The 55,662-nt window shown below is 64.1% G+C and carries 55 protein-coding genes and 1 pseudogene (2 of these 56 running past the window's edge); 30 read left to right on the top strand and 26 right to left on the bottom strand.

What is annotated here, in order from left to right; genetic code table 11:
- On the bottom strand, nt 1-174 hold the start of the coding sequence (locus tag AC0NIH_RS15245) for a Gfo/Idh/MocA family protein (protein WP_473465473.1). 1,014 nt of this gene lie to the left of the window's left edge; only the first 174 of its 1,188 coding nucleotides appear in the window; it begins with the start codon at nt 172-174; its stop codon lies off the left edge, out of view.
- A 341-nt stretch (nt 175-515) separates the two neighbouring features.
- Between AC0NIH_RS15245 and AC0NIH_RS15240 the strand changes: the two genes are divergently transcribed.
- The 8 genes from AC0NIH_RS15240 (at nt 516) to AC0NIH_RS15205 (ending at nt 9,841) form a co-directional block, all read left to right on the top strand.
- Nucleotides 516-1,403 (top strand): MurR/RpiR family transcriptional regulator, encoded by an 888-nt coding sequence (locus AC0NIH_RS15240; RefSeq protein WP_473465476.1) that lies wholly within the window; start codon nt 516-518, stop codon nt 1,401-1,403.
- A 78-nt stretch (nt 1,404-1,481) separates the two neighbouring features.
- Nucleotides 1,482-2,264 carry an SDR family oxidoreductase gene (locus AC0NIH_RS15235; protein ID WP_473465479.1) on the top strand — a complete coding sequence of 261 codons (783 nt, stop codon included), beginning with the start codon at nt 1,482-1,484 and terminating at the stop codon, nt 2,262-2,264.
- A complete protein-coding gene (locus AC0NIH_RS15230; protein WP_473465482.1) occupies nt 2,261-3,796 on the top strand; it encodes a mannitol dehydrogenase family protein in 1,536 nt (511 codons plus the stop codon). The genes AC0NIH_RS15235 and AC0NIH_RS15230 overlap by 4 nt, the downstream gene beginning before the upstream one ends.
- A 14-nt stretch (nt 3,797-3,810) precedes the next feature.
- Entirely contained in the window at nt 3,811-4,725 is a 915-nt protein-coding gene (locus AC0NIH_RS15225; protein WP_473465485.1) for a sugar phosphate isomerase/epimerase family protein, read from the top strand.
- A gap of 88 nt (nt 4,726-4,813) precedes the next feature.
- Nucleotides 4,814-5,848, top strand: coding sequence for an ABC transporter substrate-binding protein (locus AC0NIH_RS15220; protein WP_023779724.1), 1,035 nt, complete (start codon nt 4,814-4,816; stop codon nt 5,846-5,848).
- A gap of 276 nt (nt 5,849-6,124) precedes the next feature.
- Nucleotides 6,125-7,675 (top strand): sugar ABC transporter ATP-binding protein, encoded by a 1,551-nt coding sequence (locus AC0NIH_RS15215; protein ID WP_473465489.1) that lies wholly within the window; start codon nt 6,125-6,127, stop codon nt 7,673-7,675.
- Entirely contained in the window at nt 7,672-8,643 is a 972-nt protein-coding gene (locus AC0NIH_RS15210) for an ABC transporter permease (protein ID WP_473465492.1), read from the top strand. The genes AC0NIH_RS15215 and AC0NIH_RS15210 overlap by 4 nt, the downstream gene beginning before the upstream one ends.
- A 217-nt stretch (nt 8,644-8,860) precedes the next feature.
- Nucleotides 8,861-9,841 (top strand): ABC transporter permease, encoded by a 981-nt coding sequence (locus tag AC0NIH_RS15205; RefSeq protein WP_473465494.1) that lies wholly within the window; start codon nt 8,861-8,863, stop codon nt 9,839-9,841.
- A gap of 51 nt (nt 9,842-9,892) precedes the next feature.
- Here AC0NIH_RS15205 and AC0NIH_RS15200 read toward each other — a convergent pair whose 3' ends face one another.
- The 5 genes from AC0NIH_RS15200 to AC0NIH_RS15180 form a co-directional block, all read right to left on the bottom strand.
- Nucleotides 9,893-10,495, bottom strand: a complete 603-nt coding sequence (locus tag AC0NIH_RS15200; RefSeq protein ID WP_473465497.1) for a cupin domain-containing protein — start codon at nt 10,493-10,495, stop codon at nt 9,893-9,895.
- A gap of 111 nt (nt 10,496-10,606) precedes the next feature.
- Nucleotides 10,607-11,359 carry a DUF982 domain-containing protein gene (locus AC0NIH_RS15195; protein ID WP_473465499.1) on the bottom strand — a complete coding sequence of 251 codons (753 nt, stop codon included), beginning with the start codon at nt 11,357-11,359 and terminating at the stop codon, nt 10,607-10,609.
- 59 nt (nt 11,360-11,418) lie between these two features.
- Nucleotides 11,419-11,634, bottom strand: coding sequence for a hypothetical protein (locus AC0NIH_RS15190; RefSeq protein WP_473465501.1), 216 nt, complete (start codon nt 11,632-11,634; stop codon nt 11,419-11,421).
- 68 nt (nt 11,635-11,702) lie between these two features.
- Nucleotides 11,703-13,334: a chaperonin GroEL gene (groL, locus tag AC0NIH_RS15185; protein ID WP_023768248.1), complete on the bottom strand. Its 1,632-nt coding sequence runs from the start codon at nt 13,332-13,334 to the stop codon at nt 11,703-11,705.
- 57 nt (nt 13,335-13,391) lie between these two features.
- The gene (locus AC0NIH_RS15180; protein ID WP_023768249.1) at nt 13,392-13,706 is read right to left on the bottom strand and encodes a co-chaperone GroES; all 315 of its coding nucleotides are present in this window, start codon (nt 13,704-13,706) and stop codon (nt 13,392-13,394) included.
- 327 nt (nt 13,707-14,033) lie between these two features.
- Here AC0NIH_RS15180 and AC0NIH_RS15175 point away from each other — a divergent pair, with 327 nt between their 5' ends.
- Nucleotides 14,034-14,177 (top strand): hypothetical protein, encoded by a 144-nt coding sequence (locus AC0NIH_RS15175; protein ID WP_473465504.1) that lies wholly within the window; start codon nt 14,034-14,036, stop codon nt 14,175-14,177.
- Between the two features lie 41 nt (nt 14,178-14,218).
- The gene (locus tag AC0NIH_RS15170) at nt 14,219-14,497 is read left to right on the top strand and encodes an usg protein (RefSeq protein WP_023779715.1); all 279 of its coding nucleotides are present in this window, start codon (nt 14,219-14,221) and stop codon (nt 14,495-14,497) included.
- A gap of 86 nt (nt 14,498-14,583) precedes the next feature.
- Here the strand turns inward: AC0NIH_RS15170 and AC0NIH_RS15165 are convergent, their stop codons facing one another.
- The 3 genes from AC0NIH_RS15165 to AC0NIH_RS15155 all read right to left on the bottom strand — a co-directional run bounded on the left by AC0NIH_RS15165 (nt 14,584) and on the right by AC0NIH_RS15155 (nt 17,845).
- A complete protein-coding gene (locus AC0NIH_RS15165) occupies nt 14,584-15,333 on the bottom strand; it encodes a sulfotransferase family protein (RefSeq protein WP_473465507.1) in 750 nt (249 codons plus the stop codon).
- 73 nt (nt 15,334-15,406) lie between these two features.
- Nucleotides 15,407-16,909 (bottom strand): ATP-binding protein, encoded by a 1,503-nt coding sequence (locus tag AC0NIH_RS15160; protein ID WP_352709704.1) that lies wholly within the window; start codon nt 16,907-16,909, stop codon nt 15,407-15,409.
- Nucleotides 16,910-17,188: 279 nt separating this feature from the next.
- A complete protein-coding gene (locus AC0NIH_RS15155) occupies nt 17,189-17,845 on the bottom strand; it encodes a glutathione S-transferase family protein (RefSeq protein ID WP_473465681.1) in 657 nt (218 codons plus the stop codon).
- A gap of 172 nt (nt 17,846-18,017) precedes the next feature.
- Here AC0NIH_RS15155 and AC0NIH_RS15150 point away from each other — a divergent pair, with 172 nt between their 5' ends.
- A complete protein-coding gene (locus AC0NIH_RS15150) occupies nt 18,018-18,326 on the top strand; it encodes a hypothetical protein (protein ID WP_013894419.1) in 309 nt (102 codons plus the stop codon).
- Nucleotides 18,327-18,411: 85 nt separating this feature from the next.
- Nucleotides 18,412-18,537 (top strand): annotated as a pseudogene (locus AC0NIH_RS15145) (DUF559 domain-containing protein); the annotation flags it as partial.
- 98 nt (nt 18,538-18,635) lie between these two features.
- Here the strand turns inward: AC0NIH_RS15145 and AC0NIH_RS15140 are convergent.
- The 3 genes from AC0NIH_RS15140 to AC0NIH_RS15130 form a co-directional block, all read right to left on the bottom strand.
- Nucleotides 18,636-19,466, bottom strand: coding sequence for an aldo/keto reductase (locus AC0NIH_RS15140; RefSeq protein ID WP_473465510.1), 831 nt, complete (start codon nt 19,464-19,466; stop codon nt 18,636-18,638).
- 144 nt (nt 19,467-19,610) lie between these two features.
- A complete protein-coding gene (locus AC0NIH_RS15135) occupies nt 19,611-20,243 on the bottom strand; it encodes a Vgb family protein (RefSeq protein WP_473465513.1) in 633 nt (210 codons plus the stop codon).
- A gap of 33 nt (nt 20,244-20,276) precedes the next feature.
- Nucleotides 20,277-21,497, bottom strand: a complete 1,221-nt coding sequence (locus AC0NIH_RS15130) for a helix-turn-helix domain-containing protein (RefSeq protein ID WP_473465516.1) — start codon at nt 21,495-21,497, stop codon at nt 20,277-20,279.
- 384 nt (nt 21,498-21,881) lie between these two features.
- Between AC0NIH_RS15130 and AC0NIH_RS15125 the strand changes: the two genes are divergently transcribed.
- From AC0NIH_RS15125 to AC0NIH_RS15115, 3 genes are all read left to right on the top strand, one after another.
- On the top strand, nt 21,882-22,634 hold the full coding sequence (locus AC0NIH_RS15125) for a DUF899 domain-containing protein (protein WP_473465518.1): 753 nt from the start codon (nt 21,882-21,884) through the stop codon (nt 22,632-22,634).
- A gap of 92 nt (nt 22,635-22,726) precedes the next feature.
- On the top strand, nt 22,727-23,044 hold the full coding sequence (locus AC0NIH_RS15120; RefSeq protein WP_473465521.1) for a hypothetical protein: 318 nt from the start codon (nt 22,727-22,729) through the stop codon (nt 23,042-23,044).
- 47 nt (nt 23,045-23,091) lie between these two features.
- Complete coding sequence (locus tag AC0NIH_RS15115) at nt 23,092-23,325, top strand: hypothetical protein (protein ID WP_473465523.1); 234 nt, start codon at nt 23,092-23,094, stop codon at nt 23,323-23,325.
- Here AC0NIH_RS15115 and AC0NIH_RS15110 read toward each other — a convergent pair.
- From AC0NIH_RS15110 to AC0NIH_RS15085, 6 genes are all read right to left on the bottom strand, one after another.
- A complete protein-coding gene (locus AC0NIH_RS15110) occupies nt 23,296-24,294 on the bottom strand; it encodes a bestrophin family protein (RefSeq protein WP_473465526.1) in 999 nt (332 codons plus the stop codon). The genes AC0NIH_RS15115 and AC0NIH_RS15110 overlap by 30 nt on opposite strands.
- A gap of 128 nt (nt 24,295-24,422) precedes the next feature.
- Nucleotides 24,423-25,580 carry a substrate-binding domain-containing protein gene (locus tag AC0NIH_RS15105; RefSeq protein ID WP_352709714.1) on the bottom strand — a complete coding sequence of 386 codons (1,158 nt, stop codon included), beginning with the start codon at nt 25,578-25,580 and terminating at the stop codon, nt 24,423-24,425.
- 79 nt (nt 25,581-25,659) lie between these two features.
- Nucleotides 25,660-26,661: an ABC transporter permease gene (locus AC0NIH_RS15100; protein ID WP_473465529.1), complete on the bottom strand. Its 1,002-nt coding sequence runs from the start codon at nt 26,659-26,661 to the stop codon at nt 25,660-25,662.
- The gene (locus AC0NIH_RS15095; protein WP_473465532.1) at nt 26,658-28,229 is read right to left on the bottom strand and encodes a sugar ABC transporter ATP-binding protein; all 1,572 of its coding nucleotides are present in this window, start codon (nt 28,227-28,229) and stop codon (nt 26,658-26,660) included. The genes AC0NIH_RS15100 and AC0NIH_RS15095 overlap by 4 nt, the downstream gene beginning before the upstream one ends.
- Nucleotides 28,230-28,332: 103 nt before the next feature.
- Complete coding sequence (locus AC0NIH_RS15090; RefSeq protein WP_473465534.1) at nt 28,333-29,079, bottom strand: DeoR family transcriptional regulator; 747 nt, start codon at nt 29,077-29,079, stop codon at nt 28,333-28,335.
- A 148-nt stretch (nt 29,080-29,227) separates the two neighbouring features.
- Nucleotides 29,228-29,851 carry a TetR/AcrR family transcriptional regulator gene (locus AC0NIH_RS15085; protein ID WP_473465537.1) on the bottom strand — a complete coding sequence of 208 codons (624 nt, stop codon included), beginning with the start codon at nt 29,849-29,851 and terminating at the stop codon, nt 29,228-29,230.
- 277 nt (nt 29,852-30,128) lie between these two features.
- Between AC0NIH_RS15085 and AC0NIH_RS15080 the strand changes: the two genes are divergently transcribed.
- The 6 genes from AC0NIH_RS15080 to AC0NIH_RS15055 all read left to right on the top strand — a co-directional run bounded on the left by AC0NIH_RS15080 (nt 30,129) and on the right by AC0NIH_RS15055 (nt 37,823).
- Complete coding sequence (locus AC0NIH_RS15080; RefSeq protein WP_473465539.1) at nt 30,129-30,626, top strand: (2Fe-2S)-binding protein; 498 nt, start codon at nt 30,129-30,131, stop codon at nt 30,624-30,626.
- The gene (locus AC0NIH_RS15075; RefSeq protein ID WP_473465542.1) at nt 30,623-31,681 is read left to right on the top strand and encodes an FAD binding domain-containing protein; all 1,059 of its coding nucleotides are present in this window, start codon (nt 30,623-30,625) and stop codon (nt 31,679-31,681) included. The genes AC0NIH_RS15080 and AC0NIH_RS15075 overlap by 4 nt, the downstream gene beginning before the upstream one ends.
- On the top strand, nt 31,671-33,926 hold the full coding sequence (locus AC0NIH_RS15070; RefSeq protein WP_473465544.1) for a xanthine dehydrogenase family protein molybdopterin-binding subunit: 2,256 nt from the start codon (nt 31,671-31,673) through the stop codon (nt 33,924-33,926). Before AC0NIH_RS15075 ends, AC0NIH_RS15070 begins: the two co-directional genes overlap by 11 nt.
- Before the next feature lie 152 nt (nt 33,927-34,078).
- Nucleotides 34,079-34,552, top strand: a complete 474-nt coding sequence (locus AC0NIH_RS15065) for a (2Fe-2S)-binding protein (protein WP_023780488.1) — start codon at nt 34,079-34,081, stop codon at nt 34,550-34,552.
- Nucleotides 34,549-35,532, top strand: a complete 984-nt coding sequence (locus tag AC0NIH_RS15060; protein ID WP_473465547.1) for an FAD binding domain-containing protein — start codon at nt 34,549-34,551, stop codon at nt 35,530-35,532. The genes AC0NIH_RS15065 and AC0NIH_RS15060 overlap by 4 nt, the downstream gene beginning before the upstream one ends.
- A complete protein-coding gene (locus tag AC0NIH_RS15055; RefSeq protein ID WP_473465550.1) occupies nt 35,529-37,823 on the top strand; it encodes a xanthine dehydrogenase family protein molybdopterin-binding subunit in 2,295 nt (764 codons plus the stop codon). The genes AC0NIH_RS15060 and AC0NIH_RS15055 overlap by 4 nt, the downstream gene beginning before the upstream one ends.
- A 203-nt stretch (nt 37,824-38,026) precedes the next feature.
- On the opposite strand, the gene AC0NIH_RS15050 is transcribed toward AC0NIH_RS15055, so the two are convergent.
- On the bottom strand, nt 38,027-39,037 hold the full coding sequence (locus AC0NIH_RS15050; RefSeq protein ID WP_473465553.1) for a zinc-dependent alcohol dehydrogenase family protein: 1,011 nt from the start codon (nt 39,035-39,037) through the stop codon (nt 38,027-38,029).
- A 97-nt stretch (nt 39,038-39,134) separates the two neighbouring features.
- Here AC0NIH_RS15050 and AC0NIH_RS15045 point away from each other — a divergent pair, with 97 nt between their 5' ends.
- Nucleotides 39,135-40,064: a LysR family transcriptional regulator gene (locus tag AC0NIH_RS15045; protein ID WP_473465555.1), complete on the top strand. Its 930-nt coding sequence runs from the start codon at nt 39,135-39,137 to the stop codon at nt 40,062-40,064.
- 44 nt (nt 40,065-40,108) lie between these two features.
- Here AC0NIH_RS15045 and AC0NIH_RS15040 read toward each other — a convergent pair whose 3' ends face one another.
- The 3 genes from AC0NIH_RS15040 to AC0NIH_RS15030 form a co-directional block, all read right to left on the bottom strand.
- On the bottom strand, nt 40,109-40,453 hold the full coding sequence (locus AC0NIH_RS15040; protein ID WP_473465558.1) for a hypothetical protein: 345 nt from the start codon (nt 40,451-40,453) through the stop codon (nt 40,109-40,111).
- 78 nt (nt 40,454-40,531) lie between these two features.
- Entirely contained in the window at nt 40,532-41,236 is a 705-nt protein-coding gene (locus tag AC0NIH_RS15035) for an outer membrane protein (protein WP_473465561.1), read from the bottom strand.
- 279 nt (nt 41,237-41,515) lie between these two features.
- Nucleotides 41,516-42,637, bottom strand: coding sequence for a helix-turn-helix transcriptional regulator (locus AC0NIH_RS15030; protein ID WP_473465564.1), 1,122 nt, complete (start codon nt 42,635-42,637; stop codon nt 41,516-41,518).
- A 223-nt stretch (nt 42,638-42,860) separates the two neighbouring features.
- Here AC0NIH_RS15030 and AC0NIH_RS15025 point away from each other — a divergent pair, with 223 nt between their 5' ends.
- Complete coding sequence (locus AC0NIH_RS15025; protein WP_473465567.1) at nt 42,861-43,823, top strand: AraC family transcriptional regulator; 963 nt, start codon at nt 42,861-42,863, stop codon at nt 43,821-43,823.
- A 44-nt stretch (nt 43,824-43,867) separates the two neighbouring features.
- Here the strand turns inward: AC0NIH_RS15025 and AC0NIH_RS15020 are convergent, their stop codons facing one another.
- From AC0NIH_RS15020 to minC, 4 genes are all read right to left on the bottom strand, one after another.
- Nucleotides 43,868-44,749 carry an EamA family transporter gene (locus AC0NIH_RS15020; RefSeq protein WP_224685363.1) on the bottom strand — a complete coding sequence of 294 codons (882 nt, stop codon included), beginning with the start codon at nt 44,747-44,749 and terminating at the stop codon, nt 43,868-43,870.
- A 419-nt stretch (nt 44,750-45,168) separates the two neighbouring features.
- On the bottom strand, nt 45,169-45,441 hold the full coding sequence (gene minE, locus AC0NIH_RS15015; protein WP_013894383.1) for a cell division topological specificity factor MinE: 273 nt from the start codon (nt 45,439-45,441) through the stop codon (nt 45,169-45,171).
- Nucleotides 45,438-46,253 carry a septum site-determining protein MinD gene (minD, locus tag AC0NIH_RS15010; protein WP_013894382.1) on the bottom strand — a complete coding sequence of 272 codons (816 nt, stop codon included), beginning with the start codon at nt 46,251-46,253 and terminating at the stop codon, nt 45,438-45,440. Before minD ends, minE begins: the two co-directional genes overlap by 4 nt.
- 69 nt (nt 46,254-46,322) lie before the next feature.
- Entirely contained in the window at nt 46,323-47,150 is an 828-nt protein-coding gene (minC, locus tag AC0NIH_RS15005) for a septum site-determining protein MinC (protein WP_473465571.1), read from the bottom strand.
- Nucleotides 47,151-47,589: 439 nt separating this feature from the next.
- Here minC and AC0NIH_RS15000 point away from each other — a divergent pair, with 439 nt between their 5' ends.
- The 7 genes from AC0NIH_RS15000 to AC0NIH_RS14970 all read left to right on the top strand — a co-directional run.
- Nucleotides 47,590-49,227 carry a methyl-accepting chemotaxis protein gene (locus AC0NIH_RS15000; protein WP_473465574.1) on the top strand — a complete coding sequence of 546 codons (1,638 nt, stop codon included), beginning with the start codon at nt 47,590-47,592 and terminating at the stop codon, nt 49,225-49,227.
- Between the two features lie 23 nt (nt 49,228-49,250).
- Entirely contained in the window at nt 49,251-49,718 is a 468-nt protein-coding gene (locus tag AC0NIH_RS14995) for a chemotaxis protein CheW (RefSeq protein ID WP_287272985.1), read from the top strand.
- Nucleotides 49,715-50,956, top strand: coding sequence for a CheR family methyltransferase (locus AC0NIH_RS14990; RefSeq protein ID WP_473465577.1), 1,242 nt, complete (start codon nt 49,715-49,717; stop codon nt 50,954-50,956). Before AC0NIH_RS14995 ends, AC0NIH_RS14990 begins: the two co-directional genes overlap by 4 nt.
- A complete protein-coding gene (locus tag AC0NIH_RS14985; RefSeq protein WP_023768936.1) occupies nt 50,956-51,660 on the top strand; it encodes a chemotaxis protein CheW in 705 nt (234 codons plus the stop codon). Before AC0NIH_RS14990 ends, AC0NIH_RS14985 begins: the two co-directional genes overlap by 1 nt.
- The gene (locus AC0NIH_RS14980) at nt 51,657-53,930 is read left to right on the top strand and encodes a hybrid sensor histidine kinase/response regulator (RefSeq protein WP_473465579.1); all 2,274 of its coding nucleotides are present in this window, start codon (nt 51,657-51,659) and stop codon (nt 53,928-53,930) included. Before AC0NIH_RS14985 ends, AC0NIH_RS14980 begins: the two co-directional genes overlap by 4 nt.
- A 22-nt stretch (nt 53,931-53,952) precedes the next feature.
- Nucleotides 53,953-54,972: a chemotaxis-specific protein-glutamate methyltransferase CheB gene (gene cheB / locus AC0NIH_RS14975; protein WP_473465582.1), complete on the top strand. Its 1,020-nt coding sequence runs from the start codon at nt 53,953-53,955 to the stop codon at nt 54,970-54,972.
- Nucleotides 54,973-55,036: 64 nt separating this feature from the next.
- Nucleotides 55,037-55,662 carry the 5' portion of a PleD family two-component system response regulator gene (locus AC0NIH_RS14970; protein ID WP_352709747.1) on the top strand. Its footprint extends 328 nt past the window's final position, so 626 of the gene's 954 nt are visible here — the first part of the coding sequence; the start codon lies at nt 55,037-55,039; the stop codon falls past the right edge of the window.

The following is a 55,662-nucleotide window of genomic DNA, read 5'->3' as shown; positions in this document are numbered from 1 at the left end:
AGAGGCGGCGGCGTTCTCCGGATCGGAAGACAGCGCACCGGCGACCAGCGCGATCTGGTCGTCGAGGCGCATGGCGAGCCGGTGCACCGCGCCGATGAAGGCATTGCGGCCGCCGCCGACCATGCCGACCCGCAGGCGCTTGCCCGCCGACCCGTCCGATGTTGCGTAGACCATGTTTGTCTCCTCCGAGCTGATTTAAGGCTGAGGCCCGATATCGAGCCAGCACCCACCGCCGAGTTCTATGGCGCCCCCTCTGTCCTTCCGGACATCTCCCCCCTCCAGGGGGAGATTGGCAGCGTCGACTGCGGCGCCTTCTTGCAACGCTGGCGATTGGCGAAAGCAGAGATGACGTCCAATCTCCCCACTTGAGGGGGAGATGTCCGGCAGGACAGAGGGGGGCCTCGTAGAGCGCCACCTTTGACCGTCGGCATCACTCGTCAAGACCACAACTCACCGTCGAACGCCATTTCCAATTTCCATATTGTAAAACGATCGTATCGCGCTAGCCTGAAAACATGAGCGGGGCGCGCAAATCATCGGGACGGTCCATTGCCGACGAGGCGGCGACGCGCAAGCGTGGGCGCTCGCTGGCAGCGTTGGGCTATATCCAGCCACGGACCTATGAGGAACTGCGTGCGGTGCTGTCGTCGGGCACGGTGCATTTTCCCAAACGGCTGCGCCAGGTGGCGATCTTCCTGTGGCAGCATCCGAGCGACGTCGCGCTCGGCACCATCGCGCAGGTGGCCGCCCAGGCCGGCGTGCAGCCCTCGACGCTGGTCCGTTTTGCCCAGATCTTCGGTTACTCCGGTTTTTCCGATTTCCAGGGCCTGTTCAAGGACCACGTCAAGGGATCCTGGCCCGAAGGGCGTGGCCAGGAAAAGACGGAGGCCAATGCCAATCTGCGTTTCCTGCATGGCATGGTGGGCGCCTCGCAGGCCTCGCTTGGCCGCGTCGAGGCCGGCTTCGACGTCGAGAGTTTCGAGAAGATGGTGGCGCTGCTGGCTGGCGCCGACCTCATCTACGTCATCGGCTCCAAGCGCGCCTTCCCTGTCACCACCTATCTGTCGCTGACCTTGTCGCAACAGGGTGTGCGCAATGTGCTGGTCGACAATGTCGGCTCTTCGGCACTCGACCAGGTCGGCTGCATAGGCGCGCGCGACGCGGTGCTGGCCGTCTCCTTCAGCCCCTACAATTCGATCACCCCGGACCTCGTCGCGGTGGCGCATGAGCGCAAGGCCCGCATCGTCACCATCACCGACAGCACCTTCAGCCCGTTGATCCGGCTGTCGGACAGTTGGCTGGAAGTGGTGGAATCCGACTTCGCCGGCTTTCGCTCGCTGGCGGCCTCATTGGCGGTCGGCATGGCACTGGTCCAAGGGGTCGCCGCGCGCCGCGGCACATGAGGCTCCGCTGGCACAATTGACTATCGGGAATTGCCGTTCCATATTTCAGAAAATAGAAACTTTGTTCCGGGAGGAGGAATGGAGCTTCATCTTCAAGGCAAGGTCATGCTGGTCACCGGCGCGACGCAAGGCATCGGCCGCGCGATCGCGCAGGCGCTGGCGCGCGCCGGCGCCGGCGGGCTGCTGATCACCGGGCGCGATGGCAAACGCGGCGACGCCGTGGCGGCGGAACTGTCGGCCACCGGCACGCCGACCATCTTCGTCGCCGCAGACCTCGGAGACCCGGCAACCCCCGCCCTTCTGGCGCGAGCCTGTATCGAGCGCTTCGGCCGCATCGATGGCCTGGTCAACGCCGCCGGCCTGACCGACCGTGCCTCCTTCCTCGATGCCAGCCTCGACGACTGGGCCTCGCTGTTCGCCGTCAACGCGCGGGCACCATTCTTCCTGATGCAGGCTGCCATCGCCGACATGAAGAAGCGCGGCCAAGGTGGCTCGATCGTCAATATTCTCTCGATCAACGCCCATTGCGGCTCGCCCGAGCTCGCGGTCTATTCCGCCACCAAGGGCGCGCTGGCGACGCTGACCAAGAACGCCGCCAACGCCCACCGTTTCGACCGCATCCGCGTCAACGGCATCAATGTCGGCTGGACCGACACGCCGGCCGAACGCGTCATGCAATCCGAAATTTTGGGCAACGGCCCGAGCTGGCTCGACGCCGCCAACGCCGTGCAGCCTTTCGGCAGGCTGTTGACGCCGAACGACATCGCCAACCTCGCCGTTTTCCTGCTGTCCGACGCGGCCGGACCGATGACCGGCGCCGTGATCGACCAGGAACAGTCCGTGATCGGGGCGAACCGGTGAACGCTTTACCCGAGACATTGGGTCCGGCGCTGCTCGACCGCTTGCCTGTGTCGGTCCAGACACCGGCCTATGACCGCGCGGCCCTCGCCCCGGGGATGGCGCATCTCGGTGTCGGTGCGTTCCACCGCTGCCACCAGGCCGAATATACCGATGACCTGCTGTCGCTGCAGTTCGACCGCTGGGGCGTGGTCGGTATCAACATCCGCCCGCCCAGCCTCGCCGGCACGCTCGGCCGGCAGAGCGGCCTCTATACCAGGCTGATCCGCGAGAATAGCCATGTCGAGGCGCGCGTCATCGGCAGCATCGTCAAGGTGGTAGACAGCCAGGAGAGTGCAGAACCGGCGCTCGACGTGCTCGCCTCGCCCGACATCGAACTGGTGACGATGACGGTAACCGAAAAAGGCTATTGCCACATCCCGTCGAGCGGCGAACTCGACCTCGGCCATCCCGACATCGTTCATGACCTTGCCAACCCCGAGACACCTAGGAGCGTGCCCGGCATCATCGCACGGACGCTTGAGTTACGCCGGGCGACCCACGGCCGGTCGCTGACGCTGCTGTCTTGCGACAACATCCCGACCAACGGCGTCATCCTCGAAAAGGTCGTGCGGACTTTCGCCGAGCGGCGCGGCAAAGGGCTGGCCGACTGGATAGCGGCCAACGCCGCCTTCCCCTGCGCCATGGTCGACCGCATCGCGCCGGCGGTGACGCGCGATGACCTCGACAGCGTCGAGCAATGGTTCGGCTACCGCGACGCCGCGGTCGCGGTCGGCGAGCCATTTCGGCAATGGGTGATCGAACAAAAATTCGCCGGCCGCGTGCCGCGCTGGGATCTGGTCGGCGCCACCTTCGTCGATGATGTCACGCCGTTCGAGCATCTCAAGATGCGGGTGCTGAACGGCGCCCAGACGACGCTCGCCACTCTCGGCGTGCTGGCCGGGCTGGAACACACTTTCGATGCCGTCGCCGACCCGCTGCTCGCGGCTTTTGTGCGGCGCATGCTGGTGGAAGAAACGCTGCCGACCTTGACGCCGGTGCCCGGCGTCCTGCCTCTCGCCTATGTCGAGCAAAGTCTCGGCCGGCTGAAGAACACCGCGATCCACCACCGCAACCACCAGATCGCCACCGATGGCTCGCAGAAAATCGTCCAGCGCCTGCTCAACCCGATCCGCGACCGCTTGCGCCAGGGCGCCGGCATCGGCCTGCTGTCGGTGCCGGTCGCCGGCTGGATGGCTTATCTGATCCAGGCCTCAACCCGGTTCGGCAAACGCTGGCCGGTGTCGGACCCCTATGCCGGCAAGGTCGCTGGGATCGCCGACACGGCCGGCCGAGATGCACCAGCGCTGGCTTCAGGCATTCTCGCCATCGACATGATTTTCGCCCCCGGCCTTGCCGCGAACGAGACGTTTCGCGCGGCCGTTACGTCAGCGCTTGATGATCTGCTTTCGGACGATCCGATGGCCGCTGTCAGGCACAGTCTTGAACAAGATGAGGTCGCGAGGTTGAAGCGATCCAAACAATCGGCATTATAGGGTTGGGAGGCACTATGAAACTTGGACTGCTCACCGCACCGTTCGCGGAGACGCCGCTCGGCGAAGTCGCCGGCTGGGCAAATCAGGCCGGCTTCGAGGCGCTGGAAATCGCCTGCTGGCCGAAAACGTCCGGCGCGACCCGCCGCTATGCCGGCACCAGCCATATCGACGCGTCTTCCACCTCGCCCGCGCAGGCCAAGGAGATCGTCGCCTCGCTGGCCGAAAAGAACCTCACGGTCTCCGGCCTCGGCTACTATCCCAACCCGCTGCATCCGGATGCCGCGCATCGCGAGGCGGTCATTGGCCATCTCAAGAAGGTGATCGTGCTGGCCGCCAATATGGGCGTTCCCGTGGTCAACACCTTCTGCGGCGGCGATGCCTCGAAGACCGTCGACGTCAACTGGCAGGATGCGCTGAAAGTCTGGCCCGAAATCGTCGCGTTTGCACGCGGCCACGGCGTCAAGCTTGCCTTCGAGAACTGCCCGATGATCTTCAGCTATGACGAATGGCCGGGCGGGCACAACATCGCCTATTCGCCACAGGTCTGGCGCCGCATCCTGGAAGCCTGGGGCGGCGAGGTCGGCATGAATTTCGACCCCTCGCATCTCGTCTGGCAAATGATCGATCAGGCCCGCTTCATCAGGGAATTCGGCCCCTACATGCTGCATGTCCACGCCAAGGACTTGATGATTGATCGTGATGGTTTGTACGAGCGCGGAATTCTCTCCGCCGGCATAGGCTGGCAGGTGCCGCGCATGCCGGGGCTGGGCGATGTCGATTGGAGCGGCTTCTTCTCCGGCCTCTACCGCGCCGGCTATGACGGATCCGTCATCATCGAACATGAGGACAGGCGATTTGAAGGCAGCGACGACCAGGTGAAGCGGGGCTTTCTGCTCGCCCGCGACGTGCTGCGTCCTTTCGTCAAGTGAATTGGAGTGCTCCGCATGACTCACTTTGTCAGCGGCGTGCTTCAACGGATTGAACTGGAACTGAAAAACAATGTGGAGGAAGTCTGAAATGAAAAAAATCCTGACCATGGTCCCGCTCCTTGCGGGTGCCGCCTTGCTGGCCTCGGTGGGCGTCTCTGCCGCCGCCGGCAAATACACGATCGGCATCTCCAACACCGTGCAGGGCAATGGCTGGCGCGAGGAGATGGTCTGCGCCATGAAGGCGCAGGCACTCGCGTCCGGCGAGGTCGCCAAGCTCAACATCGCCCACCGCAACACCGATGCCGCCGGTCAGTTGGAAGACATCCGCAACCTGATCAGCGCCAAGGTCGACGCCATCGTCGTCAACCCCGCCGATCCGGCCGGCATCAAGGCGGGCCTCGAGGAAGCCACCAAGGCCGGCATCGTCGTCGTCGCCGTCGACCAGGCGGTCACCGAACCGTCGGCCTACATCATCTCCAACAACCAGGAACAATACGCCTATCTCGGCGCCAAGTGGCTGTTCGGCCAGATGGGCGGCAAGGGCGAGGTGTTCTACATGCGCGGCGCCGCCGGCGCTTCGGCCGACTCCGATCGCGATAAAGGCTTCAAGAAGGCGCTGGCCGAATTCCCCGACGTGAAGGTCGCGCAGGAAGTCTTCACCGGCTGGCAGCAGGACCAGGCCAAGCAGCAGATGCTGTCGTTCCTGGCCACCGGCACGCCGTTCAACGGCGTGTGGACGTCCGGCATCGACAACGTCATCGTCGACGCGCTGGTTGAATCGCAGGCGCCGCTGGTGCCGGTGGTCGGCGCCGACAATGCCGGCTTCGTCGGCCAGTTGAGCTCGGTCAAGGACCTCGTCGGCGCTGCCGTCACCAACCCCGGCTCGATCGGCGGTGCTGGTGTCACGCTGGCGCTGCAGATCCTCGACGGCAAGAAGCCGGCACAGCAAACCGTGCTGGTCGACCCGCAACTGTGGGACAACGCGACCGATGAAGGCAAGGCCAAGCTCAAGGCCGCCGCCGACCCGTCGCTCAGCCCCGAATGGCCAGTCTCGATCTCGATCCCGGACTGGACGACGTATACCAAGGAGCAGATCGTGGCTTGCAAGGGCCCGGGAGAGTAAGCACTATTTTGATTGCGTGGCGAGGATGGCGTTGCCGTCCTCGCCATTCAAAGGTTTGATAGGTCAGCGCTCTACGGCGCCCCCCTCTGTCCTGCCGGACATCTCCCCCTCAAGGGGGGAGATTGGCAGTTCCGGCGCCGGCTCTCGTCTTGCAACGTTGAAAATTGGCGAAAGCCGAGATGACAGCCAATCTCCCCCCTTGAGGAGGAGATGTCCGGCAGGACAGAGGGGGGCGCCGTAGAGCGCAGCAAGAGAATTTCTGATGCGGACAACCATTTGACCACCAGCCCTCTCCTCGACGCCACCGGCGTCGCCAAGAATTACGGCGCGGTTGCAGCGCTCCGCAACGCGTCCCTGTCAGTGCTGCCGGGCGAGGTGCATGCGTTGATGGGCGCCAACGGCGCCGGCAAGTCGACGCTGGTGAAGATCCTGACGGGAGCGATCCAGGCCAATGCGGGCCGCATCCTGATCCGCGGCGAGGCGCGCGACATCCGTTCGCCGGCCGCCGGACGCCGCGCCGGCCTGTTGCCGGTCTACCAGGAACCGTCGCTGATCCCAGATCTCGATGTGCTGTCCAACCTGCGGCTGACCGGCACGCCGGTCGAGCCGTTCCGCGCCTGGGTGCGCGAACTCGGCATTCCCGACCTCGACCTGCGCGACACCGCGCGCGACATCCCGCTGGCCGTGCTGCGCGTGCTCGACCTGGCCCGCGCGCTGGCCGTCGAGCCCGACGTGCTGCTGCTCGACGAGATGACGGCGGCGCTGCCCGCCAACCTCGCCGAGAAGGTGCTGGAAGTCGTGCGCCGCCAAGGCGACTCGGGCCGCGCCGTGATCTTCATCTCGCATCGCTTCGTCGAAATCTCCGCCCTGTGCGATCGCGCCACCGTGCTGCGCGATGGCGAGACCGTCGGCGTTGTCGACATCGTGCCGGGGGTCGAGGAAAAGATCGTCGAGCTGATGCTCGGCACACGCATCGTCAAGACTCACGTCGCCGCCCGCAGCGCTGCTGAAAAGGCGGCGCCCATCGCCGCCCGGCCGCGCATAACCGTGCGCAACCTGCGCGTCGGCCCCAAGCTCAGCGATGTCTCCTTCGACCTTAGAGATGGCGAGGTCGCCGGCGTCGTGGCGCTCGAAGGCCAGGGCCAGGACGAACTGTTCTCAGCCCTTGCCGGCTCGATCCGCCCGTCCGGCGGCACGATCGAGGTCGACGGCCAGCCGGCAAAGTTCTCGCACCCGATCGATGCCATCCGCGCCGGCATCGCCTATGTGCCGGGCGACCGCGCCGAGGCGCTCGCCATGCAGCGCTCGGTGCGCGAGAACATCGCCCTGCCCTTTAGCGCTGCGTTCCGCAACTGGGGGCCGATCAACATGCGCAGGGAGCGCACAAAAGTAGCCAGCGCCATCGAGCGGCTGCAGATCGACACCCGCGCGCAGGGCGAGGTGCAGCGCCTGTCCGGTGGCAACCAGCAGAAGGTGACCATCGCCCGCTGGATCGCGGCAGATGCCCGCACCATCCTGTGCTTCGACCCGACGCGCGGCATCGATGTCGGCACCAAGCAGGAGATCTACAAATTGCTGCGCGAGCTTGCCGGCAACGGCAAGTCGGTGCTGTTCTACACCTCGGAACTCGAAGAGGTGCAACGCGTCTGCGACCGCGTCATCGTCATCTTCGGCGGCCGCTTGGTCGACATCTTCCCGGTCGAGGAAGCCGACGAGCCGGCGTTGATGCGCGCCGCCTACGGCCTGCCGCGCGGCGTGAAGGCCGATGTCGGCATTTTGGCTGACCCCACCGCGAACACTTCCGATGCGCCGGAGGCGGCGCCATGAGCCATTTCCTGCGCCGCCAGGGCTGGGTCGTCGGCCTGTTCGCTCTCCTCGTCGTGCTGTTCATCGTCACCAAGCTGATCCAGCCGGGCTATGGCAGCGGCGACTTCGGCTCGCTGGCGCGCGCCGTTCTGCCCTATGCCTTCGCCGTCGCCGCGCAGACGGTGGTCGTCATCGCCGGCGGCATCGACCTGTCGGTCGCCGCGATGATGGCGCTGACCAGCGTCACCGCCGCCTCGATGATGGCGGGCGCGAGCGAGGAATACGCGCTGTTCGTGGTGCCTTTCGTGCTCGCCATGGGTTTCGTGCTCGGCGCCGTCAACGGCATGCTGATCGTCGTCACCCGCGTGCCCGACATCGTCGTAACGCTGGCCATGCTGTTCGTGCTGCAAGGTGCCGCCCTTCTGGTGCTCGGCGCGCCGGGCGGAAGCGCCGCCGAATGGCTGAAGGCGCTGATCTCGGGCACCGTGCCGATACCGGGCGTGCCCGACGCCATCGACGCCTGGCTGCCCAAGGCGCTGCTGGTGCTCATCGTCTGCCTCTGCATCGTCTGGATACCGCTCAGGCGCTCGCGCCTTGGCCTCTCCATCTACGCCATCGGCTCGAGCGAACTGGCGGCGTTCCGCTCAGGCGTGCCGGTCGCCCGTACCCGCATCGTCGCCTATGCGCTGTCGGGTCTGTTCGCAGCCATGGGCGGGCTGGCGCTGACCATGAGCACCGGCATCGGCGCGCCCATCCCCGGCCCCTATCTCTTGGCCAGCGTCGCCGCCGTGGTGCTGGGCGGCGTGGCGCTCGGCGGCGGCAAGGGCGGCCTGCTCGGCCCCATCGTCGCCGTCTTGGTGCTGCGCCTGGTGCGCACGGATCTCACCCTGCTCGCCATCGACCCCAACGTCACCGCCATCATCGAAGGCGCCATCATGGTCGCCGTGGTTATGTTCGGCGCGTTTATTACCATGCGGGGGCGGCAATGAGGGGCGGGCATCGGCATGCGCTTCTTCCTTCCCCCCTTGTGGGGGAAGGTGGATTGCCGCGCAGCGGCAAGACGGATGAGGGGTGTTCCAGGGAACGCCAACGTCTCACTCCGCTGGAGCACCCCTCATCCGTCTCGGCGCTATCGCGCCGATCCACCTTCTCCCACAAGGGGAGAAGGGAAAGATGCGTCGTGCCAACTCTATCGCGAGCCACCCCATGAGCACCACCGCGATCACCCCCGTCCCCTTCGGCCGCCGCCTAAAACGCTTCATGGCCGACCGGCCGCTGATCCCGCTGATCATCTTGCTCGTCATCCTGGTGGTGATCCTGCAGATCCTGCGCCCCGGCATCGTCAACGAGCGCTGGATTGCCAACACCATCAAATTCGCTATCCCCCTGGCGATCCTCGCCGGCTGTCAGACCATGACCATGCTGACCGGCGGCATCGACCTGTCGGTCGGCACAGTGGCGACGATGAGCGCCTTCATCATGGCGACGCAAGTCGTCAACCAGGACCCGGCGGTGGCTTTCCTGCTGGCGATGATGCCGGCGGTGCTGATCGGCTTGGTCAACGGCATCGGCGTCGGCGTCTTCCGCGTCCACCCGCTGATCATGACGCTGGGCACCAGCCTGATCGGCACCGGCTGCCTGCAGGTCTACCAGCGCACGGTGATCGCCTCTGGCGCCAAGATCCCCGACTTCCTCGCCTGGCTCGGCACCGGCGTCACCTCAGGCTTCCCCAACGCGCTGCTGCTGTTCGTGCCGCTGGCCGCGCTGATCGTCTTCACGCTGGCCCGCACCGGCTTCGGCCGCCTGCTCTACGCCGTCGGCGACAATGAGCACGCAACGCGGCTGTCGGGCGTGCAATACTGGCAGGTGATCACCGCGCTCTACGTCATATCCAGCGTGCTCGCCGGCATCACCGGCCTGCTCTACATCGGCCTTATCAAGGCTCCGTCGCTCTCGCTTGCTGAACCCCTGGTGCTGCCCTCGGTCGCCGCCGCCGTTATCGGCGGCACCTCCATCTTCGGCGGTCGCGGCGGCTATACCGGCACCATCATCGGCGCGCTCATCCTGACCGTGCTGACGACGCTCTTGACCATCCTGCAGATGCCCGAGGGAGCGAGAAGGATCTTGTTCGGGCTGATCGTGCTGTTCGTGACGGCGGCTTATTTGCGGATAGTCGAGGAGCGGTAGTTCCCGACCAAAGGGACAAATAGTGCCCGCCTGGCCTTCGCTGGAACCGCCTCAGTCTTTCTTCCAGGCCGTCAGCAATGGCCCCTCGCTTCCATAGACGGGGTCCTTTCGCGGACGGCCTACCCTCGGGATCGTCACGACCGCCTTGGCGTGGTCGGCGGCGGTCGTGCATTCGTCGTAGGTGCCGGATGCGGGATAGGCGCCAACCACGAGGAAGTCCTCGGACGCCGAAATCCGCTGGTGTCCGGTGCCGGCCGGGAGAACCGCGACATCGCCGGCCTTCAGCGCCAGTGTTCGTCCCTTCTTGCCGCCAAACTGGACCTTGGCCGTGCCGCGCGCGACGCCGAGCACTTCGTGGATGCGCGAATGGTAATGAACGTAGTCGTAGATGCCGTCGCGCCAGCTGTCGCCCCAGCCATTGGCGCCGAAAAGCTCCTCCATGACGGCCGCGGGATCGAAGTCTTGCGGCAGCCGCACGGCGCCGCGATAGATGACAAGCGGCCAGGACGGGTGGTTGGGCACCAGGCCATCATCCCTGAACCTGAATTCATTCGGTTTTCGCGGCCTGACGAGATCGGCGGTCTGTCGTCTGCCGGGCCTTGCAACGCCGGTAACCTGTTCGGCTGCTTTCTTCATGCTTTGCAGGATGCTCATGACGTGGCCTCGCATCAGGGAACCGACGCCGGTTCAACCTGCGTGCCGTCGCTTGGTTCCATCAAGGCTGTGCCCGCCGCCTGGCGCGAAAGCCGGGCGGCGGCCGTATGGTCAACCCGCGAGTTCGCCCGCGCGCGGCGCATCGCCCAGCGCCGCGGCCGGCGCAACCATGTCCTGCACCAGTATGTCGTTGCGCCTTGCGAAGGTGACCAGCGTCGCCCGCACGGTTTCGGGGTCGATCTCGCCGGCAATGCCGGCCTTGCAGGCGTTGAGCGCAATGGCGTGCGCGCCGTTGCGGCCGGCGGCCGGCCAATCCTGCAACAGGGCGTAGGCTTCCATCACATTCTCGATCGCAACCGGAAAGCCCATTCCGACCAGAACGGTGACCGGTTCTTCAAACTGCCCGCGATTCATGGCTTTTGCCTCCTCTCGATTATGCGGCACCTGCAGCGGACCGGACACAGGAGAGCGCGGCCCGCCGCCGACACGGTGCATGGACATCTTGTATGGAAGATTGAGCCGCCGGTTGGGCACCGCCGATCGCGCACGGTTCGACCTGGACACTTCGATCGTGGCAGGACCGGTCTTGGCCGGCCCGATGTTGGCCGGCTCGATCTTGCCTGGCTCGATCTTGCCTGGCTCGATCTTGGCTGAGTCCAGCGCCGGCATGCTCCGGCCTGGCGCCGGCAACATCCTGTGTGCCTTCACCAGCGCCTCGAGCCAGGCGGCGACGGCAAATGGAGATCGGCTGCGGCCGTCAAGCCAGGCCGCAATCTCTCCTTGCGGACGGCCGAGTTCGGCGGCGAGGTCGGCCGCTTCCCATCTCAGTATTTTCAGGCATTCACGCAACCGGCCCGCGATCACGTCTCCACCTCCAACAACAACGCCCTTCATCTTCTGTGCGGCGAACATCGCTCGCCGGTTCAACCGCCGGCAGCCGCCGCCGACACCTGCTGCGCCGCCAGGAACATCAGCGCCGACGCGGCGGTGCGCCGGTTCCAGCCGGCGGCTTCGGCCATGTCGAGCAGCCCTGCCAGTCGCGGCTGCAGCACGCTGCGGCATTCTTTTTCGTAGGCCAGGAACTCCTTTGCCTCATGTGTCGGCGCCGGCAGGGGTCCAAGGCCAGCCATTGCATCCATGTTTACCTCCGCTCGATTTCGTCCTGATGCCCGCCCCCCAACTGGGGAGCGGGCGGTCATGCATGGGCTCAGAAATCCATGCCGGCGCCGGCGGGCATCGCCGGGGTGGCGGCTTCCTTCTTCGGTTTCTCGGCCACCATCGCCTCGGTGGTCACCAGCAGGCCGGCGACGGAGGCTGCGTCCTGCAGCGCCGTGCGCACCACCTTGGCCGGGTCGATCACGCCCTGGCCATAGAGATCGCCGAACTCGTTGGTCTGGGCATTCCAGCCCCAGCCGAACTCGCTCTTCTCGCGCAGCTTGCCGACGATGATCGAGCCTTCGGCGCCGGCATTCTCGGCGATCTGGCGCACCGGCGTTTCGATCGCGCGGCGCACGATCTCGACACCGGTCTTCTGGTCGGGATTGTCGGTCTGGACGGCATCGAGCGCCCTGGCGGCTCGAAGCAGCGCGACGCCGCCTCCGGGCAGCACGCCTTCCTCGACGGCCGCGCGCGTGGCATGGAGCGCATCGTCGACGCGGTCCTTGCGCTCCTTGACCTCGACCTCGGTCGAGCCGCCGACGCGGATCACCGCGACGCCGCCGGCAAGCTTGGCCAGCCGCTCCTGCAGCTTCTCGCGGTCATAGTCCGAGGTGGTCTCCTCGATCTGCGCCTTGATCTGCGCGACGCGGCCCTGAATCTCTTCCTTTCGGCCGACACCGTCGACAATGGTGGTGTTCTCCTTCTCGACCACCACCTTCTTGGCGCGGCCCAGCATCTCCAGCGTCACATTCTCGAGCTTGATGCCGAGATCTTCCGAGATCGCCGTGCCGCCGGTGAGGATGGCGATGTCCTCCAGCATGGCCTTGCGGCGGTCGCCGAAGCCGGGCGCCTTGACGGCAGCAACCTTGAGGCCGCCGCGCAGCTTGTTGACCACCAGCGTGGCGAGCGCCTCGCCCTCGACATCCTCGGCGATGATCAGGAGCGGCTTGCCCGACTGCACCACCGCCTCCAGCGCCGGAAGTAGTGCCTGCAGGTTCGAGAGCTTCTTCTCGTGGATCAGCACATAGGGCTCGTCGAGTTCGACGCGCATCTTGTCCTGATTGGTGATGAAATAAGGGCTGAGATAGCCGCGGTCGAACTGCATGCCCTCAACGACTTCGAGCTCGGTCTCGGCGGTCTTGGCCTCCTCGACGGTGATCACGCCTTCATTGCCGACCTTCTCCATCGCCTCGGCGAGGAAGCGGCCGATCTCGGCATCGCCGTTGGCCGAGATGGTGCCGACCTGCGCGATCTCGTCGTTCCTGGTCACATCGCGGGCATTGGCCTTCAGCTCTGCCACCACCGCCTCCACGGCCTTGTCGATGCCGCGCTTCAGATCCATCGGGTTCATCCCCGAGGCAACCGCCTTGGCGCCTTCCTTGACGATGGCCTGGGCAAGAACGGTCGCGGTCGTGGTGCCGTCGCCGGCGATGTCGTTGGTCTTGGACGCCACTTCGCGCACCATCTGCGCGCCCATGTTCTCGAACTTGTCCTCAAGCTCGATCTCCTTGGCGACGGTGACGCCGTCCTTGGTGATGCGCGGGGCGCCGAATGATTTGTCGATCACCACGTTGCGGCCCTTGGGGCCGAGCGTCACCTTCACCGCATTGGCGAGAATATCGACGCCGCGCAGCATCTTCTCGCGCGCTTCGGTGTGGAATTTAACCTCTTTGGCAGCCATTGGATCACTCCTTCATCTAGGCAGCATTCGTTGACTGGTTGAATTTCCAAGAAGCCGTCAGGCGGCCTTCTTGATCTGCGCGGCCTCTTCGATCACGCCCATCACGTCACTTTCCTTCATGACGAGCAGATCCTGGCCGTCGAGCCGTATCTCGGTGCCGGACCATTTGCCGAACAGGATGCGGTCGCCGACCTTGACGTCGAGCTCGACCAGCTTGCCGCCGTCGTCGCGCGCGCCGGGACCGACAGCGAGTACCTCGCCTTCCTGCGGCTTCTCCTTGGCGGTGTCGGGAATGATGATGCCGCCCGCGGTCTTTTCCTCGGCGTCGATGCGGCGGACCAGGATACGGTCATGCAATGGACGGAACGCCATTTCGTTCTCCTTCTGGACAAACATGTTTTTCGCGGTTCCTCCGCAACCGGACCGGCAAAATCGGCCGGCGCGGAACGCAGCGACCCTTGCTCAGGCATCGCGCGCGCATATCGAGCTAGTTTTGCCGTTTTTAGGTTTCAAGAGCCCCGCCAAAAAATTTTGGCACTCCTGCGCCGCGAGTGCCAAGAGCCTGTTATCGCGACCTTATCCAGGTCGGATGCCGGCTTGAATCTTCTATCCTTGTTCAACAGATTATACGCGGCTGGCGCATCCCGGGCGCCGGAACCGCGATCCGCTCAAGGAGTTGTTTGCAGACGGAGCACATCGATGGACCGACAGATTTTTTCGCCGCTCACCTCCACCCCTGCCGCCGAAAGCTCCAACCGCGCGCTTGACCGCCTGCTCCAGGATACCAGCGACGGCGACGTCTCGGCACTGCGCCAGCCGAGCGGCGATTCCATCACCACTTAAAACTGGCTGGATGCCTAATACCTGACAGGAAGGAGAAACGAATGATCGCAAGCGTCAGCAAGGAATTCCGCCTCCAGATGGAAGGCTACGGCCTGACCACTGCGGAGATTCACTATCACCTGCCCGATCATCCGAGCCTGCTCCAGCTCTATGTCTGGCAGGATTATGACCTTGCGCCCGAGTTCCCCGAGCTTCACGGGTTCCTATCCTATTGGGAGCGCCAACTCGAAGGCCCGCTGCACTCGGTTCGCGTCGCCCACCACCGGCTGATCCAGCCTTCGGAATGGCGGGCCATCGACGGCATCATCGCTATCCAGTAGCGCGAGCAACCCGCTCCAAACCCGCCAAATCCATGGAGCTGGTCGGAAGTCGAAGCAGACATTTGAAGGCGACGCGCGGCACCACCTCACCAGAAGCCGATCAACGACCTCAATATCGCCGTGGGGCCGATCGCTTCCCGGCAGGTCCTGCGAAACCCGGCTCGGCCCGTTGCGGCAAGCACGTCGCGGTCGATGTCACCTAGGATAAAGCGTGCATTGCGCCAGCCGATCCTGGCGAGCGCCGATGCCAGATCCGCGCGCGCCGGATCGAACGGGCCCTGGTTGGCGGCCGGGTCCGCGGGCCGGTCAATGTCATTGCTCGCACCGATCGCGTGCCGAGGGATGGTCACGGTGGTGCCGGCGTCGAAAGGCGGGGAAAGATCGAGGAACCGGGAAATCGCGTCGAGGCAAAGCGCAGGCTCGGAAACGAGCTGCTCATAAGCCACGAAATGTACGGGTGCGCCGGTGCGGCGCAGGGCTTCCATGGCAAAGTAAAACTGGTTCCAATAGTCGGCAGGTGTGCGGAACCTGTAGGCCATCTTTGGGTGCGTAAAATCCTGCTTGAGTTCGAATGGCCTGTTCAGGAATGGACCGAGATGTTTGGCCGGCCGGAAAATGCTGTCGTTTCGGCTGAAGCGGAACCATGACAGGAGCTGGGTGATGGGATCCTTGCTCATCACGATGATAGGCAAGTCTCCATATCCAAGGTCGCGTCCGTTCATCAGGGCCGGAAAGATCCCATGCTTCCAAAAGCCCTGATCGAAGACGACAGACACCCCGAGATGAGTTTCCACCAGGTGCTTCGCGAGATTCGTGCCGGATCTCGGCGTCCCCATGATACGCACCCGGGCGACCTTGCCCTCAGCCTGCCTATGCGATCCGTCGGGTGTTGAACGCGTCATGGCCCCCTCACAGCGCCAGGCTCCCTTGCTCCGCCTCCTCGGCGTTGGGGTCGCCGGGTGCCGTGGCCCAGGCGAGCTCGACCAGCGTCACGGTGCGCTTTCCCGTGCCGTCGAGTTGGCACACGATGAGCCCCTGCTCCTCGATATAGGTGAGGAGGCGCCGGGCCCGGCGCAGCGAGTGCGAGCCATAGGCGCGCGCGATCGCGGCGTCGCTCGGGCACGGCCAGCCCTCCTTCGCCGCGCGAGCGATCATCATGAACACGCCCTGCATGTCGTCGGGCAGCAGCGAGGCGCGGACGGAAACGTCCCGCCATGCGTCATCCTGCGTCGTCTCGGAGCCGAGGCCGGCGCGGGCTCGCGTCAGCATGCGGCGGAACGCGGGCAGGTCCGGCACGACCGAGGCGAGGCCCTCGATGCGGCAGCGAACCACGAACTCCTGGTAGAGCACGCCGATGACGCGGAACCCCGCATCGGGCTCGGCCAGCACGGCGCGGAGCACGCGGTCGACGCGTTCGCGGCGCTCCGCCAGATCCTCGGCACTGATCAGCGGCTCGGCTGGTTCGGGGCGGATTTCCAGCGCCGCCGATTTCGCCGCCATCAGTTGGTCGAGCAGGTCCGGCGACGCCGTCCGGCGCGGCGCGCGCGCCGTTTCGGGCGGCGGGGCGGCCAGGATGATGGCGCGGGCATCCTCGAGCGCGGATTCCGGCAGCGGCATCAACCGTGGCGTGCCGTTGCGGGGGCTGGTATCGGTCGGGCCGATGCGCAGGCCGAGCGGCCGGCGCGACAGCGCGGGTCCCAGCGCCATGAACTGCCCGCGCTCCAGATCGCGAAAAGCTTCGGCCTGCCGCCGCTCCATGCCCAGGAGGTCGGCGGCGCGCGCCATGTCGATGTCGAGAAAGGTGCGGCCCATGAGGAAATTGGAGGCCTCGGCGGCGACGTTCTTGGCGAGCTTGGCCAGTCGCTGCGTGGCGATGATGCCGGCCAGGCCTCGCTTGCGGCCACGGCACATCAGGTTGGTCATGGCGCCGAGCGATAGTTTGCGCGCTTCGTCCGAAACCTCGCCGGCCACGGCCGGCGCGAACAACTGCGCCTCGTCCACCACCACCAGCATCGGATACCAGTGGTCGCGGGCGACCTCGAACAGCCCGCCGAGGAAGGCGGCGGCGCGCCGCATCTGGTTCTCGGCATCAAGTCCTTCGAGATTGAGCACGGTCGAGACGCGGTGGATGCGCGCCCGCTCCCCGGCGGCCTGCAAGCCGCGCTCGGTATGCTCCTCGGCATCGATCACCAGATGGCCGTAGCGGTCGCCCAGCGACACGAAGTCGCCTTCCGGGTCGACGATGGTCTGCTGCACCCAGGGCGCGCTCTGCTCCAGCAGCCGGCGCAGGAGGTGCGACTTGCCGGAGCCCGAATTGCCCTGCACCAGAAGCCGGGTCGCCAGCAGCTCCTCGAGATCGAGCGTCGCCGGGGCGCCCGCCGTCGTGTTTCCCATCTCGATCGCAACGGTCATGCCAGACTCATCAGCTCCTTCGCAGACGGGCTTATCAACCGGAGCATGGCCCGTCGAGCACCGATGGCCGGCAGGCCGACGTTGCGCACAGCCGCGAGAGATGCCGTTTGCCGAATGGAGCCTGTGGATAGTAACCGGTTGTTCACCATGCGCCGGCGTTCGAATTGAAGATGCCGGACATCCGCGTAGCCTGGCTTTGCATCGCGCCCCAACGTGGTGCGTCCCACCCCCCGCCCGGCGACCGGCGTTTTCAAGTTTCCTTTGTGTATACGCCGGTCGTCAATTCCATCCATCACCCTGCCGCGGCACCGGCGGCAAGGGCGGTGCATCCAGCCCGTTGAACGGGTCACGCCAGGCCTCGATCGCTTCGAGCCGGCGATACCAGCCGGCAAGCACGGGATAATCACCGAGCGGCAGGCCGCCGACATCGTTGAACGGCAGGAACGTCGCCATGCGGAAATCGGCGTAGGAGACCCGGGCCCCGACCAGCCATTGCCGCCCGGCCAGCGCCGCCTGCAGGATCGCCGCCATCGTGTGAAACAGCTTCAGCCCCTCCTCGACCAGTTGGCGATCGATTGGGCCCAGATGATAGCGCTGCTTGGTGCCACGCTCAAAATGCACCATGTCGCAGGCCCTGGCGAAGTTCTCCTTGCCCCAGCTTATCCAGCGGATCATCTCGGGCTCGTCATGGCCGGTACGCCAGAAATCCGATCCGACGTCGTGCGACAGCCGGCAAGCGATGGCGTCCGCCTCCCACAGGCTGCCGCCCGGCCACGCCAGTATGGGCAGGGAAAGATTGGGATTGAGCGGCCGGAATCGCTCCGCTTGCCCCGGCGCGAAGGGTGAGGCGAATTCGTAGGTCACATCAGCCTTGAGGTAACGCGCAACCGCGACCGCCAGGCGCGGATTGGGATTGCGGCTGAAGTAGAGTTTCATTTCGCCTCCGGCCGGCATCGGCTCGATCTCGTCACTCATATGCCTCTCCTGGTCCTGGCGCACATCGCCAGACCCAGGACGGCTGTGGCCGGTATAATCCTACAAAGTTTGGGTTGACCGCCTCCGATGGCGAGGCGACACTTCATCTCGTACCAAGGCAGGAGGAAATGCGATGGACGAGCCCGAACGGTGGCGCCACATGTCGACGGCGCCCAAGGACGGCAGCCGGATCCTGGTCACGGTCCGCCCGTCCGAACAGGGGCCGGCTGAAGTCGACCTCGCCTACTGGGCACGCGGCGACCAGTTCGCCGGCGAAGGCTGGCGCGCATCGGATTCCTCGCCGGGCCGCGTCGTCGAATACGCCGAGCCGGAGCTGAAATGCTGGATGCCCCTGCCCTCCGCCAATCTCAGCCGTGGCGGCTCGATGCCGGCCCCCTGGGAAGGCGAAGACGCACAGCAATTGGACGGGTCCGGGATTTAGCACAAAGGGCGAAGCTGCCAATCTCCCTCCTCGTGGGGGAGATGTCCGGCAGGACAGAGGGGGGCGCCGTAGGGCGCAAACTTCAAGGTCCATGCGTCTGGAACAGGACGGCTGGAGCGTGCTGCGGTTCTGCAACGACGATGTGATTCTCGACATCGACAATGTCTGCCAACATATTGTCATCGCTGCTGGTTTGGGCGGCACAAACTGATATGCCGGCGGAACAGCGCGCCCCTCTGCCCTGCCGGGCATCTCCCCCACTTGGGGGGAGATTGGCCGCTTCGACGCCGGCTCCTTCAGGTCAAACTTTTAAAACAAAAACGCCGCCGTGGCGGGGTTCGGTCCGTTGCGGCCGTCAGCCGAATCCATGCCCCGGATCGTCTCCAGGTCCTGCGCGTCGAGTTCGAAATCGAAGACATCGAAATTCGCCGCGACGCGATCCTGGTGGATAGACTTCGGGATCACGATCAGCCCTTCCTGGAGGTGCCAGCGGATCATCGTCTGCGCGGCGGATTTGCCGTGCTTTTTGGCGATGCTCGCGATGGTCGGGTCGCTGAGCAGACGGCCGCTGCCCAGCGGGCTCCAGCTTTCGGTGTGGATGTTATGCCCGGCATGGAAATCCCTGAGCGCGCGCTGCTGGAAGCGCGGATGCAATTCGATCTGGTTGACGACGGGCGTCACGCCCGTCTCGCCGATGATGCGCTCCAGATGGTCCTGGTTGAAATTCGAAACGCCGATCGACTTGATGCGGCCGGCCTTTTTGAGTTCGATGAGGGTCTTCCACGCCTCGACATATTTGTCCTGGCTGGGAACCGGCCAGTGGATCAGGAACAGGTCGAGCTGCTCGATGCCGAGCTTCTTCATCGTGTCGTCGACGGCCGTGAGAGCCGCGTCGCGCTGGTGGGCGCCGTTGCGCAGCTTCGAGGTGATGAACAGCTCGCTTCTCGCCACATCGGAAGCGCTGATCGCCTCGCCGACCCCCTCCTCGTTCTGGTAGCCTTCGGCTGTGTCGATCAGCCGGTAACCCGCCTTGATTGCCCAGCCTACCACTTGCGCGGTGATGCCGGCATCGACCTGCCAGACGCCAAGGCCAAGCTGTGGAATGGCGGCACCATCGTTCAATGTGATCTGTTCTGGCATGGTCAGGTCCTTTGCGAAGAAATGTCCGGGCGGTCGCCCAACGCAGCCTATCTAGGGACCTCCCTGGACAACGGCCAGTCGTCGGCGGACAAAATTCCCGGCACGGACCTGAAGGTGCCGGTTGTCTCCGTCAGAGCACCCGGCTCATTTCGGCCGGCGCACCGCCCGCACCACGCCGGCGGATGTGCTGCCGCAGAACAGGCGGTCGCCGCCATCGGATTCCAGCCCCGAGACACCCATGCCGGCCGGCATGCCGAGCGTCTCCAGAACCTTGCCGGTTTGTGGGTCGACACGGCGCAAATCGCTCTCGTCGCCTTCCCAGGTGGCGTGCCACAGCTCGCCATCCACCCAGGTTACCCCGGTGACGAAGCGGTTGGATTCGATGGTGCGCAGGATCGTCCCGGTCTCCGGGTCGATCTGGTGGATCTTGCGCTCGCGGTACTGCCCCACCCAGAGCGTCCCTTCGGCCCAGGTCAGCCCGGAGTCGCGGCCGCCGCCGGGCGCGGGAATGGTGGCCAGAATCGCCCCGGTATCCGGGTCGATCTTGTGGATGCTATCATTGGCGAGCTGGAAGAAGTGCTTGCCGTCATAGGCAGTGCCGGCATGGGCCGCGACATCGATCGAACGCAACGCCTGCCCGCTCTGCGGATCGAAGGCATTCAGCCTGTCGCCCGAGGCAAACCAGACATTGTTGCCGTCAAAACTCACGCCATGCACGCTGTTCACCCCCGGAAAGGGTCCGTATTCGCGCAGGATTTCGGCCGCTGAATGTTTCATGTCTTTGTCCTCGATGGTGGTCGTCATCCCTTCCTACCCTTGCGGGAGCGGTGCCGGGAGTAACAAGGTGGTCGTGAAACCCGCGACCGGCGGCGTCATCCAGCGGCGCGCCCTGCCTTGGCCGAAAGACTGCACCTTGCCGGTCTCGGCGAGCGGCTCCAGCGCCCGCTGCACGCTGCGCTGGCCGGTTCCGAGCGCCAGCGCCAGGGCCGAGCTCGACCAGGCCTCGCCATCGGCGAGCAAGGCCAGCACGGCCGCGTGCCGCTCCTCGATCGGCCGCGCCAGAACCATCACCGCACGCGCTTGGCGCGGCGCCAGCGTGAAGCCGCGCTTGGTGGCGCTGATCTCCGCCAGTCCGCGCAGCTCGGCGCGCAGCCGCCCGACCTCGACGCGCAGGCGCGCCCGGTGCGATTCGTCCGCATGCTTGCCACCAAAGGCCCGCGCCACCAGCTCCTCGCGCGACACGTCTCCGGGCCAGGCCTCGGCGAGCGCACGCGCCAGTGCGAACAGCACCGGCCGGCTCGCCAGCGTGACCGTGGCCTCCGCGGCACGCACGGCATAGCGAAAGGCATCGACGACAAACGCCGGCGATCCCTGCAGCGCCTCGACCTCTTCGAGCAGCAGCGGCCGCTCCGTGCCCTGCGCGATCAGCCGCGCAGCGGGTGTTTCCAGCGCCAGGGACGCGGTTGCGACCTCCGCCATGAGGCCTGGAATGCCAGCCCGCTGGGCAGCGTGGCGTGCCCATTCCAGCGCCGCGCGCGCCGGCCTGGTCCGCAGGCGCCGCATGGCGATGCCGGCAACGGCGAGCTCGTGGGCGGCTCTTGCCGCCGGCGGGAGCGGCGTCGGGTCGAGCCCGGCCAGCACATGCTCGGCCTCGTCGAGCCGGCCGATCAAGAGCAGCCGCCGCACCTTGAGGTGGCCGGCATGCGCCGCGTTCAGCCGGTCGCCATGCTTCTCCAGCGTCGTGCGCGCGGCGTCGAGCGCCTTGGCCGGCCAGCCGAGGTCGCGCGAGACCAGCGCGATTTCGGCCTCGGCGACAACGCATCTGGCGCGCGCCACGTCCTCTCTCGGGCCGAAGACGCGCGCGGCCTGCCGCAGCAGCAGCTTGGCGCGTTCGAAGTCGCCGAGCTGCGCCATGGCGATGCCGCGCAGCGCCAGCGCCGGCGCGTCCTCGCGCAAGGCGACGCGGTCCAGCGCGCCGAGCGGATCGCCGGCGGCCAGGGCCAGTCCTGCCGCGGTGATCAGCGAGTCCATTCAAATCCCGTCACACTTGTAACTCCCACCCCCACGCCACGCCGCCCTAACTTAAATCACCACCGCCGGTCAGCAAGCCGCATCGACCAAACCTGGCCAGATGGCTGAGGGCATCACGGCCACCGTTGACGCCAACACCGGCAATCGCCATCCTGAGCATCTCAGGTACAAATGTTAAGCATCTTAATAGGGATGATTGAAAATGCCTGCAACCGACGATCTCGAGCACACCGCACGGCCCCGCCACCCCTGCTGCGCCGGGCCGGAAGATTCAAATCCCGCGACTTGTGTAACTCCCAGCGCTCCGCTTCACCGTTCTACGCTGGTTCCGGATCCCCACACGACAACACGCCGCGACGGCGCCACTGGCAAAGGAGAAGACCAATGACCAAGCACATGACGATGAAGACCCCACCGATCGTTTCAAGACAGGAATGGGATGCCGCGTACGAAAAGATGCTGGTCAAGGAAAAGGCCACCATGCGTGCCAAGGACGCGCTGTCCGCCGAGCGTCGCCGCATGCCTTGGCTGGAAGTCGACAAGGCCTATGTGTTCGAGGGCCCGAATGGCAAGGCCAGCCTGCTCGACCTGTTCGAAGGCCGCCGCCAGTTGATCGTCTACCGCGCCTTCTTCGAGCCTGGCGTCTATGGCTGGCCCGACCACGCCTGCCGCGGCTGCTCGCTCGGCGCCGATCAGGTCGGCCACCTCGCCCATCTCAATGCCCGCGACACCACGCTTGCCTACATCTCGCGCGCGCCGCAGCCCGACATCGTCAGGCTGAAGCAGCGGATGGAGTGGAAGATGCCCTGGTATACGATCACCGACAGCTTCGACAAGGATTTCGGCGTCGACGAATGGCACGGCCACAACGTGTTCATCCATGATGGCGACCGCGTCTTCCGAACCTATTTCATCAACACCCGCGGCGACGAGGCCTTGGGCACGGTGTGGAGCTATCTCGACGCCACCCCTCTCGGCCGCCAGGAGATCTGGGAAGACTCGCCCGAAGGCTATCCCCAGACCCCGCTCTACAGCTGGTGGAACTGGCACGACAATTACGAAGCCGGGACCGACAAGAAGTGGGCCGAGGTGTCTGCGGCCGGCGAAGCCGCCTTCCGCGAAAAGAGCGATCAGTAGCGTCTGGCCGGAAAGGCCGAAAGTTTCCTCTCCCCTCACGAAATGGGGAGAGGAAACCAAACCCTGCAGGCCAGGACACTAAGGAAAAGACCATGAACGACATCCATTCTGGCATCGGCAGCGCGACTTCCGAACACATCGCCGCCCCTGGCATCGCCGACTGGCTGTGCCTCGCGGCAGCACCCACCTTCGCCGTGATGGCCCTGCTCTCCTGCCTTCAGGGCGGCGATGCGGCCATGCTGTGCATGGGCAACTCGCCGCTGACCGGCCCGTCTTTAACCGGCCTGTCTTTAACCGGCCTGTCTTTAACCGGCCCGTCTTTAACGGGGATGCCGGCCATGTATCTGTTGATGAGCGCCTTCCATCTGGCGCCCTGGTTGCGCGTGATTTCCGGCCGGCAAGCCCGCTAGATCCGGCTCGCCGCATATCAAAATATCCCACACGTCGGAGAAAGACTATGCGGCTGGTCAGGCTAAGAGCGCCCGGTGGCTTGGACAGGCTCGACCTGGTCGAGGAAGATCCGCCCCGGCCAGGGCCGGATGACGTGCTGGTCAGGATCCGCGCCTGCGCGCTCAACCTGCGCGACGATTTCGCGGTGTGCGGCAAGATGCCGATGGCTGACGTTCCGCTCTCCGACGGCGCCGGAGAGGTGGCCAGCACTTCAAGTCGCGATATCATTCACCGGCAATAATGGCTTGGGCAGATCGACCTCGCCAAGTCCCGCGCGCAGTTCGATCTCGATGTCGCGGCAGATCTGCGAGATCGGAACGTCGTTGGCATTGCCCTCGAACGGGTTGGCGCTGCTCTCGCCGACCTGGTCGAGAGACATATAGGCCCAGCCCAGCAGCGTGCTGAACGGGATCGTCAGCCAGATGCCGACCGTGCTCAGCACGCCGCCGAGCTTGCCCATCTCCGCGAAGACCGGAACGACGCCGAACGGCAGCAGCGTGCAGAAGATCATGACGAACATGGAACTGACGATGGCGTATTGGCGCGGATAGGGGTTGTTCTTGATGCGGTCGCAGCGCGCCTGCTGGTCGTGGAGGTCGCGGATCAGCTTCGTCAGTTCGACGTAAATCTGCGGGGGAAGCTTGGCGTCCTTGAACAGCGCGTTGACCTGGACCGATTGCATCTCGAGCAGGGCCAAGGTCGGCTGCGACGATTTCAGCACCTTGTCGGCCTGTTCGGCCAGCAACGGGCGCAACTCATCGGCGATGGAGCCCTTGTCCTCCCGGATGCGGTAGCGCCGCATGTACTCGATGTTGGCCGCCTTCCCCATGGATTCCCACGGCATCGGCCGCCGCAGGGAAAAGCGCAGCGCCGTCATCCAGGCGATGTGGCGGTAGATGAGTTGCTTCGCCGTCGGTGCATCGAGGAAGTCGCGGCAGAAATTAGACCACACCCGGCTGCTGGCGGTGATTTGCGTGAACGCCTGCAGCGCCTCGCCGCTGCGGGTGAAGACCTGCGAATTCTTGAAGCCGGCGACGAGCGACACCGTGGTGCCGAGCACGAGCACCACCGACCATGGGACCGAGAAGCCCGCGATACCGGGAAGGCGGTAGGCCGCGACGGCCAAGCCGCTCACCACCACCATGTAGATCACGCTACGCCGCGACCACAGCGCGAAATCGATCAGTTTGTAGGAACGGCCTACATACATCGCATGCCCTCGAAAGCGTGGATAACAGACAAATCAAGCTGTTGTGACGCCTAGCATACCGCGTGCCCGTGATGAATGGCCGTTCTGGCTAATGGGCGCGGGATCGCTCCCGCGCCCATTCCACTAGCTCAATTGCACTTCGGCTTGGCGCTGTTGCAGGCGTCGACCAGTTCGGCCGGCGGATCCTTGTGGAAGACGGTTTTGAAGGATTCCAGCACGTTGGACTGCACCACCGGCAGCGACTGCACACCGACCCAGGCGGGTGTGGGCTGCCCGATCAGCGCCTTCATCATGGCCAGCGCCTCGGCGACGCCCTGGTCATAAGGGCGCTGCGAGCCGGTCGCCTTGAGCGGCCCGCCCTTGGCGATCTCGATCGCCGACTGCAGGCCGAGATCGACCGTGGTGATCGGAATGTCGATGCCTTGCGCACGCATCGAGGAAAGCGTGTCGAGCGCCGGCTGGTCCCACACCGCGTACAGGCCCTTCACATCGGGATTGCCGGTGAGGAAGTCGCCGGCGATCTGCGATACTTTCGAGGGATCGGTGAAGTCGACCTGCTTCATGACGATGTCGGGACGGTTCTTCTTCATCCACTCGCTGACGCCCTTTGTGCGCTCGTTGGTGCTGAAATAGTCGACGCCGAAATTCACCAGTCCGATCGTGCCGCCCTTGGGCATGCAGGACGCCAGGATCGTTGCCGCGATTTGGCCATTGCCCTGGCTGTCGGCCGAGATCATCGAGGCAAAATCCTTCGGAGATGAAAGGCCGACCGGAATGCTGTCCATGAACACCAGCTTGATGCCGGCCTCGCCCACCTTCTTGTAGGTCGGCGCCGTCGCGGTGAAATCGACGGGGATGGAAATGATGCCGTCCGGATGCTGCTGGATGGTGTTCTCGATATCGGCGATCTGCTTGTCGACCTGATATTCGGCCGATGCCACGCCGGTGACGGTGACGCCATATTTGGCAAGCGTTTCACTGATGCCTTGCACCTGCAACTGCGACCAGTCGAGGTTCACCGTCTGCATGGAAATGCCGACCTTGAACTTGCCGGCCTTGACCTTGGCGGCTTCGTCGTCGGTCAATTTCAGCTCGTCGGGCGAGGCTGCCTTTTCGCCGTGCGGGCCCTGCCCCACAATACCCTTGGGGCCGAGCGTGGCCATGTCGACACCGGTGACGCAAGTCTCCGGCGTCTGCGCCAGTCCAAGCGACGTCGACAGCGCGAAGGCGCTGGCGGCGAGGCTCAATGTACAGAAAAGCGAGTGGATTCGTGCCTGTTGTTTCATGACTTTCCTCCGTTGATCGTTGACGTTCCTGTCGCCGTTTGGAGCCGGCGATTTTCTGCTGGTGAGCGGGATGCGCGCCTTACCTCCTCGTGAACGCGACCGCGGCGACGATGATTGCTCCCTTGATGACGAGTTGCAGTGACGAGCTGACGCCGAGCAGCACCAGCCCATTGTTGAGTGTGCCGATGATCAGGCTGCCGAGCAGCGTGCCGAGCACGAAGCCGCGGCCGCCGAACAGGCTGCAGCCGCCAAGGATGACCGAAGCGATGACATCGAGCTCCATGCCTTGCACGACATCTGGCCGCGCCGCGTGCGAGCGCGCCGACAGGATCAGCGATGCCAGTCCGGCGAGCGTTCCGGTCAGCACGAAGGCCAGCGTGGTGACTTGCTTGATGTGGACACCGGAATAGAGTGCGGCGGTCGGATTGCCGCCCGCCGCGTAGATGCGCCGCCCATAGACGCTGTAGTGCAAGAGCAGGATGCCGGCCACGGTGACGCCAAGCGTCCACAGGATCGGCGCCGGGATCCCGAGCACCGAGCCCTCGCCGAAGATCGCGAAATAGTATTCGTTGGTGATGATGACCGGCTTGGTGTTGGTGACCATCAGCGCCAGGCCGCGCGCAGCGCTCAACGTGCCCAATGTCACCAGGAAGGACGGGATTTCGAGGCGGGTGGTCAAGACACCGTTGATCAGCCCGATCAGCGCGCCGGTACCCAGCCCCGCGACGGCGCCGACGACCCAATTGTTGGCCAGGAAAGCCATGGCCAGCGACGCGCTCATGCCCGAAAGCGCCAGTGTCGAGGCGACCGACAGATCGATCTGCCGGGAGATGATGACGAATGTCATGCCCACGGCGATGATCGAGACCAGCGTCGTCTGCCGGCCGATGTTGAGAAAATTGTCGATCGACAGGAACCAGGGCGATGCCAGGCTGAAGACGATCAGCATGACGGCGAAGGCGACGTAGAGCATGTAGGGACGCTCGCCCTGAAGCAGATGCCGCAGCGCCGAGCGACCGCCTGCTTGGTTGGAGGCGTTCCTTGCCATTGGTGCCTTTGCCGGGCTTTGGGTATCGGTCATGCCGCGTGCTCTTCCGATGGCTGCGAAAGTTGAATGAGGTGATGGAGATCCTCGGCGCTGCCGAATTCCTGCCGCCCAATCGTCCTGGTGATGTGACCATCGACGACGATCGAGATGCGGTCGCAGAGCTGCAGCAATTCGGAGAGATCCGAAGACACCAGCAGAACGCCACTGCCGGCGGCTGCCGCGGCACGAATGACGCCGTAAATCTCCTCGCGCGCGCCGACATCGACACCGACCGTCGGCTCGTCGAGCAACAGCACCCGTGGCCGCGGCTCGTTCCATTTGCCGAACACGACCTTCTGCTGGTTGCCGCCGGACAGGTTCTTCACCGTGGTCGATGCGTTGGGGGCTTTGACGGCCAGCCGGCGCATCGCGGCATTGGCCTGCTCACTCGAGGACCGGCGCTGCAGCCAACCGAGGCGGGAGAACTCCCGCAGCCTTGGCAGCACGAGGTTGCGCTCGATCGAATGTTCGAGCACAAGGCCCTGGACATGCCGGTCCTCCGGCACCAGCGCGATGCCTTGCTTTATTGCCGCCGCCGGATCGGTTCCAGCAAGCGAAACACCGTCCAGCCTGGCTTCGCCCGACTGAATGGACCGCAGGCCGAAGATGGTCTGCAGGATTTCGGTGCGTCCGCTGCCGATCAGGCCGGCGAGGCCGTGGATCTCGCCACTGCGCAGATCGAGATCGGCGCGGTCCAGCCGGTCGTTGCTGACGTCGGTCAATTCGAGCACGAGCTTTTGAGATGGACCGGCCAATGACGGCACGCTTTGCGCCGATGCCGTGCCGTCCGCCTTCAGGACGGCGTGATCGGGCCCGACAATCGCACCGACCAATTGCCGCATAGTGGTTTGCGCCGTGACGAAGGTTCCGGCGTTCTGTCCGTCACGGAAGACCGTCACCCGGCTCGAAATCCGGAACACTTCATTGAGGCGATGCGTGACATAGATCACCCCGACGCCGCGCGCCGCTACCGCCCGGATCGCCTCGAAAAGGATCTTCTCTTCATCGTCGGTCAGCGCCGAGGTCGGCTCGTCCAGAATGAGCAGGCGGACATCGCCCATCAGCGCCTTGGCGATCTCGGTCATCTGGCGATAGGCAAAGGGCAGCGAGCCGACCATGGCGCGGGCGTCGAGCGGGATGTTCTGCGATTTGAGGAAGGCTTCGGCCTGCGCCACCAGCTGCCGCTTCTTCAGGAAGCCAAGCCGCGTCTTCGGCTCTCGTCCCAAGAGCAGATTGTCGGCAACCGACAGCGACTCGACCAGGCTCAGATCCTGGTAGACGACCGCCACGCCGGCCTCGCGCGACTGGGCGGGCGAAGCGAACGAGACAGGCTTGCCGTCGATTTCGATCGAGCCGCCATCATGCACATGCACACCGCTCAGGATCTTGATCAACGTCGATTTGCCGGCCCCGTTTTCGCCGAGCAGGGCGTGCACTTCACCGGACCGGATTTGCAGACTGACGCCGCGCAGCGCATTGACGCCGCCAAACCGCTTCCTGACGCCCTCGACGCGCAGCAAAGGGATTTCGGACATCATCGCAGTCGAACCCGGTTCGATCATGACGCCCGCACTTCCTCCCTTTGAAGCGTCCCTTACCCCGACGATATCTCTTTTGAGACTTATCTTACTTTTTTTGTGACTTTTCCATCAGCTTGGGGAAATGTCAAACGGAGTCAGGCTGAAATGAATCCGGTCCGACCTCGCCATGCTCGGTGACTATGGCGTCGAAGCCGTCCATGGCTGAGAAGAAGGCGCGCTTGAGCTTGCCGATCTTGCTCGAATCGATGACCAGATAATTCTCGCGCGCAAGGCTCATCACCTTCTGCTTCACAACCGCCTCGTGGAAATGCTCGCAAGTGGCGCCGCGCTTGGCATCGACGCCGGCGGCCGACAGGAAGGCTGCGTTGATACCGACGCTCTTCAAAATGTCGAAATCATGCGTGCCCGAGAAAGATGCCGACGCGGGGTGATAGACACCGCCCAGCATGATGATCGTCACATTGGGCTTGCGGCTCAGGCGCTCCGCGATATTCATCGCGTAACATATTGCCGTTATTTGATAATTGTCTGGAATGAGGTCGATCAGGTGGATCAGTGTCGTACCGCAGTCGATGAAGATCGTTTCGTCGGGCCGTATCTTGCGCACCGCGTGCAGGCAGGCCTCGCGCTTCGCCGCCGCATGACTGTCGGCCGCGGTCGTCAGTTCGTAGGGAATATCGGACTCGATCTCGGCCGCGGCCAATATGTGTCCGCCGAGATAGGCGATCTGCCCCTGGTTGTTGGCGATGTCGCGCCGCACCGTCATTTCGGAGACGCCGAGGAGCGTTGCCGCTTCGCTCAGATGGATGACCCGCCGTTCCGACAAAAGATGGATCAGCCGGGCCGTCCTTTGCGCTTTGCGAGCAGTCATGCGTTGGGCCTGTTGGTCGCCTGAAATGTGAGGATTTTAACAACCGCTCGCACTCAGATGCAAGCGCGGTGCGCGACTTGGTCCAGCAATGGCTGACGGGCATGCCCGGCTTGGCTTTTACCGGTCGCCGGGCTAATCGCTCGGACCATCAGGCCTTGGCGGATTTCTCCGCCCCGAACCGCAAGCCGTCCATCAGCAGTTTGACCAGCCGCCACGAACGGTCGCGCCACTCCGGTGTATCGGGTGCGGAATAGATGCCACCCAGCGCGTGCAGGACGTCGGAGGCATCGACGTCGCCGCGGATAGTGCCGTCGGCCACTGCCGCCTCGACCAGTTGCCGCAAGGCCTGCGATATCCGGCCCGACGTGTCGGAAAACAATGTTGAATTGGTGGTGAAGAGGATGCGCAGGCTGGTCGCCAAGCCGCGCTTGGTCGCGATGTAATCGACGAAGCGCCGCATCCATTCTTCCAGCGCGACGTCGGACGGATATCTTGCCGCAAGCTCCCCGGCAGCGGCACAAAGCGCCTCCGCTTCACGCCGGTAGACCACCTCGACCAGGTGCTCGCGCGTTGGGAAATGCCGGTAGAGCGTGCCGATGCCGACCCCGGCGCGGCGTGCGATCTCCTCCAGCGAGGCATCGATGCCGCGCTCGGCAAACAGCGCCGCCGCAGTCTCGACCAGCCGGTCGCGGTTGCGCTGGGCATCCGCGCGCAGCGGCTTGGCCTCCGCGGCGGTCTTCGTTTCGGCGAGTGCTGACGGCTCGACGGCCAATTTTTTCTCCACGGATCAAATATGGGGGCTTGAACCCGGCCGGGCCAGCCCCCACGTAATAAACGGAGGCGCCTCCGTTTTAGTGGAGTACCTTTATCATATAATCAGGGGAATGGGTATGTCACGTCTTTCCAGCCTGCAAGCCGACATCTCCCCTGCGTGCGAGAGAACCGTCTTCATCTCTGCTTTCATCACCAGCATCTGACCACGAGGTACCTTGCCCTTCCCGGCAAGGCGCCAGTTCAATTCCCGACCTAAGCACTGGAGCCAGAGGTCAATGACCAGCCTTCCCATCACGCTCACCATCAACGGACACCGACACGAACTGGAGGTCGACCCACGCGTAACGCTGCTCGACCTGTTGCGCGAGCGGCTTGACCTCACCGGCACCAAGAAGGGTTGCGACCGCGGCCAGTGCGGCGCCTGCTCGGTGCTGGTTGACGGCAAGCGCATAAACTCCTGCCTGGCGCTGGCGGTCAGCCATGACGGCGCCGACGTTTTGACGATCGAAGGCGTCGCGAACGGTGAAGAACTGCATCCGGTGCAGGCCGCCTTCATCGCCCATGATGGCTTCCAGTGCGGGTTCTGCACGCCCGGCCAGATCATGAGCACGCTCGGCTTGATCGCCGAAGGACAGGCAGGCGACGATCCCGAGCGCATCCGCGAAGGGCTGAGCGGCAACATCTGCCGCTGCGCGGCCTATGGCGGCATCGTGGAGGCCGTCCTGGAAGCCCAGGAACAACTTGCCAGAACCGACCGGAGGACCGCGGCATGAGAGACTTCGATTATATCAGGCCCGCCACCATTTCCGACGCCATCGCGGCGGCGGCCGAGCCAGGTTCGTCCTATCTCGCCGGCGGCACCAATCTGCTCGACCTGATGAAGGGCGGCATCACCAGCCCCGAGCGCATCGTCGACATCACTCGACTGCCGGAGCTCAATCGCATCGAACGGCTGGACGATGGCGGCGTGCGCATCGGCGCGCTGATCCGCAATGCCGACCTGGCCCATGACGCGGCGTTCGCCAGCGCCTATCCCGCGGTGGCCGAAGCGCTGCTTTCGGGGGCCTCGGCGCAGCTCCGCAATGCCGCCACCGTCGGCGGCAATCTGCTGCAACGGACGCGCTGCAGCTATTTTTACGACACTGCCAGTGCCTGCAACAAGCGCGATCCCGGCACGGGCTGCGGTGCATTGGGCGGTGAGAACCGCCTGCACGCCGTGCTTGGCTGGAGCGATGCCTGCATCGCCACGCATCCGTCGGACTTCTGCGTGCCGCTGGTGGCACTCGATGCCGTGGTCGAGATCGAGGGCAAGGCCGGCCGGCGTCATGTCACCCTGGAGCAATTCCACCGGCTACCCGGCGACACACCGCAGCTGGAGAATCCACTGGAGCCCGGCGACCTCATCGTGGCCGTGCGGCTGCCGGCGGAGGCCGCCTCCTTCCGCGCCAATGCGCGCTACCTGAAAGTGCGCGAACGCACCTCCTATGCCTTCGCCGTCGTCTCGGCCGCCGCGGCGCTCGTCATCGACGGTGGCAAGATCCGCGGTGCAAGGCTGGCGCTGGGCGGTGTGGCGGCCAAACCGTGGCGGGCGCGTTCGGCGGAAGCCGCCCTGCTCGGCGCCGATGCCGACGAGGCGAGCTTCGTTCGCGCCGCCGATGCCGCGATGGCCGACGCCAGCCCGTCCGGCGACAATGCGTTCAAGATCGAACTTGCCCGGCGCATTCTCGTCAGGGCGCTGATGTCGGCACGGGCAGGAACGCCCGGAAGGCTGCCGGCCCTGCCTGCCTCCCCTTTTTCCTCCATCCCCGGAGCGCGCCATGACGCTTGAACTCAACCTCAACCAGCAACCCGCCCATACCCGGCAGGGCTCCAGCATCGGCCAGCCGCTGACCCGCCGCGACGGATTTTTGAAAGTCACCGGCACCGCGCGCTATGCCGCCGACAACCATCCGCTCGGTATGCTCTATGCCGTGCTGGCCGTCAGCAGCATCGCGCGCGGCCGCGTCGTCTCGCTGGATATCGAGGCGGCCAAGGCGCATTCGGGCGTGGTCGAGGTGATGACCCCGCGCAACCGCCCGGCCCTCGGCATCGATCCGGATGCCAAGGACAATCCCTTCATGTTCCGGCTCGACCTGCTGCAGAACGACCACGTCCGCTATCCCAACCAGAGCATTGCCGTGGTGATTGCCGAAACCCTTGAAGCAGCGACCGAAGGAGCCGCGCTGCTGTCGCCGCGCTATAAAGCGCTGCCCGCGCGCATCGGTCTCGACGGCGCTGAAAGCTTCGTACCCCGCGGTGTCGGCGTCGGCGGCCCGGCGGTGCAGCAGAAGGGCGATGTCGATGCCGGCCTCAAATCGGCAACGACGCGGATCGAGGCGACCTACGAAACACCGGCTCAATACCACAACGCCATGGAGCCGCACGCGATCGTGGCCGCCTGGGATGGCGACCGCCTGTCGATCGACACGCCGAGCCAGGGCCTTGCCATGGCGCAGGGCCGCATCGCCGGCCTGTTCGGCATCGCACCGCAAAACATCCACATCCGCAGCCCTTTCCTTGGCGGCGGCTTCGGCTCCAAAGGCATGATTTCCGGGCCGCAGGTGCTCGGCATCCTGGCGGCACGCCTCGTCGGCCGTCCGGTCAAGCTGGTGCTGCGGCGCGAGCAGATGTACGGCCCCGTCGGCCATCGCGCCCCGACCCGCCAGACCTTGCGTATGGGCATGGACGGCGACGGCCAACTGACCGCGATCTCCCATCACGCCAGGACCACATCGAGCACGTTTGACGATTTCTTCGAACCGGCCGCCGACGCTTCGCATACGCTCTATGCCAGTCCGGCCATCCTCACCTCGCACGACGCCGTGCGGCTCGACACCGGCACGCCGCTGTTCATGCGGGCTCCCGGCGAAGCCACCGGTTCGATCGCGCTGGAGAGCGCCATCGACGAGGCCGCGCATGCCTGCGGCATGGACCCGCTGGAATTCCGGCTCAAGAATTACGCCGAAGTCGAGCCGATGACGGGCAAACCGTTCTCCTCCAAGGCACTGCGCGAATGCTACCAACAGGCGGCCGAGGCGTTCGGCTGGGCAAGCCGCCCGCTTCAACCGCGCCGGATGCGCGACGCGGACGGTTTCCTCGTCGGCTGGGGTATGGGCACAGCCACATTTCCCGCCATCATGTTCCAGGCCGAGGCCCGCGCCGTGCTGAGAAGCGACGGCAGCGGCCTGATGGAGACCGGCGCCCAGGATATGGGGCAAGGCGCATGGACCGCCTTTGCCCAGATCGCCGCCGACGGATTGGGGCTCGACATCGACCGGGTCGAGTTCAAGGCCGGCAGCTCCGATCTTCCCAATGCCGGCATTGCCGGCGGCTCCGGCCACACGGCGACAGCCGGGATGGCGATCCACAATGCGGGCGCCGCCGTCATCGCAAGGCTTGCCGATCTTGCCACCGGTGATGAGCGCTCGCCGCTGTTCGGCGCCGGTAATGAAGGTTTGCTGGCGCGCGGCGGACGGCTCTACCGGCGCGAGGACGAAAGCCGCAGCGAGAGCTATGCCGAGATCCTTGCCCGCGCGGGCCTCTCCGAGGTCGAAGGCCATGGCAAGGGTGCTGCGGATCCGGCTTCGCAGGAGGCCTATGCCAAGCACGCACATGGCGCGGTGTTCGCCGAGGTCAAAATCGATCCCGATTTCGGCCAGATCCGCGTCACCCGGCTGGTCGGTGCATTCGCCGCCGGACGGATCATCAACCCGCGACTGGTGCGCAGCCAGTATTACGGCGGCATGATTTGGGGCGTTTCCTTCGCGCTGCATGAGGAAGCCGTCACCGACAGGCGCTCGGGCCGGATCCAGAATGCCAACCTCGCCGAATACCATGTGCCGGTGAATGCCGACGTGCCGTCGGTCGAGGCGCTGCTGGTTCATGAGCACGATCCCCACGTCAATGCGCTCGGCATTAAGGGCGTCGGCGAAATCGGCATCACCGGCACGGCCGGTGCCGTTGCCAATGCGGTCTGGCATGCAACCGGCGTGCGGGCCCGGCGCTTTCCGATCCGGCTGGAGGACCTGCTCTGAGGTGACCAGCTTGCGCGTGTCGTTCGGAAGCCGATCCCCTTCCGAAAGGCGCGCACCAGAAACGACAGCGCAGCGAAAGGGCCGGAAGCCGTCCGGCCCTCACCTGCCCTAGCCCAATCCCATCCGCGTCAAGCAACTGGAGCCAGACGCCCATGACAAAAATCCCCGTCCATCTCGATATCAACGGCCATCGCCACGAGTTGCAGCTCGAACCACGCGTGACGCTGCTCGACGCCTTGCGCGACCGCCTTGGCCTGACCGGCACCAAGAAGGGCTGCGACCACGGCCAGTGCGGCGCCTGCACCGTGCATGTCGACGGCGAGCGCGTGCTGGCCTGCCTCACATTGGCAGCCCAGGCCGAGGGCCGCACCATCACCACCATAGAGGGGCTTGCACGGGAGGGCGAACTGCATCCTGTGCAAGCTGCCTTCCTTGAACAGGATGCCTTCCAGTGCGGTTATTGCACACCAGGCCAGATCATGTCGGCTGTGGCCTGCATCCGCGAGGGCCATGCCGGCTCGGATGAAGAGATCCGCGAATACATGGCCGGCAATCTCTGCCGTTGCGGCGCCTACCCGCACATCGTCGCCGCCGTGCGCCAGGCAGCCCTGGAGGCCGCGTCATGAGGAATTTTTCCTATCTCCGCGCCACTTCGGCTGACGCCGCACGCCAGGCGACCGCCCTGCCCGGCGCCATGCTGCTGGCCGGCGGCACCACGCTGATCGACCTCGCCAAATGCGGCGTCGCCGAGCCGGACATGCTGGTCGACATCACCCATCTCAAGGGGCTGGACCGGATCGAAGTAAACGAACGCGGCGCCACCATCGGCGCGCTCGCCCGGATGAGCCATGTCTCCGATCACGCCGACATCAAGAGCCGCTTTCCCGCCGTTTCCGAAGCGCTGTGGCAGGCAGCCTCGGCGCAGATCCGCAACATGGCGACCATTGGCGGCAATCTGATGCAGCGCACGCGCTGCCCCTATTTCCGTGATCCCGCCAATTTTCCGGCCTGCAACAAGCGCGAGCCCGGCAGCGGCTGTTCGGCGATCGGCGGCGTCACCAGGGGACATGCCGTGCTCGGCACAAGCGACGCCTGCATCGCCATGTACCCCGGCGATCTAGCCACAGCGCTGGTCGCGTTCGACGCGACGGTCCATCTCGGCCATCGGCGCATCCCGGTCGACGACTTTTTCCTGCTGCCTGGCAGCACGCCGGACAGGGAGCACACGATCGAACCGGGCGAAATGATCACCGCCATCCAGATTCCCGGTTCCGCCGCCGCCCGCCGCTCGACCTACCTGAAGATCCGCGACCGGCAATCCTATGAATTCGCCGCCGCGAGCGCCGCTGTCGGCATCGAGTTCGAGGCGGACGGCCGCACCATCCGCGATCTGCGCGTCGCGCTCGGCGGTGTCGCGACCAAACCATGGCGGGCGCGGGTCGTCGAAGACGCGTTGAAAGGCAAGGCGCTGGAGCCGGACGTTGTCCGCGCCGCCAGTCGGCTCGCAGTCGAAGGCGCCGTCGTCCATGGCGCCAACCACTACAAGATCGAGCTCGCGCCACGCATTGTCGCGCGCGCCATCCTCAAATTGGGAGAGACGGCATGACCATTCACACAAGACATGGTGACGCCTCGGACGGCGCGCTGGCGCAAGCCGTTGGCGGCCGGCTGTCGCGTGTCGACGGCCCGGCCAAGATCACCGGCGCGGCCAAATACGCAGTCGAGCAGCAGCTCGAAGGCCTCGCCTATGCCGCGCTGGTCGAAAGCACGATTGCTTCCGGCAAGGTGCGTTCGATCGAGACAGCGGAGGCCGAGGCGGCGCCCGGCGTGCTCAAGGTGCTGACGCCGGACACCATCATCAGCCTGAGAACCGCGGCGGACTGGTTCGGCACGCCGCCGCCGGACAAGCCGTATTGCCCGCTGGCGCGTGATATCGCCTTCTCGGGCCAGCATGTCGCGGCTGTCGTCGCGGAGACCTTCGAGCAGGCGGTTGCGGCCGCGGCCCTGGTCAAGGTCAGCTATGACGAGACGCCGGCTATTGTCGACCTCAGCGACGGCAAGGCCGGCGACGGCATTCCGATCGATGCCATGACCAAGGAATGGGGCGACGCGCAAACCGCCTTCGCCTCGGCGCCGGTGCGGATCTGCGCCGCCTATAACACGCCGCGCGAATATCAGGCGCCGATGGAGCCGCACGGCCTGATCGCACGCTGGGAAGGTGAGAAGCTGACCGTCTGGGAGCCGAGCCAGTGGCTCGACGGCATGGCCCGCACCTATGCCGAATGGTTCGATGTGCCGTTCGAGAATGTGCGGCTGGTCTCGCCCTATATCGGCGGCGGCTTCGGCTCCAAGGCACTGGCGCTCAGCCACGGCGCGATTGCCGCGAGTGCCGCCAAGATGCTCGGCCGGCCGGTGAGGCTGGTGATGACCCGGCCGCAGACCTTCACCGGCTATGGCGGCCGCGCCGCGACGCGACAGACGGTGACGATCGGCGCCGGCCATGACGGCGTCATCCAGTCCATCGTGCATCGCGGTGTCAACGAAACGTCGATCGACGGCATGTGGGTCGAGCCGCTGGGATCGGTCACCTCGATCATGTACGCGACGCCGAATTTCTCTTCGAAACAGAATGTCGTGCGGGTCAACAGCGTGGTGCCGGGCGCCATGCGCGCGCCGGGCGAGAACCCTGGCGCCTTCGGCATAGAAAGCGCCATCGACGAACTCGCCTACGAGGTCGGCATCGACCCGCTGGAGATCCGGCTGCGCAACTACGCCGAACAGGATCCACACGTCAAAAAAGCCTGGTCGACAAGGCAGTTGCGCGAGGCTTTTGCCGCAGGCGCCGAACGCTTCGGCTGGTCAAGGCGCACGCCGCAGCCGCGCTCGATGCGCGACGGCAACCAGTTGATCGGCTGGGGCGTTGCCGCCGGCACCTATCCGGTGCGGCGCGCCTACGGCGAGGCGCTCGTGCGCATCCTGGCCGATGGGTCGGTCGAGGTCGAAAGCTCCTCGATCGACATGGGCCAGGGCACCTACACCATCCTGGCGCAGACGGCTGCCGAAACCGTCGGCGTGCCGGCCGACGACGTGGTGGTGAAACTCGGCGATTCCCGCTTTCCCCGCGCCGGCGTCACCGGCGGCTCGCGGCTGGCCGGCGTGATGACCGGTGCGGTCCATAAGGCCGCCATCTCGGCGCTCGACCAGCTGGTGGGCTTGGCGATCAGCGACCCGCGATCGCCCTTCCATGCGCTGCAGGCCAACACGCTGGTGGTGAGCAACGGCCGCATCGGCTCGCCGCGCGGCGATGGCCCTGATGTGTCGGTCGCCGAATTGCTCAAGAGCGTTGGCCGCGACCATATCGAGGCGACCGGCGACACCATGCCGGCCAATTCAAGCGTCGAGGACCGCTACAAGAACTACACCACCATCGCCATGGCGCTGCCGCACACCGAGGGCGACTATTCCCGCTACTCCTGGTGCGCGCATTTCGTCGAAGTGCGCGTCGACGAGGATTTCGGCACGGTGCGCGTCTCGCGGATGGTGTCGGCGCTGGATTCGGGCCGGCTCTACAATCCGAAACTGGCCGAAAGCCAGTGGAAGGGCGGCATCATCATGGGCATCGGCCAGGCGCTCTTGGAAGAAGGCATCGTCGACCGCCGCCACGGCCGCATCGTCAACGACAACCTCGCCGATTACCTCGTGCCGACCAACGCCGACATTCCCGATATCGAGGTGATCTCGGTCGGCATCCCCGATCTGCATTCCTCGGCCCTTGGCGGCAAGGGCGTCGGCGAAGTGGCCATCGTCGGCGTCGCGCCGGCGATAGCCAATGCGGTGTTCCATGCGACGGGGAAACGGATCAGGGATTTGCCGATCACGCTGGAGAAGCTGATTTAGCCGGACGACGCGTGGTGCGAGGCGCCCCCCTCTGCCCTGCCGGGCATCTCCCCCTCGAGGGGGGAGATTGGCAGCTTCGGCGCCGTGCCAGCTTTCCGGCGTTGACCATTGGCGAGGACGATGAAGTGAATAATCTCCCCCCTTGAGGGGGAGATGGCCGGCAGGCCAGAGGGGGGCGGCCAGGCGCAAGCCTCACCCTCCCCTCACCACTCCAATCCAAACACCAATTTCCCGAAATGCAGGCCGCCGGCGGCCATGTGGGTGTAGGCTTCGGTTGCTTCATCAGGTGAAAACACCTTGTCGACGACCGGCTCGATCCCGGCTGCACCGATGGCACGGGCGGCGTCACGGAGGTCGGATACCGATCCGGTGTTGTTGCCGACCACCTTCAGCGCCTTGATGATGATCGGCAGCAGATTGACCGTGGCCTCGGCGCCCGTGAGAAAGCCGATGGTGAACAGCGTGCCGCCGGGCGCGGTGGCGTTGACCGCACGGGCAAAGGTGGCGGCGCCGCCGGTCTCGACGACGAGGTCCGCGCCGAGGCCGCCGGTCAGCTCCAGCACCTTGTCGTCCCAGTCCGGTGTCGCGCGGTAATTGATCAGATGGTCGGCGCCGAGTGCCTTCGCCCGCTCCAGTTTCTCGTCCGACGAGGAGGTGATGATGACGGTGGCGCCGAAGGCTTTTGCCAGTTGCAACGTGAAGATCGAGACGCCGCCGGTGCCAAGCAGCACGACGACCGAGCCCGGCCCGACATTGGCGGCGCGGATCGCGTTCCAGGCGGTGGTGCCGGCGATCGGCAGCGTCGATGCCGCCTCGAAGGAGAGGTGCGCCGGGACCGGCGCCAGCGCATTGGCCGGCAGCGCGACATATTCGGACAGCGACCCCGGCAGCGAGATGCCTCGCATCTGCCTCATCTCGTAAGGCCGAGGCGGACCGCCGATCCAGTGCGGCTTGGCATGCGCGATCACGCGATCGCCCGTGCTGAACGTCGTAACGCCCTCGCCCAGCGCGACGATCTCGCCGGCGCCGTCGGCGACCGGGATGAGCGGAAAGGTCGGTCCGGGATAATTGCCGCTCGCCACCGCGACATCGACGAAGTTGAGGCTCGCCGCGCGCTGGCGGATCAGCACCTCGCCGCGCTGCGGTTCGGGGGTGGCGACGGTCGTGGCGCGGAAGGCATCCAGCCTGGCCTGGCTGAGTTCGATGGCTTTCATGGTTTCACTCCTGTGTGACGATTGATGAGTTGAGTGACCCTAGCTGCTGCGCTACCACTGGATAATCCTTGCCATTTACATTTGAGTATTGCGGATAATGCAGCAATCACACGAACCGGCGGCCCTTGCCGAAATGGCGGCCTTCGCGGCCATCGCCGAGGCGCGCTCCTTCACCAGGGCGGCGGCACGTGTTGGCCGCGACGCGACCATCCTGTCGCGGCGCCTGCAATCGCTGGAGGAGCGGCTGGGGGTAAGGCTGCTTCATCGCACGACGCGCAGCGTGTCGCTGACCGAAGCGGGCGCCGAATTCCTGGTGCGCGTGCGCGCCATCATCACGTCGGTCGACGAGGCCGAGGCCGCGGCTTCCGCTCATGCCGGCGGCGGCCCGCGCGGCCTGCTCAGGCTGGCGCTGCCCGGCACGTTCGGGCGCATGTGGATCGGCCCGCTGCTGCCGCAATTCCTGGCCGATTTTCCCGATGTCCGCATCGAGGCCGAATTCTCCAACCGCTTCGCCGATCTGGTCGCCGAGAATTTCGACGTCGCCGTGCGGCTCGGCGCGCTGGAGGATTCACGTCTGGTGGCGCGCAGGATCGCGACGCGGCGCCGGCTGCTCTGCGCCGCTCCCGCCTATCTCGCCCGAAGCGGCAGGCCGGAGACACCGCAGGCGCTGCTCGAACATTCCTGCCTGGGCTTCTCCGGCTTCCAGACCTTTCCGGCCTGGGAGATGATGGACCGCGAAGGCCGGCGCGCGCGCGTCGAGGTTTCCGGGCCGTTGGTCACCGACGATGCCGAGGTGCTGGTCGAGGCCGCCGTGCAAGGTGTCGGGCTGATGATGAGCACCGACTGGCTGGTCGGTCGCGAAATCGCCGATGGACGGCTGGTGCCAGTGCTGGAGGACTGGACGCTCGCCGACGAAGGCGCGGTCTATGTCGTCATGCCCTCGGCCAAGGGACAAGCCGCCAAGACCCGCGCCTTTGCCGACTGGATCGCCAAGCGCTTTTCGCCGGAGCCGCCGTGGCGGCGGTGAAGCTGCTAATTTCCTCTCTCGAAGGGGGATTACGCGCTCCGCTATCAGCCCGCCCGCAGGCGAAGCGAGCCGACAGAATCCAGCTTGAGCTCGCCGCCAAAGGCCGGGTTATCGACGCCGAGAACCAGCCCGCCATCGAACTGCTTGTTGTAGCCGGCATAAAGGCCACCGAAGCCGCCGGACGGGCCGTAACCCCAGCCATAATCGTCGAAGCTGCCGGGCGCAAAGGTCTGCCCGACCCGCGCGTCACCCCACGCGTATCCGGCCTGTGCGCCGAGATAGGCGCCGGACCAGTTGTAGCTAGAGTCAACCGGCAAATTGGCATCCGCTGCCGAAGCCATGCCAGCAGCTGCGAGGATGAAGGCCGCCGCGAGAGGAATGGTTTTCATGGTTTGTCTGCTGCCTCGAAATGCTGTGTTTGCCCGCGCCGAAAAAACCGGCGCGGGGTTGCTGGCCGCCGTGGCGGATCAGAACTTGTAGCTGAGCCCGACCCGGACATCGTGCGTCTGCAGATCGACGCTCGTCGCCGTCGGAAGACCGGCTGCTATTGACAGATCCTGGCTGCCGAAATCGGAGTACCGATATTCGGCCCGCGCGATCCATCTGTCGGTGAAGGCGTGCTCGACGCCCGCTCCAACCGTCCAGCCGACATGGCTCTCGTCGTGGAACGGTATTTCACCGCCGGGACCGGCGCTGATCGCGGTCACTTCATATTTGGCCGCAGCCACGCCGGCGGTGATGTAGGGCAATGTCCGGTCGAACGCATAGCCAGCCCGCAGCCGCGCCGATCCCGACCATTTGAGTTCGCTCTTGAGCAACGCGGAGACGCCACCGCCACCGGCGTCAAGGGGCGTCAGCCCATCGGCATTGCTGTAGGCGATATCAGCCTCGGCGCCGATCACGAAGCTGTTCGCCATCTGGTAATTGGCGCCGATATGGATGCCGCCGACAAAGCCGCTCGGATCGAGCGAACTGTTGAGGTCGGAGCCTCCGCCGAAACCGCCGCCGGCGATGAAAAGATTGGATTTTCCGGCCGCGTAGCCAACGTCGACGCCGGCATAGAGGCCGGACCAGTCGTAGCCGGCAACAGGCGAAACTTCATTGATGTCAGCCGCACAGGCCATGCCGACAGGCCCGAGAATGAAGACTGTCGCGAGAAGAAGTGTTTTCATTTTTGTCTGCCGCCCCAAGGGTTGTGGCCCCGCGCGAAATGCTCACGGGGATCCAGCTGTTGTCGCGCCCCGGTGTTGCATTGTCGGCCGGCCACGTCTTGGGCTGGGCCGCACCTGAATTGTCCTGGAGAGCACTGCGACGCTTTCTCGGTCGGTGTGGCCATTCAGCCTCAGTCGATCGGCGGCCTGTGTTCAGCAGGGTCAGCATCGAGCCTGGTCGCGACCCGTCCCGGCTCCCCGGCGCTTGGGAGGTGTTCGGCGGCGAGCGGCGGCTCCAGCCTATTGAGCCTGAACCGCGAGCGGCGTGCCCATGTCCGAGACGAGTTTGACGAGATCGGCTTGGCGTCTCGTGCCGGTTTTGGCGAAGATACGGTTGAGGTGCGTTTTCAGCGTGTTCTCGCCGATGCCCAGCGACAATGCGCTCTTCGAGGCGGACAATCCGCTGCCGATGCGCAGCAGGACCCGCGCCTCCGCCGGCGTAAGGTCGAACAAGGTGGTGAGAACGGCCTCGGGGAGCGGGGAAGAGGACGTCGTCGTCGACACGAAGACGGCGGCACATGCCGGCTGGAAAGCGGCGCGAGCCGTTCCTTCGCTCAACGGCAGCACATAGGCGACGGCCGGCGGCTGGCCCGGGGCCGAAATGGGCAGGCCAATGCCGCGGGAGCCAAGCAGAAAATCCGCGCTCGCCGCGCTGGCGATCGCCTCCAGCAGGGCGCGGGCCACTGCCGGATTTTGCACCTGGAGCACGCCGTTCCTGGAAAGAATTGGACCTTGCGCCGAGAACATCCGTTCGGCGGCGCCATTGGCGTGGAGGATCGTTCCGTGTGCGCCTGTCAAAACAACAGGCACTGCCAGATGGTCAAGCGCCTGCCGATAGAGATTGGCGGTGACGCGGCTCTGATCGAGCAGATCTCCGATCAGCGACGCACGGCGCAGATGCGGCGAGAGCAACGCCAGGAAACGCTGCTCTTCGGCTGATATGGCCTCCCTGGTGGCCCGCGTGGTGCAACCCATCAACCCGATCCGATCCGGTGTGTGGACGAATTTGGTGATACAGCCTTCGCGCAGTCCCTGCGGTTTGGCCCAATTCTGAAAAAACGGAGTCTGCTGGAGCTCGGCTTCGCTCATCTGCGACAGCGTCGCGACAGGACTGTCGACGTCGCCGACGACGGCGGCCTTCAGCCCGGGAATCGTGTCAAAATCATAGTCCTCCTGGAGCACGCGCATCTGCTCGGGATCCCAGGGCGATTGGGCCGCGAAGCGGCCTTGATTGCCGGCGGTGCTGGCAAGCGCGATGGTGGTATAGGCCGCATCGACAGCCCCAGTGATCCGGATCATCACCTCGGCCCAACCGTCGGGGTCCAGTACGCAATCATAGATATCGCCGATAATCGAACCCAAGACTTCGCTGCTCAGCCTCTCCACCACGCCTCCATTTTGCTCCGATCTCGCCTCGGAGGAATTTGTAGCGTCATACTTTCAGGTGACGCCACGTGCGGTCGATCTCGATTAAGGATTTGAATTCGATCAGTTGATACCAAGCGGCTATTGTCGCTGGTTATTCTTGGAATGGGAAGCATCGCGCTCAATAGATTAGAGTTAGCGAATATATCGGATTGCACCATTGTCACAAAAGACGGTCTTTTCATCGGCTCAGTTGCCATCGCATCTTAGCGAACGAGATCGGTTTTCCCTCTGGCAGGACATCCATGTCGCGGAGATATGGTCGGTCGAATATGGCACATCGGAAACCCTGCCCTTCCAAGCCTCGATCGAAGCCACGGCCGTGGGAGAACTGGTTCTTGGCCAGATGTCCGGAACGATCAAGCATGCGACGAGGAAGGCGAGCAACATCGCCGACGACGACAATGACGGATACCTGCTGCTGATCAACAAGGCCGACACCCTGTTGTCCGGGGCCCAGGCCGGCCGCGAATACGGCGTCGGCCGGGGCGAAGCGGTCCTGGTCACGGCAGCGGAAGCGCTGAAAATGACCGGTGCCGACAGCAATGTGTGGGCAAACATAGTGGTCCCGCGCGCCATCCTCACCCAGGCCTTCCCGCAGATCGACGACAGGCTGGCGTTGAAGATAGGCGCCGAAAGCGAAGCCCTCGATCTTCTCAAGAGCTATTGCCAGCTTCTTGAAACCGGCCGCCCCCTCGCCTCGCCCGATCTCGTAACGCACGCGACCGAAACGATCGTCGATCTGATCGGGCTGGTGACCGGCGCGAAGGGCCAGGCCGCCGAACTGGCCGGCTTTCGCGGCCTGCGCGCCGCCCGCCTGCAGGCGATCATGGCCAAGATCGCCGACAATTTCGCCGACCCCGGAATCTCCGCCCAAGGCGTCGCACAAGAACTCGGCCTCTCGGCACGCTACGTCCACGACCTCCTTCAGGAGACCGGCACCAGCTTCACCGAAAGGGTCCTCGAGCTCCGCTTGCAGCGAGCCCGCAAGATGCTCTCGCAAAGACACAATGACGACATGCGGGTCAGCGATATCGCCATGATAAGCGGGTTCAGCGATATGTCCTATTTCAATCGCTGCTTTCGCCGCCGGTTTGGCCATACGCCGACGAGCACCAGATAGGGAACGCTGAACCGCGTTTCGCGCGTTCGCCTGCCCGCTACCCCCTACTCCGGCGACGGCACCGGCGGCTTCGAGGTCAGCGCCGTGCCGGCGGCCGCGACGATGACGGCGGCGATACCGGCCAGTTGCGGCAGCGTCAGGCTTTCGTGCAGGAACAGGAAGCCGGCGAGCGCACCCAGCCCCGGCTCCAGGCAGGTCAGCGTCCCGTAGATGCGGGCCGGCATCCGGGTCAGCGCCACCATCTCCAGCCAGAACGGCAGCGCGCTGGAGAACAGGCCGACGAGCAATGCGCTGACCAGGATCGATGGCGAAAGCAGTCCCATGCCGGCCTCGGCCACGCCGAAGGGCAACACCAGAACGGCGGCGATCGCCATGCCGTAGGCAGTCGTGCGCGAGCCGAGTTCCGCGCCGGCCTTCTGGGCAAGCACGATGTAGAGCGCCCAGAAACCACCGGCCGCCAGTGCCAGCACCACCCCCACCGGGTCGAGCGGCTGCAGCGACCGGATGAACGGCGACAACAGCACGATGCCGGCGACCGCAAGCGCGATCCAGGCAAAGTCGCTGGCGCGCCGCGAGGTCAGCGTCGCCACCAGCAGCGGGCCGGAGAATTCCAGCGCCACGGCAACGCCGAGCGGGATCCTGGCAAGTGCCGCGTAGAACAAAAGGTTGAGTGCTGCGAGCGTCACCCCATAGGCGATGAGCCACGGCAAGGTGGCGCGCGAAGGCCGCATCTGCCACGGCCGCAGCACAGCGATCAGCATCAGCGCGCCGACGACGAGCCTGAGCGTCGTCGTGCCCTGTGCGCCGATCACCGGGAACAAGGTCTTGGCGAAGGTGGCGCCGATCTGGATCGACACCATGGCGCCCATCAGCGCCGCGACGGGCAAGGGCGCCGCTTCGCGACTGGCAACCGGCGTCGATGTCAATTGACTTCATCCTCCCATGCCGCCCGGCGAAAACCTTCCCGGCAGCATGGCAATAGGGTGAACCGGCCCGCCTGTCGTGAGGCAGCGCGGATGCCTTGATAAGGGCACAGCCAGCCCGGCGGGCGCGATGCGGGCCTGGTAACCGCGCGCCTGGGTGTAATCGAGCGCTACGGGGGAACCGTGACGCTGGAGAACCGCCAAGGTGGTGGGCTGGCGCAGACGGTTATGTTTAGCGCGGTGTGAGGGGCTGGCTCCCACCTCCCCTTGTGGGGAGGTCGGACCGAAGGTCCGGGGTGGGGTGCTGGCGCTGGCCTTGCAGGAGATAGGTCTTGCAGCGTCGCGCTGCCCCCACCCCGTCCCGCAATCTCCGCTTCGCTGCGACTGGAGCCGACCCCCCCCAAAGGGGGAGGGTGAAAAAGCTAGGCCGAGATCGCCATCGGCACGGCGCTCTTGTTGGGGATCTGGATGTCGATTTCCAGCGTCGACATGGTCTCGCCGCGGTCCATGGAGATTTGCAGGTAATCCTGGTCGATCTGCACATGCTTGGCGATGACGGCCATGATCTCCTCGCGCAGGATGGAGACGAGGTCGGGCTGGTTGCGGTTGCGGCGCTCATAGGCCAGCAGCACCTGCAGCCGCTCGCGCGCCACCGGCGCACTGGAGCGCCGCTTGAAGATGTCGAGCAGGTTCATGCCGCCCTCCTTCCCAAAAGACGATCGAGAAAGCCCTTGCGTTCGAAGGGCACTATGACAGGCAGGTCCTCGCCTTCCAGCCGCCTTGCGGCGTCGAGGTAAGCCTTGGCCGCGGTGTTGAGCGGCTCGGACAGCGTGACCGGCGCGCCGAGGTTGGAGGCCCTGAGCACATCCTGGCTCTCGGGGATGATGCCGAGCAGCGGCACCGACAGGATTTCCAGCACGTCGTCGATGCTGAGCATTTCACCCCGCGCGGCCCGCCCCGCGTCATAGCGGGTAACCAGCACATGCTTGGCGATCTGCTCGCCCTGTTCGGCGCGCATGGTGCGGGCGTCGAGCAGGCCGATGATGCGGTCGGAATCGCGCACCGACGACACTTCCGGATTGGTGACGATGACCGCCTCGTCGGCAAAGCGCATGGCGAGCTGCGCGCCGCGCTCGATGCCGGCCGGGCTGTCGCAGAACACGTAGTCGAACACCGAGCGCAGCTTGTCGATGACTTCGCCGACGCCTTCCTCGGTCAGCGCATCCTTGTCGCGCGTCTGCGAGGCCGGCAGCAGGAACAGCGTCTCGACCCGCTTGTCGCGGATCAGCGCCTGCGACAGCTTGGCCGTGCCCTGGATGACGTTGACGAGGTCGAACACCACGCGCCGCTCGGCGCCCATGATCAGGTCGAGATTCCTGAGGCCGACGTCGAAATCGACGAGCGCCACCTTCTTGCCGGTCTTGGCCACGGCCGCTCCAAGCGCTGCCGTCGAGGTGGTCTTGCCGACGCCCCCCTTGCCCGAAGTGACCACCACTACCTTGCCCATCAAAAAAGCCTCCGTTGTTATCGTTTGTTATCCCGGGCCGGCTTGCCGGCCTTTGTCTCAGTCAGCGCTTTAGCTCAATGTCTCGACACGCAGGCCCTCGCCGTCGAGGAAGGCCTGCACCGGCTTCCCGCGCGACACCCCTTCCATCTCCTCGGCGGTGATGTACCAGCCGTCGACCGACAAAAGCTCGGCCTCGTTGCGGCGGCAGAAGATGCGCGCGGCTGTGTTTCCGAGTGCGCCTGCCGAAGCGCGCCCGCGCAGCGTGCCGTAGACATGGATCGAGCCGGCGGCGACGATCTCCGAACCGGACGCGACCGAGCCCAGCACGATGACATCGCCATGCGCATGCATGATCGCCTGGCCGGAGCGGATCGGCGCCTTGATCATCAGCGTACCCGAATCGTAATGCGAAACCTGCGGCTCGCTTTCATCGGTCTTGCTTGCGCCAGCCTTGCCTTTGGCCGCGGCACCTGTGTCCGCACGGTCGTCCATGCGGTGGTCCGGCGCCCTGCCCTCGGCCTTGCCTTCCCTACCGGAACCCTCTTGCCCGCCCTTGCGGCCCGGCAGCAGCCCATCCGTCGTCGCCTCCTTGGCGCCGACCAGCAAAGGCGGCAGTTCGGCGCCGAGCGAAGCTCCTTCCAACTCGATGGCATAGATGCGAATGCCGCGCGTACCAAGCTCCGCCACCAGCGCCGCGATCTCGCTCGGCTGCGGCTTCAGCACATTCAAATCCAGCAGCACCGGCCGCCCGGCAAAATAGCCCGGCGAGTTGCCGATCCAATGATCCAGCCCCTGCAGCCACTCCACCATGGGCGCTTCCGGGGTCAAGGTGAAAGCGACGAAAGAACGAGCTCGAAAGCGAATGGATTTGGCCTCGAGGGGAGCGGCAAAGGTCACGGCTGGCGAATCCTTACTGAGAGGTAAACGCTAGCGAGGGAATGGTTAACGAATGGTTAATGAGGGGGTGGCAGCTTGGCTGCTGTGCGAGAAATTGGACAACCGGCTAAACGCCAGTTGCGGCTGCTACCCGGCGACGCACTGAATGTCTTGATAGGGGCCGCAAGCGGGAGGTCGGCTTCGAGCATCGAGCTGGCTTAAAGAGTCATTCAACTCGTGGCCTCAAGTAGCTCATCGACGCTTTTGCGTGGACGGCAGTCGTCCTTTGACCACCGCTTCTGGCGGCGCCGATTGGCGAGCCGCCTCGCCATCATTAGCCATGGAACGGAAAAGAAACCATTCAGCATCAGACTACCTCTTTTCGACGCACCTTTTTCGAACACGTCGGAACGAGCGCTTGTCGCGCAGCCCACGATGCCCCCATTGGTGAATCGGATCCATGAAGAGTCTGACAATACGCCACCGCATCCTCGTCAGTTTCGCTGCCGTTCTGGTGGTCATGTCCGTGATCGCCGCCATCGCGTACGCATGGTTTCTTCAGGCGGGGCAGCAGGCGACTGAGGTCGAGAAGGGCATCCTTCCAGACCTCTATCACAGCACCGCGATCATGATGGGCCAGATGACGGCCCATAGTCTGCTTCAGGAATACGCCCTTCAGGACAACCCATCGGATAGAAGCACGCTTGAAAGCGCGATCACGACCAATCGCGACCAAGTGCAGCGGTCGATGGACGACTATGAAGCAACAATCGTCTCCGACATCGACAAGCAGAATTATGCAGTCGTAAAAGAACTCGCCAACCAATTTCGTCTGGCTGAAACTGCTGTGCTGGACACAAGCCGGGCTGCCTTGTCGAAAGGTGAAACTCTCAATGAAAGCCCGGCCATCAAGAACACCGTAGAGCCGATCTTTGTAAAATTGCAGTCCGCTCTGCAGGCCATGGTTGAGGATCACAGAGGCGAGGCAAACAGCGCGACGCAGCAGATCAGCTCGATCGTTAGAACGGCCGAAGTCGGTTTGAGCGTTGGCTTGTTGATAGCCCTAGGGCTAGCCCTTCTTTTGGGTTACCAGCTGTTTCGCGCCATTACAGGTCCGCTCACCCGTTTGGTCGACGCGGTTCAATTGATGCGGCAAGGCGACTTCAGCGAACGCCTCGATCTGAGGCGCCGAGACGAATTCAGCGTGCTTGCCGACGGCTTCAACGCAATGGCGGACGATCTCACAACCCTCATTGGTCAGGTTCAAAGGTCCAGCATACAGGTCGGCACGTCGATAACTGAGATCGCCGCCACCTCCAAGCAACAACAGGCAACTGCGACTGAAATCGCAGCGACCACGACAGAAATCCGCGCGACAGCCAAGGAAATCTCCGCCACATCAAACGAGCTCGTCCGCACGATGAACGAGGTCTCGACAGTTGCCGAGCAAACGGCTGCCGTCGCCGGCGGAGGGCAAGCGGGGCTAACCCGTATGGAAGAAACCATGCAGCAGGTCATGGAAGCGGCCGGTGCGATCAATTCCAAACTCGCGATCTTGAGTGAGAAAGCCGGCAGCATCAATCAGGTGGTGACGACCATAACCAAAGTCGCCGATCAGACGAATCTGTTGTCGCTCAATGCTTCCATCGAGGCGGAGAAGGCAGGCCAATACGGCCGGGGCTTTGCAGTGGTGGCGACGGAAATCCGAAGGCTCGCGGACCAGACCGCTGTCTCCACCTACGATATCGAGCAGATGGTCAAGGACATCCAGTCGGCAGTCGCGGCCGGAGTGATGGGCATGGACAAGTTTTCCGAGCAGGTCCGCCGGGGGATGCAGGAAATCCAGCAGGTCGGCGGGCAACTCTTCGAGATCATTCAGCAGGTTCAGGGGCTGGTGCCACGTTTTGAAGTCGCCAATGAAGGCATGCAAGCGCAGGCGACCGGCGCGGGGCAGATCAGCGACACGCTAACCCAGCTGAGTGAGGCAGCTCAACAAACGGTCGAATCCCTTCAGCAATCGACGCTCGCGATCGACGAGCTCAATCAAGTCTCAGGCGGCATGCGAAGTAGCATTTCGAGGTTCAAGCTGAGAGCCTAGCGAGCCGGCAGTAGGAGGTGACAATGCTATTCCTCGCCTTCAGCATGGGTCCGGATCGATACTTGATCGATGTCCACCAAATTGAAGAGGTTCTGCCCTATATCGATGTGAAAGTTCTTCCGGGTGCGCCAACTGGTGTGGTGGGTTTGGTCAGCTATAACGGAATACCCATCCCCCTGATCGATGTTACTCTTCTTGCGCTTGGCCGACCATCGGAGCGCCTATTGAGCACCCGGATCGTTGTGACGCGCTATCCGGCGCATGATGGCGAGCAACGCCTACTGGGGCTGATCGCGGAACGGGTGACGGATACGCTTGAGCGAGACCCTGCCGATTTCGCGCCGTTCGGCCTTGAACCAGGAACCCCGCCCTATCTTGGGCCGGTGGCTTCCGATGGTTCCGAGATCATTCAGTGGGTCAAAGTGGAAGCGCTGCTTTCGGAAGAGATTCGTACCGCTTTGCTCCGCCAGGCCGCAATAGGTGATCAATGACCGGCGCAATAGAAAAGCTCCTGACGGAAACCATTGGACTGGACAGTGCCAGCGTTGGTCCGACAGTGGTTCGTCAGGCGGTCAGAGACCGGATGGCAGCCTGCCGGATAACCAACCCTCAGGCCTATAGGGAACACTTGGTCGGTTCCTCGCAGGAGCTGCAGGAGCTGATCAATGCGGTGGTGATCCCAGAGACCTGGTTCTTTCGCGACCGAGAAGCGTTCACGATGCTGGCGCGGCATGCGCGCGTGCACAAGCCTGCTCAGCCGATAAGAGTCCTAAGCCTGCCATGTTCAACGGGCGAAGAGGCTTATTCGGTCGCCATGGCCATGTTCGATGGCGGCTTTGAGGCGCACGAGTTCAAGATCGATGGCGTGGACGTCAGCAGCCGCAATATCGCGACGGCTGAACGCGCCATCTATGGGCGCAATTCGTTTCGCGGCAGCCATCTCGAATTCAAGGATCGCTATTTCGAAGCTGCCGAGGGCGGGTTGCGGCCTATTGCTGGGGTGCTGAAACAAGTTCGGTTCAGGGTAGGAAACCTGTTCGGTTCTCGCGCGTCTTTCGGGCAAGAGGTCTATGACATCCTGCTTTGCCGCAATTTGCTGATCTATTTCAATCGAGAGCTGCAGGATCGCGCATTGATCTGCACGAAGGACCTGCTGGCCAAAGACGGACTTCTTCTGGTCGGTCCGGCGGAAGCAGCTCTTCCAAGGTTGCATGGCTTTATTTCCGCTGAATGGCCATTGGCCTTTGCCTTTCTGAAATCGGAGCCCGTCAAGACCACGGCGCCGAAAGTTTCGGCCGCCGTCCCGGTACGGACGCCGACTCCGAAGGTCAACAAGAGCGAGCCTCTTCTTCCGTTCCGACCGACAATTGGCAATGAAGGCCGTGGGCAGGCTCCGGCCAAGCCGCTTGCACAGGCCTCGGAAAGCCTCATCGCGGTTGAACGGATCGCCAATGCAGGACGGGTAAAGGAGGCACAGGAGGTCGCCCTGGCGCATCTCAAGGAGTTCGGTCCTTCCGCGGAAATCTTCTACCTGCTGGGCCTCGTCCAGGATGCGGATGGTTCTGCACCCGAAGCCGCGCAAAGTTATCGCAAGGCGCTCTATCTCGCGCCAAATCATCGAGAAGCTCTTGTCCATCTGGCCTTGCTGCTTAGCAAGCAAGGCGACCACAACGGCGCCGAGGCGCTGGCCGGCCGACTGGGTCGGGTCCAGAAAAGGAGCGGCAGCTGATGGCGGCTTCGACAAGGATCGCTCAGCCGGTGGAGGAGATTGAAATCGACGACTGCTGGCGGCAAATAGGCGTACGGGGTGACAAGTCATGTCCGCTACTGGAGCAGCATCTCCACTGCAGGAATTGCCCGACCTACAAGAAGATTGCACGACGCCTCCTTGACCGTGCAGCGCCCTCGGCATATCGCGACGAATGGCCTGATAACGCTGGTCGTGCAGGGATCGACTCGGCAGACAGCGACGCGCTGGAGACGGCCGTTCTCTTCCGTTTGGGGGAGGAATGGCTGGCACTTCCGGTCGGTATTTTTCATGAAGTGGCTGAATCTCGTCGCGTTCATTCAGTTCCACATCGCAGGAACAGTGCACTGCTCGGTATTGCGAATGTCCGTGGTGAATTGCTCATTTGCCTGTCCCTGGCCGAATTGCTCGGGATAGACGAGCGCAAGGAGGGGGAACAAGGCACGCGAACCAAGGTATTTCGCCGCCTAGTCGTGGTAGGCGAGCGCGACAAACGGGTTGCTTTTACGGTTGACGAGATCCACGGCTTACATCGGTACCAGGAACGCGACACTCTCGCTGTTCCGGCCATGATTGGCAAGGCACTGTCGGCCGCTACGGTTGGCGTGCTGCCATGGCAGGGACGAGCCGTAGGCTGTCTCGATCCACGACAACTGCTCACGATGCTGGATCGGAGCATCGCATGACAGATGAAGACTTCAGCCAGGTTTCGATGCTCAGCCTCTTCCAGGCCGAACTGGAGACGCAGTCACAGGCTCTAACCTCTGGGCTTCTGGCACTCGAACGCGATCCTATCGCCGCCGATGCCTTGGACGCATGCATGCGTGCCGCGCATTCCCTGAAAGGGGCTGCCCGCATCATCGACCTGATGCCTGCGGTCAAAGTTGCAAATGCGATGGAAGACTGCCTGGTCGCCGCGCAACGTGGGCATCTGAGGGTGCGACGGGAGCATATAGATGCGCTTCTGCAAGGCTCTGACCTTTTGAAATTGATCGCATCGGGATCATCGAGCGAGAGCGCCAACTCAGAAGTCGAAACCTTTCTCGCGAAGTTCGAGGAATTGTCCCTCCCCGAGGCAAAGCCCGGGCCCCAAGATTCTGCAGCTGATTTCGCAACTCCAAATCATCCCCAGGAGCAACTGGCGACGACCTCTTCAGCGAACCTCCTCGTTGGGGCGGTACCGCAAGCCGACGGCAGCATCGGCTCTGATAGAATGGTTCGGGTGACGGCAGACAGCCTGAACCGATTGCTCGGGTTGGCTGGCGAGTCGCTGATGGAAGCTCGGCGGCTCAGGCCATTCGCTGACGGGCTGTTACGGCTGAAGCGACTTCAATCGGACCTCGCAAGTGCCTTCGACAATCTTCATGCAGTGCTGCCGCCGGTTTCAAACGATGCGGCGGTGGTGGAGGCGCTGGCTGAAGCGCAGCGGAAGCTTCGGTTGAGCCAAGCGTTCCTGGCGGAGCGTCTCGATGAATTGGATTCAGTGGATCGGAAAGCGACCGATCTTGCCAACAGATTGTACGACGAAACGTTGGCGAGCCGGATGCGGCCTTTTGAGGACGGCGTGCGACACTATGCGAGAACGATCCGCGACCTCGGTCGTACCCTTGGCAAGCGGGTGCGACTGGAGATCGTAGGCGGCTCGACCGGCATCGACCGCGATATCCTCGAGCAGCTCGATGCCCCTTTGGGGCATCTTCTGCGCAACGCTGTAGACCATGGGCTTGAACCGCCTGACGAGCGCCTCGCGATGGGGAAACCCGAAGAGGGGCTCATCAGGCTCGAAGCGAGGCATAATGCCGGGCTGCTGCAGATAGCCGTGGTGGACGACGGCAGGGGGATCGAGCTCTCGAAGCTGCGCGAGACTGTCGTCGCCCGGCAGCTTGCAACCAGGGAAAGTGCTGACACACTCAGCGAAACCGAATTGCTCGCATTCCTGTTTCTGCCAGGCTTCTCGATGAAAGCGGGCCTTACCGACGTCTCCGGTCGCGGTGTGGGGCTCGATGCAGTGCAAGCCATGACGAAGCAGGTCCGGGGAGTCGCAAGCGTCTCCTCAGAATTTGGGCACGGAACCCGATTTCAACTGCAATTGCCGCTGACGTTGTCGGTCCTGCGCACACTGCTCGTCGATGTCGATGGAGAGCCCTATGCTTTTCCACTCGCTGCCATTTCCAAGACTTTGAAACTGCAGCGGACCGAGATCAATGTCCTGCAGGGCCGGCCGCATTTTCGATTAAACGATCGACAGATCGGGCTGGTCACCGCGCGCGAGGTGCTGGATCGAGGTGAGCCCGGATCGGAACCGGACGAACTCTCGGTCGTCATCGTTGATGCGGGTCGAGGCGATGCATACGGCCTGATCGTTGACCGTTTTCTCGGGGAACGCGAGTTGGTGATCAGACCTCTCGATCCACGGTTTGCCAAGATCAAGGACATTAGCGCAGCAGCCCTGATGGAAGACGGTTCGCCTGTTCTGATCTTCGACGTCGACGATCTGATCCGATCGGTGGAAAAGCTTGCGTCGTCAAGCGGATTTCGAGCTCTTCGGCGCGCCGCGGGCAGTCCCGAACCGAGCAGGCGCAAGCGCGTGCTCGTGATTGACGATTCACTGACGGTTCGCGAACTCCAGCGCAAGATGCTGGGCAATTACGGTTATGAGGTCCAAGTGGCGGTCGACGGTATGGACGGGTGGAATGCCGTCCGGTCTGGTCCTTTCGATCTCGTCCTCACCGACATCGACATGCCTCGCATGGATGGCATCGAGCTGGTGAGTTTGATCAGAAAGGACGCTCATCTCAAGAACACACCCATCATGATCGTTTCGTACAAGGATCGGGAAGAAGATCGCGCGCGCGGGCTCGACGCAGGTGCGGACTATTACCTGACCAAGAGTAGCTTTCAGGACGAGGCCCTGATTCATGCCGTCGTGGACATGATTGGCGAGGCGGCTGAATGAGATCGAAATTGGAAGCCAACGAATGAGAATCGGCGTAGTCAACGACATGCCGATGGCGGTTGAGCTTCTGCGCCGGCTGGTCCTGTCGACCGGCGAACATCAGGTCGCATGGATCGCGACCAATGGGCGTGAGGCGGTCGAGGTCTGCAGACGTGATCTGCCGGATCTGATACTCATGGATCTAGCGATGCCAGAGATGGACGGCGTGGAAGCGACCCGCAGAATCATGGCGGAAACCCCGTGCTCAATCTTGCTGGTGACCGCTAGTATCGAAGCCAACCTCGCCGGTGTCTACGAAGCAATGGGTCATGGCGCGCTCGACGCGGTCGATATTCCGTCAGTAGGCATCCAAGGTAACGCGTCCTCGCAATCCGCACGGCTTCTAACGAACAAGATTGCGACGATCGGCAAGCTGATCGGTGATGCGCCGGCCAAGACAAAAAAGCGGATGTCACGTGACGCTGAGCCGACACCTCGACGCCTAATTGCAATCGGTGCCTCCGCGGGCGGGCCCGCCGCCGTTGCCGCAGTCCTGAGCGCGTTTCCCGTTGATTTTGGTAGCGCGATCGTGCTCGTCCAGCATCTCGATGCTCAGTTCGTGCCAGGGCTTACTGATTGGCTGGGACAGCATACGCCTCTCCCGATCCGTCCGGCGCGGGAAAAGGATAGTCCTCAAGCGGGCACTGTTCTCGTAGCCAGTTCTGCGGATCATCTGGTTTTCAAGTCAGCTCAGCAACTTGGCTATACGCCCAGCCCCAAGGACAATGTTTATCGGCCGTCGGTAGATGTGTTCTTCGAGAGTGCGGCGCAATGGTGGCCTGGCTCGGTGATTGGTGTCCTGCTCACCGGCATGGGCAGGGATGGTGCGCGCGGGCTAAGACAGCTCCGTGACAAGGGGCATCTCACGATCGCGCAGGATAGAGCAACCAGTGCCGTCTACGGCATGCCGAAGGCCGCCGCCGACATCGGCGCGGCTGTTGATATTCTTCCTTTGAGTGCGATCGGCTCACGTATAATCGAAGCCTGCGAGCGCTCCACGTGAAAGGGCTCGTCCGATGACGCAAGAACCAGAGCTAGTCCCGCCACTCGCAGATAACTATTCATCCATGGTTCTGCTCATCGATGATCAGATCATGGTTTGCGAGGCGGTCAGGCGCGCTCTAGCCAACGAGCCAGATATTTCCTTACACTTCTGCACCGACCCGTTGAGAGCGATGACGGTCGCGGATGAGGTAAAGCCAACCGTTATCCTGCAGGATCTCGTCATGCCCGGTGTCGACGGGCTGCATCTGGTGCGAGAATACAGGAAGCATGCGTCGACACGCGCGGTCCCAGTCATTGTGCTGTCGAGCAAGGAAGATCCGGCCACCAAGGGCGAAGCCTTCGCTGTGGGAGCGAACGACTATCTCGTCAAACTGCCGGATCGTATCGAGCTGATTGCACGTATTCGATATCACACGCGGGCCTATCTGGATCACGTCCAGCGAGACGCGGCATACCGAGCGCTAAGAGAAAGCCAGCGACAGCTGATCAGTGCAAATCTCGAGCTTGAACGTCTGACGCGGATCGATGGCCTGACGGGTCTCGGCAACAGGCGCTATTTTGATGAATATTTGGCGGCTGAATGGAAGCGCGCTTTTCGCGCACAGTCCCCATTGTCGCTGTTGATGATTGATGCGGACAACTTCAAACGATACAATGATACCTATGGCCACATGGCCGGCGATGAGGT

Source organism: Mesorhizobium sp. WSM1386 (genome assembly GCF_055901595.1).
Note: the sequence above shows the minus strand (reverse complement) of the source record. Positions and strands in the feature narration are given on the sequence as shown.

Excerpts from the sequence above, each read along its gene's own strand:
- AC0NIH_RS15065 (WP_023780488.1), top strand. The coding sequence starts at position 34,079 with ATGACAAAAATCCCCGTCCATCTCGATATCAACGGCCATCGCCACGAG.
- AC0NIH_RS15050 (WP_473465553.1), bottom strand. The coding sequence starts at position 39,037 with ATGAAAGCCATCGAACTCAGCCAGGCCAGGCTGGATGCCTTCCGCGCC.
- AC0NIH_RS15105 (WP_352709714.1), bottom strand. The coding sequence starts at position 25,580 with ATGAAACAACAGGCACGAATCCACTCGCTTTTCTGTACATTGAGCCTC.
- AC0NIH_RS15150 (WP_013894419.1), top strand. The coding sequence starts at position 18,018 with ATGGACGAGCCCGAACGGTGGCGCCACATGTCGACGGCGCCCAAGGAC.
- AC0NIH_RS15210 (WP_473465492.1), top strand. The coding sequence starts at position 7,672 with ATGAGCCATTTCCTGCGCCGCCAGGGCTGGGTCGTCGGCCTGTTCGCT.
- AC0NIH_RS15235 (WP_473465479.1), top strand. The coding sequence starts at position 1,482 with ATGGAGCTTCATCTTCAAGGCAAGGTCATGCTGGTCACCGGCGCGACG.
- AC0NIH_RS15225 (WP_473465485.1), top strand. The coding sequence starts at position 3,811 with ATGAAACTTGGACTGCTCACCGCACCGTTCGCGGAGACGCCGCTCGGC.
- AC0NIH_RS15055 (WP_473465550.1), top strand. The coding sequence starts at position 35,529 with ATGACCATTCACACAAGACATGGTGACGCCTCGGACGGCGCGCTGGCG.
- AC0NIH_RS15115 (WP_473465523.1), top strand. The coding sequence starts at position 23,092 with ATGCGGCTGGTCAGGCTAAGAGCGCCCGGTGGCTTGGACAGGCTCGAC.
- AC0NIH_RS15200 (WP_473465497.1), bottom strand. The coding sequence starts at position 10,495 with ATGAGCATCCTGCAAAGCATGAAGAAAGCAGCCGAACAGGTTACCGGC.
- AC0NIH_RS14980 (WP_473465579.1), top strand. The coding sequence starts at position 51,657 with ATGACAGATGAAGACTTCAGCCAGGTTTCGATGCTCAGCCTCTTCCAG.
- AC0NIH_RS15035 (WP_473465561.1), bottom strand. The coding sequence starts at position 41,236 with ATGAAAACACTTCTTCTCGCGACAGTCTTCATTCTCGGGCCTGTCGGC.
- AC0NIH_RS15090 (WP_473465534.1), bottom strand. The coding sequence starts at position 29,079 with ATGACTGCTCGCAAAGCGCAAAGGACGGCCCGGCTGATCCATCTTTTG.
- AC0NIH_RS15110 (WP_473465526.1), bottom strand. The coding sequence starts at position 24,294 with ATGTATGTAGGCCGTTCCTACAAACTGATCGATTTCGCGCTGTGGTCG.
- AC0NIH_RS15130 (WP_473465516.1), bottom strand. The coding sequence starts at position 21,497 with ATGGACTCGCTGATCACCGCGGCAGGACTGGCCCTGGCCGCCGGCGAT.
- minD (WP_013894382.1), bottom strand. The coding sequence starts at position 46,253 with ATGGGCAAGGTAGTGGTGGTCACTTCGGGCAAGGGGGGCGTCGGCAAG.
- AC0NIH_RS15190 (WP_473465501.1), bottom strand. The coding sequence starts at position 11,634 with ATGGATGCAATGGCTGGCCTTGGACCCCTGCCGGCGCCGACACATGAG.
- AC0NIH_RS15140 (WP_473465510.1), bottom strand. The coding sequence starts at position 19,466 with ATGCCAGAACAGATCACATTGAACGATGGTGCCGCCATTCCACAGCTT.
- minE (WP_013894383.1), bottom strand. The coding sequence starts at position 45,441 with ATGAACCTGCTCGACATCTTCAAGCGGCGCTCCAGTGCGCCGGTGGCG.
- AC0NIH_RS15095 (WP_473465532.1), bottom strand. The coding sequence starts at position 28,229 with ATGATCGAACCGGGTTCGACTGCGATGATGTCCGAAATCCCTTTGCTG.
- AC0NIH_RS15240 (WP_473465476.1), top strand. The coding sequence starts at position 516 with ATGAGCGGGGCGCGCAAATCATCGGGACGGTCCATTGCCGACGAGGCG.
- AC0NIH_RS14995 (WP_287272985.1), top strand. The coding sequence starts at position 49,251 with ATGCTATTCCTCGCCTTCAGCATGGGTCCGGATCGATACTTGATCGAT.
- AC0NIH_RS15070 (WP_473465544.1), top strand. The coding sequence starts at position 31,671 with ATGACGCTTGAACTCAACCTCAACCAGCAACCCGCCCATACCCGGCAG.
- AC0NIH_RS15075 (WP_473465542.1), top strand. The coding sequence starts at position 30,623 with ATGAGAGACTTCGATTATATCAGGCCCGCCACCATTTCCGACGCCATC.
- AC0NIH_RS14985 (WP_023768936.1), top strand. The coding sequence starts at position 50,956 with ATGGCGGCTTCGACAAGGATCGCTCAGCCGGTGGAGGAGATTGAAATC.
- AC0NIH_RS15155 (WP_473465681.1), bottom strand. The coding sequence starts at position 17,845 with ATGAAACTCTACTTCAGCCGCAATCCCAATCCGCGCCTGGCGGTCGCG.
- AC0NIH_RS15125 (WP_473465518.1), top strand. The coding sequence starts at position 21,882 with ATGACCAAGCACATGACGATGAAGACCCCACCGATCGTTTCAAGACAG.
- AC0NIH_RS15175 (WP_473465504.1), top strand. The coding sequence starts at position 14,034 with ATGGACCGACAGATTTTTTCGCCGCTCACCTCCACCCCTGCCGCCGAA.
- groL (WP_023768248.1), bottom strand. The coding sequence starts at position 13,334 with ATGGCTGCCAAAGAGGTTAAATTCCACACCGAAGCGCGCGAGAAGATG.
- AC0NIH_RS15180 (WP_023768249.1), bottom strand. The coding sequence starts at position 13,706 with ATGGCGTTCCGTCCATTGCATGACCGTATCCTGGTCCGCCGCATCGAC.
- AC0NIH_RS15205 (WP_473465494.1), top strand. The coding sequence starts at position 8,861 with ATGAGCACCACCGCGATCACCCCCGTCCCCTTCGGCCGCCGCCTAAAA.
- AC0NIH_RS15120 (WP_473465521.1), top strand. The coding sequence starts at position 22,727 with ATGAACGACATCCATTCTGGCATCGGCAGCGCGACTTCCGAACACATC.
- cheB (WP_473465582.1), top strand. The coding sequence starts at position 53,953 with ATGAGAATCGGCGTAGTCAACGACATGCCGATGGCGGTTGAGCTTCTG.
- AC0NIH_RS15170 (WP_023779715.1), top strand. The coding sequence starts at position 14,219 with ATGATCGCAAGCGTCAGCAAGGAATTCCGCCTCCAGATGGAAGGCTAC.
- AC0NIH_RS15060 (WP_473465547.1), top strand. The coding sequence starts at position 34,549 with ATGAGGAATTTTTCCTATCTCCGCGCCACTTCGGCTGACGCCGCACGC.
- AC0NIH_RS14990 (WP_473465577.1), top strand. The coding sequence starts at position 49,715 with ATGACCGGCGCAATAGAAAAGCTCCTGACGGAAACCATTGGACTGGAC.
- AC0NIH_RS15165 (WP_473465507.1), bottom strand. The coding sequence starts at position 15,333 with ATGGGGACGCCGAGATCCGGCACGAATCTCGCGAAGCACCTGGTGGAA.
- AC0NIH_RS15040 (WP_473465558.1), bottom strand. The coding sequence starts at position 40,453 with ATGAAAACCATTCCTCTCGCGGCGGCCTTCATCCTCGCAGCTGCTGGC.
- AC0NIH_RS15100 (WP_473465529.1), bottom strand. The coding sequence starts at position 26,661 with ATGACCGATACCCAAAGCCCGGCAAAGGCACCAATGGCAAGGAACGCC.
- AC0NIH_RS15135 (WP_473465513.1), bottom strand. The coding sequence starts at position 20,243 with ATGAAACATTCAGCGGCCGAAATCCTGCGCGAATACGGACCCTTTCCG.
- AC0NIH_RS15160 (WP_352709704.1), bottom strand. The coding sequence starts at position 16,909 with ATGACCGTTGCGATCGAGATGGGAAACACGACGGCGGGCGCCCCGGCG.
- AC0NIH_RS15080 (WP_473465539.1), top strand. The coding sequence starts at position 30,129 with ATGACCAGCCTTCCCATCACGCTCACCATCAACGGACACCGACACGAA.
- AC0NIH_RS15220 (WP_023779724.1), top strand. The coding sequence starts at position 4,814 with ATGAAAAAAATCCTGACCATGGTCCCGCTCCTTGCGGGTGCCGCCTTG.
- AC0NIH_RS15045 (WP_473465555.1), top strand. The coding sequence starts at position 39,135 with ATGCAGCAATCACACGAACCGGCGGCCCTTGCCGAAATGGCGGCCTTC.
- AC0NIH_RS15000 (WP_473465574.1), top strand. The coding sequence starts at position 47,590 with ATGAAGAGTCTGACAATACGCCACCGCATCCTCGTCAGTTTCGCTGCC.